Raw genomic sequence first — 55003 nt, forward strand, 5'->3', positions numbered from 1 at the left:
GCCTGCTGGTGCTGCTCGGCATGCTCGGCACCCTGCTGGGCATGATGGCCACCCTGCGCGGCACCGGCCTGGCACTGGAAAGCGCCACCGACCTGGACGCCATCCGCAGCTCGCTGGCCGCACCGGTCAAGGGCCTGGGCTTCGCCTTCGGCACGTCGATCGCCGGCGTGGCGACCTCGGCCGCGCTGGGCCTGTTGTCGGCGCTGCTGCGAGGCGAGCGCGCGCAGGCCGTGCAGCAGCTGGATACCGGCATCGCCACGCACCTGGGCCATCACTCGCAGTCTACACAGCGCCGCGAAACCTTCCGCCTGCTGCAGGAGCAGAACGCGCTGATGCCGGTGCTGGTGGAACGCCTGCAGACGCTGGCCGACACGCTGGAACGCCAGCAACAGGTCGCCGGCGAACGCCTGCAGGCTGGCCAGGAGACCTTCCACCAGCGCACCGAGGCGGCCTACACGCAACTGGCCACGAGCCTGCAGCAGGCGCTGCACGACGGCATCGCCCGGCAGGCCCATGCCGTGGGTGCAGCGCTGCAGCCGGTGGTGGACAGCACCATGGCCGGGCTGGCCGAGCAGTCTGGCCGCCTGCACGCCGCCATCGAACAGGCCGTGCGCCAGCAGCTCGCCGGCCTGTCCACCACGGTGCAGGGTGCGGCCGGCGCGGCCCGCGAAAGCTGGAGCGCCGCCGTCGCGGAGCAGCAGCGCGGCAATGCGGCGCTGGCCGATGACCTGCGGCAGGCGTTGCAGCAGTTCGCCGCCACCTTCGAGCAGCGTTCGGCCGCACTGGTCGATGGTGTGTCCGTACGCCTGGAAGACAACACGGCCCGCACCGCCGAGGCGTGGCATGGCGCGCTCACCCGCCAGCACGAGGCGCACGATGCCCTGGCCCGGCGCAACGAACAGGCATGGGAGGCCGCCTCGGTTGGTTTCGACCAGCGCTCCCGTGCATTGATCGACGCCCTGCAGCAATCGCACGGCGATCTGCAGGCGGCATTCGCCGAGCGCAGTGGCACGATGGTCCGGTCGCTGCAACGCTCGCATGGTGAATTGCAGGATGCGCTGGAAGCGCGCGACGCCGAGCGCCTTGCGCAATGGCGCGACGCCTTCGCCGCGCTGACCAGCGAGTTCGGCCAGCGCTGGGAGCAGGGCAACGAACAGGTGGCCGCGCACCAGCAGCAGGTCTGCGCCACGCTGGAAAAGACCGCGCAGGCGATGGGCGAGCAGGCGCAGGCGCAGGCACGCGACACCCTGGCCGAGATTTCGCGGCTGGTCGCCACCGCCTCCGAGGCGCCACGTGCGGCCGCCGAGGTGGTGGCCGAGCTGCGGCAGAAGCTGTCCGACAGCATGGTGCGCGACACCGCCATGCTGGAGGAACGCGGCCGCCTGCTGGAGACCCTGCAGACCCTGCTCGACGCGGTCAACCACGCTTCCACCGAGCAGCGCGGCGCCATCGACGCACTGGTCGCCACCTCGGCCGACCTGCTGGAACGCGTCGGCAGCCGCTTCACCGCGCGGATCGAAAGCGAGACCGGCAGGCTCGACGAAGCCGCCGCCCACGTCACCGGCAGCGCGGTGGAAGTGGCCAGCCTGGGCGAGGCCTTCGGCGGCGCGGTGCAATTGTTCGGGCAATCCACCGAAGCGTTGAACGAGCGCCTGCGGGGCATCGAGGCGGCGTTGGACAAGTCGCTGGCGCGCAGCGACGAACAGCTGGCCTACTACGTGGCGCAGGCGCGCGAGGTGATCGAGCTGAGCATGCTCTCGCAGAAGCAGATCATCGGCGAACTGCAGCAGCTCGCCGGCACGCGCAGCGACGCCGAGCCCGCAAGCGCATGAGCGACGAGATCGAGTTCGAGCCCGGCACCGAATCCGGCGCCACCACCTGGGCCGCGTTCGGCGACCTGATGTCGGTGCTGCTGGGCGCCTTCGTGCTGATCCTGGCCAGCGTCATCGGCATCCAGCTGCTGCTGCACAACCGCCTGGACCAGGAAGTGAAGCAGCGCCAGGCCGAGGCCGCCCGGCTCAAGACGCTGGAGCAGGCGCTGGCCGCGCCGCTGGCCGCCGGGCGCGTGACCCTGGTCGATGGCCGCATCGGCATCAGCGGCAGCGTGCTGTTCGCGCTCAATTCCGACCAGTTGCAGCCGACAGGCCGCGAGCTGCTGCAAAGCCTTGCCGGGCCGTTGCGCGATTACCTTCACTCGCGCGACGAGATCCTGATGGTCAGCGGCTTCACCGACAACCAGCCGGTGCGCGTGGCCAATGCCCGCTTCGCCGACAACCTGGAGTTGTCCGCCGCGCGCGCGCTCACCGTGACCCGCGCGCTGATTGCCGATGGCGTGCCGGCCTCGTCGGTGTTCGCCGCCGCATTCGGTGCCGAGCAGCCGGTCAGTTCCAACGACAGCGCCGCTGGCCGTGCGAAGAACCGCCGCGTGGAAATCGCGCCGATCCCGCGCAACAACAAGACCGATGCGCACTGAGCTGGCCGACATCCATGCGCGGCTGGCGACCTGGCGCGAGCAGGGCGCCGACCGCGTCGACCCGCTGCGCTTCGCGCTGATGGCGGCGATGGCGCAACGTGCCGTGCGCCATGACGGCGTGTTGCGGCAGCGACTGGATGCACGCCTGCAGGAGCTCGCCGAAGCCTACGCCGGCCTGCTCGCCGACCCGCCCGGGGCCAGGCCGCCACGCCGCGCAGACGAAAGCCCGCTGAAGCAGTTGCTGGCATGGCTCGCCGACGCGCCGCGACTGGATGCCGTGCCGCAAGCCGCGCCGATGGAACCGGCCGGCGAGGAAGCCCCCATGGCCGATATCGCGCCGATGCCGGTGCTGGACGAGTTCCGGCAATTGTGGAGCCGCATCCGCATCGACAGCCTGCTGCGCCAGTGCCTGGATTCGTTGCCCGAGGACGCCGGCCCGCTGCACTCGCGCGTGCTTGCCTACCGTGCCATGACACTGATGCGCGATATCTCGCCCGGGTACCTGCAGCACTTCATCGCCTACGCCGACGTGCTGACATGGATGGAGCAATTGGGCGGCAGGGCAGCCATCGGCAGTGATGTCGATGGCGCCGCAGGTGTCCGCAAGCCTGCGCGCGCCGGTGGTGGCCGGCGGAAGGGGCAGCCGGCGAATCCGTCGCCCGGTCAGCCGTAGCGATCCGCCAGCTTGTCGGTGGCTTCGACCAGGGCATCGACGATGGCCGCGTCGGCGGCACTGTGGCCGGCGAGCACGATGCGCAGCGCGGCCTCGGGCCAGGCCGCATGCAGGTCGAGCGCGGTCTTCGCCGGGCAGATGATGTCGTAGCGGCCGTGCACGATGGTGGCCGGGATGCGCCTGAGCCGGTCAACGTCGCGCAGCAGCTGGCCCGGTTCGAGGAACATGCCGTGGCGGAAGTAGTGCGTCTCCAGCCGCGCCAGGCTCACCGCCTTGTGCGGTTCGGAAAAATCGCCGGGCGCGTCAGGATCGTGCAGCAACGTGGTGCTGCCGCCTTCATAGGCGCTCCAGGCCTGCGCGGCGGCGAGGCGCAGCGCTTCGTCGTCGCCATCGAGGCGCTTCCAGTACGCCTCGATCATGTTGCCGCGCTCGGTTGCCGGGATGAAATCGCGGAAGCGCGCCCAGCGCTCGGGGAAGATGAAACGCGCGCCGCCGTCCGCCTCGTTGAACCAGCGCAATTCCTCGTCGCGGGCGAGGAAGATGCCGCGCAGCACCAGCCCCAGTACGCGTTCGGGATACGCCTCGGCATAGGCCAGTGCCAGCGTGGAGCCCCACGAGCCGCCGAACACCACCCAGCGCTCGATGCCGAGTTCCTCGCGCAGCGCCTCGATGTCCGCCACCAGATGCGCGGTGGTGTTGTCGCCGAGGTCGGCGAACGGCGTCGACTGCCCTGCGCCACGCTGGTCGAACAGCACGACGTGCCAGCGCGCCGGGTCGAAGAAGCGGCGATGGTACGGCGCGATGCCGGCGCCGGGGCCGCCGTGCAGGAATACCACGGGCAGCGCGCCGGGCGTGCCGCACTCCTCCACGTGCAGTGTGTGCCGCGCATCCACGGCGAGGCGGCGGGTGCGGAAGGGTTCGGTCTCGGGGTACAGCTCGCGCATGGCGGATTCCTGCGTTGACGTGTGCAGGAGCGGCTTGTGGGAGCGGCTTCAGCCGCGATTCCATCATGCCGGTCGCGGCTGAAGCCGCTCCTACGGGTTCCTGGATGTGCTCAGGCGAATTGCAAGGTCTCGGTCAGGTCGCCCGGTGCCGGCCCGCCGGCGGCGATCATCGCCTGGTCGCGCATCGCGATGCCCGGCAGCGGCTCCAGCCCGAAACGGCGGTTGATGAAACGCTGGATCGAGCCGGTGTCGTAAATGGTGTGCTCGACATGGCCGCGCTTCGCATAGGGCGATACCACCAGCGCGGGGATGCGCGTGCCCGGGCCCCAGCGATCGCCCTTGGGCGGCGCCACGTGGTCCCACCAGCCGCCGTTCTCGTCCACGGTGATCACCACCATGGTGTGCGGCCACAGCGGGCTCTTCCGCAGCGCTTCGACGATTTGCACGATGTGCGCATCGCCCGCGGCCACGTCGGAATAGCCCGCGTGCATGTTGAGGTCGCCTTCGGGCTTGTAGAACGCCACCGGCGGCAGCCTGCCGTGCTCGATGTCGGCGATGAAGCGGTTGGCGGCGCTGCTGCTGCCGGTACCGCCATCGCGCAGATGCTTCGCGCGCGCGACGGTGCCGGGCGCGAATGTCTTGAAGTAGTTGAAGGGCTGGTGGTGGATCTGGAAATTGGGGGCGTAGGGAAAGACATCGAGGGTGCCGCGCACGCCCTTGCCGTCCAGCGCCAGCTTCCAGCCGCCGGCGTACCAGGCCCAGTCGATGCCGGCCGCGCTGAGCCGGTCGCCGATGGTGGCATGCACCTGCGGCGGCAGCGTGCTGGGGTCGGTGGGATCGGCCAGCCGCGGGTTCTTCGGATCCGCGGTGAAGGCCGGCGCATAGGGCGGGCCCATCGTGTTCACCGCCCAGAAATCGGGCGTGAGCGCCATCCGCGAAGCGAACTTCGGCCGGCCTTGCATCGCGCTGGCGGGCGAGTCCTCGGCCAGCTTCGGCCAGATGCCGGTGGGGTCGTCACCTTCCAGTTCCGTAATCTGGAACTTCGCGGATCCCTGGTCGGCGTGGGGGAAGAACGGAGGCCGCGCGGCGGCGAGGTACTGGTGGTTGAGGAAGGAGCCGCCGAAGGCGCCCATGAAGAAGTTGTCGCACAGCGTGTACTGCTTCGCCAGCTGCCACAGCGCGAGCTTGTCCGCGCTGTCGCCGTAGTGGCCCATCACCAGCGCGCCGCTGTCGCCCCAGGCCACGAAGCCGTCGTTCTTGCCGCCGTTGATCTGCAGCTGGTTGTTGTAGAAGCTGTGGATCAGGTCACGGGTGACCAGCGCCTGCGGCAGCGGCTGGCCGTCGGGCGTGGCAAGCGCGAACGGTGCGTTGGCGAGGCCGCTGATCGCATCCTCGCCGATCAGGTACTCGCGGCCGTTCAGCACCTGCTTGTGCGGCACCAGGCCGTGCCAGATCGGCGGCAGGGTGTCGAACAGGCGGCCGTCGCGGTCGCGCTGGCGGTACCGTTCGGGCCCGAGCGCGGAAAGCGGCTGCGCAAGGCCCGGGAAATCTCCGAACAGGTTGTTGAAGCTGCGGTTCTCGGCATAGATCACCACCACGTGGCGGATGTGCTTGCGCAACGCGGCATCCAGCATGCGGTCGGCCGCACCGTCGGCGCGGATACCCTGGCTGCTCGCGGAAGCCTGGCGGCCGCCCATGGCCAGCGCGGCGCCGGCCAGGGCCATGCCGGCCAGCAGCTTGCGCCGGGCCGGATCGGAGGGTGCGTCGTCGTCGACGGTGGCGGTCGGAACAGGTGGCAGCTTCTCGGTCATGGCGGGTCACTTGTCAGGGCGAGAGGGGCAGTATGCATGCCGTGCGTCGACGGCGGCTCCGGCAAAAGTACCGTGCCTGCATGACGCGGACATGAGCGGCGCGACGGAATAGGCGTGGCCCGTGCACGGATCGCATGCGGAGCCGGTCCGGGCATGCAGCGGACCCGGCAAGTTGCCCAAGGGCTGGAACCTTCGCGCGACACCGGTTCAATCCAGCGGCAGCTTGCGCGCGGCGTCCCACATCGTACGGGTGACCGCGCGGTTCGCGTGCGGCGCCTGCAGCACGATCAGGGTGGTGGTGCTGACGCTGGCGTGGATTTTCAGCAGGCGGTCGAGCACGCTTTCCAGGTGCCCGATGGACATCGCCACCACGCGCAGCAGGGCGGAGTCCTCGCCGGCGAGGCGGCGGCAGTCGAGCACCTCGGGGATGTCGGCGACGATCTGGCCGATGCGCGCGCAGATGCCGCCGTCGCAGCGCAGCCGCACCATCGCCTCGATGCGGTAGCCCAGCCGTTTCGGTTCCACCACCGCGCGGTATCCGCTGATCACGCCGGCATCCTCCAGCCGCTTCACGCGCTCGGCCACGGCCGGCGCGGAGAGCTTCACCTTGCGGCCCAGCTCGGCATAACCCAGGCGCGCGTCGCGCTGCAGGGCCTCCAGCAGTTGCCAGTCCTTGGCATCCAATTCGGGTTTCGATTCCAAGGCAGCACGCTCCGGTTTTTGTTTCGATCGACGGCGAAACATCGTGGCGACCTGTTGATGCATTATTCCGCGGCATCGCAGGCAAGACTAGGATGCGCTCTCCCCATCGCCGGAATCCCCGCCCATGAGCGCCGCTGAGCGCCTCGACGCACGTGCCCTGATCTGCATCGCCATCGCCCTGCTCACCTGGTCTTCGGCTTATGCGGCGATCGCCTATGCGCTGGCCTCGTTCACACCCGGCGAGGTGGCGTTTTCGCGCCTCGCCATCGGTTCGCTGTGCTTCGCGGCGCTGCTGGCAGTGAAGCGCGTGCCGCTGCCGGCGCTGCGTGACTGGCCGCAGTTGTTCGTGCTTGGGCTGGTCGGCCTCACCACCTACCACATCTGCCTCAACTGGGCTGAAACCCGCATCGCCAGCGGCACCGCGTCCATCATCATCTGCCTGGTGCCCGCGGCGACGGCGGCGTTGTCGGCGCTGTGGCTGCGCGAGCGCCTGAGTCTGCGCACCTGGATCGGCCTCGCCATCGCCCTGGTCGGCACGGTGCTGGTGGTGCTGGCCAGCGGCCAGAAAGTCGAAGCCGATCCGAAGGCGCTGCTGGTGCTGGTGTGTGTGCTGGCTTCGGCGATCTTCTTCGTGGGGCAGAAACCGATGTTCGCGCGCTCCAGCACGCTGGCGGTCACCGCGTTCACCTTCTTCGCCGGCACGCTGGGTTGCCTGCCGTTCGCGGGCGGCTTGCCGCAGGCGCTGGCGGCGGCACCGTGGTCGCATGTCGCTGCCCTGTTGTGGCTGGGCATCGCGCCCAGTTTCATCGGCTATCTGGCGTGGAACGTCGCGGTGCATCGCGCGAGCGCCTCGCGCGTGTCCAGCTTCATCTACCTGTCGCCGCCCATCGCCATTGTGATCGGCTGGGTCTGGCTGGGCGAAGTGCCCGGCGCGATGGTGCTGGTGGGCGGCGCCATCGTGATCGGCGGCGTGGTGCTGGCAAATGCGCGCCGGCGTCCGGCGGCGCCGATGGCGGCAGTCTCGGAGCCGACATGAGCGACGCCGGGATCCTGCGCATCGCCGCCTTCACCGACGGCGATGCCGGCGGCAATCCTGCAGGCGTGCTGGTTGCCGATGCGTTGCCGGACGCGGCGGTGATGCAGCGGATCGCCGCCGCGGTTGGCTTTTCGGAAACCGCCTTCGCCGCGCCCCAGGGCAATGGCTGGAGGGTGCGCTATTTCTCTCCCGAATCCGAGGTGCCGTTTTGCGGCCACGCCACGATCGCGCTGGGCGCGGCACTGGCTCTTGCGCAGGGCGACGGCGTGTTCGCGTTGACCCTCAACGCGGCGAAGATCACCGTCGAAGGCCGCAGCGCGGGTGGCGTGCTGAGCGCGGCGCTGCAATCGCCACCGACCCACAGCGCACCCGCACCGCAAGCGCTGGTGGACGAGGCGCTGGCACTATTCGGCTACACCCGCGCAGATATCGATCCACGCCTGCCGCCTGCGCTGATCCACGGCGGCGCGGACCATCTGGCGCTGAGCCTCCGCAGCCGCGAGGCGCTGGCGGCGATGGCCTACGAACTGGACGCCGGCCGGGCCTTGATGCGCCGTGCCGGGCTGGTCACCGTCATGCTCGCCCATGCGCAAACACCGCAGCGCTTCCATGCCCGCAATCCCTTCGCCTCCGGTGGCGTCTACGAGGATCCGGCCACCGGTGCCGCGACCGCGGCCTTCGCCGGCTATCTGCGCGACCTCGGCTGGCCGCACGGCGGCGACATCGAGGTGCTGCAAGGCGAGGACATGGGCAGCCCTTCGCGCCTCAGGGCCGGGATTCCGTCGGAGCCGGGCAGTTCCATCCGCGTTTCCGGCGCGGCGCGGCTGATGTAGCCATCCCCGGCGCGGCGCCGGTGGCGCCGGCCGATCGTCCCGACATTCAATCGAAGGAGTGCAGCGTGTACGAGCTCCACATCGCCAACAAGAACTACTCCTCCTGGTCGTTGCGGCCATGGGTGCTACTGCGCGGACTGGGCATCCCGTTCGACGAGAAGCTGGTGCCGTTCCTCGGCGGAGTCGGCGCGAACTGGGATGCGTTCCGCGCATTCTCGCCCACCGGCAAGGTGCCGTGCCTGCGCGACGGCGATACCGTGGTGTGGGATTCGCTGGCGATCGCCGAATACGTGGCCGAGCACGATCCCGGCACGTGGCCCGCCGATGCGCAGGCCCGCGCGTGGGCGCGTTGCGCCGCCGCCGAGATGCACTCCGGCTTCCCCGCGCTGCGCAGTACGTGCACGATGAACTGCGGCGTCCGCGTGCGCATCGATGCACCGGGCGAGGCGCTGCGCAAGGACGTGGCCCGCATCGACGAGCTGTGGAACGAGGGCTTGGCGCGCTTCGGCGGCCCGTTCCTCGCCGGCAAGGCTTTCACCGCGGTCGACGCGTTCTACGCGCCGGTGGCGTTCCGCATCCAGAGCTACGGGCTGCAATTGGGCAATGCCGCGATGGCCTATGCGCAGCGCCTGCTCGACCTGCCCGCCATGCGCGAGTGGTACGCCGCGGCGCTGGCCGAAACCTGGCGCGATCCGGAGCACGAGGACGAGGCGCATCGTGCAGGTGCGTGGCTGCAGGACCTGCGCGCGTCCTGAACTGTCGCCGGTGCGCAGGCCGGCGCGGGCGAGCCCGCGCCGGCCTGGAGCGAATCAGCGCTTCGCCTGATTGTGCTTGACGCGATAGATGCGCTTGCTGTTGCGGTTGTCGGCGCGCTGGATGCGCTTCTGTTCGCGCGGACCGACGCGGCCGTTGTTGGTGCCCGCCACGTGCTCCATGTGGTCGACGTGCGCCTGGCGGCCCTGCATGCGCGGGATCTGTGCGTTCTCGGCCTTGGTCATCGGGCCGTTGCACATGTCGCGCTGCTCGGTGCGGTCGAGGTTCGTCTCGCGCTGCTCAAGGTTCGAGGCCTGGCGCGTGTTGAGCTGGCCGGACTTCAGGCCCTGATCGATGCGCTGCTGCTGGTCGGCGTCGCGCTGGGTATCGCTGGTCGCGTTTTGCGTGGGGGCGGTCTGCGCCTGCACGGCTGCCACGCCGCCCAGTCCGCACAGGCCCAGCAGGCCGACGACCAGCCACTTCTACGTATGGTTCTATGGTGTTCTCCTCCTCGTGGGTGCCGCCTGCTGCACGGGCGGTCTGGGAGCGGAGAACAGAGCGTCGAAAGTGGCGATGACGTTCCTGCCGGAAGCTGATCAGACTCCGGCAAGCGAGTGTGCCAGGCGGTGGCTTGCCGGCATCGCGCGCTGCGGGGGGCGAGTTTTCAATGCAAGCGTGTCACGTGCAGCATTGCGGGGTCGTCGGCATGCTCCAGCAGCAGTCGTCGTACGCGATCCTGCCAGGCCCTTGCGAACGCGGCACGCTGCGCATCGGTGGCGGCCGGCTGCAGTGCGGCGGTCATCAGCCCGCGCAACTGCGGAGCCGGCGGCACGCGGGAGAGGTCCAGTGCCACTGCCACCGTGGCGCCGTTGTCGCGGCGGCTGAAACGGATCGCGTCGCCGGTCGCGGCATCCGCGTAGCTCAGCAGGGCTTGTCGCGCATAACGGCCACCGATCCCATGGAAGCCGTTCCCGGCGGCGGCACCGGTGACCAGGGTGAGCACCTGCGAGATCACGCCGTTGACGCCTTCGTCCACCGGCGCGGGCATCCGCACCACGATGTTGCCGCGCTCGGCCGGCTCGCCCGGGTACAGCGCACGCAGCGCCGCACGCGCCGTCAGCCATGCGCCGGCCACGGTCGGGCAGGAGTGGCCGGCGAGGCGCACCGCGTCGAGGTAGCGGTATTCGAACAGGCCGCCATCGGCGGCGCCAAGCAAGTCGGCCAGCGGGTCGCGCAGCAGGATGCGTGGCGCCTCGTCGAAGAACGCGGGATGGCCCATCACTCCCCCGGCAGGCCGACGATGCCGAAATCGACCACCACCGCATCGGCATCGCGCTGGCGGTAGGTCACCGTGAAGTGTTCGCCGAGGCGTTCGCGCAGCTGGGCGATCAGCGGCAGCGGATCATGGTCGTTGACGAAGCGCATCGTTTCGCCCGGGCGCAACGTGCCGATCGCGCCCAAGATCGCCGAGTGGCGGAAGCGCCGGGCCACGCCGCGGGCGTCGAAGAGGTGCGTGTGCTGGTCGAAAACGGTGTCGGGGGACATCGGCGCGTGCTCGCGGGAAAGGGAGCACAAACATATGCCGCGCGCGGCAGCGGGCCACTGATCTGGATCAACCGGCGGCCGATCGCCCCGGAGGGCGTTCACCTCAGAACTTGTATGCGCGATGGATCGCCACGATGCCGTTGCTGAGGTTGCGCACCTCGACCTTGCCGAAGCCGGCGCGCTCCATCATGCCCTTGAGCGTCTGCTGGTCGGGGTGCTTGCGGATGGATTCGGCGAGGTACTGGTAGCTGTCGGCGTCGCCGGCGAACAGCTGGCCGAGTTTCGGCAGCACCTTGAACGAGTGGAAGTCGTAGAGCTTGTTGAACAGCTCGTTCTGCACGCGCGAGAACTCCAGCACCAGCAGGCGGCCGCTGGGCTTGAGCACGCGGCAGATGTCGGCCAGCGCCTTGTCCTTGTCGGTGACGTTGCGCAGGCCGAAGGCCATGGTCACCGCGTCGAACGAGTTGTCCGGGAACGGCAGCGCCTCGGCGTTGAGCTGGGCCCAGCGCAGGCCGCCGACCAGGCCGCGGTCGGTGAGGCGATCGCGGCCCACGCCGAGCATGGCGGCATTGATGTCGCCGACGACGACTTCGCCCTGTTCGCCCACCACCGGCTTGAGCAGCGCGGCGATGTCGCCGGTGCCGCCGGCCAGGTCGAGCACGCGATCGCCCTTGCGCACGCCGCTGATCGCCACGAAGTGGCGCTTCCAGAGGCGATGGATGCCGAACGACATCAGGTCGTTCATCAGGTCGTAGTTGCGCGCGACCGAGGTGAACACCTCGCCGACCAGCTTCTGCTTGTCGGCGACGGGAACGTCGCGGTAACCGAAATGGGTGGTGGACTGTTCGTTCATGGCGTCATGCGACTCGATGGTGGGGCGTCACAGTGGCAGGTCGTGCTGCGTGCCTTCTTCTTCGTCCGCGGTAGCGGCGGCATCGGCGGGACGCGCGTGATGGCTCGCGTGCTCGGCGGCCACGTGGCGCCGGTGCAGTTCCGCGCCGGCATCATCGGTGGACGGAGCGAGCGGCACGGGTGCGGCAGGTTCGGGCACGGCCTCGTCGGCTGTGGCGTCCCGTTCGCCGCCGGGGGTGATCTTGAGGATGGAGTGGCGCATCTCGCGCGACAGGATCACCCGCGCGTCGCGCACCATGTCCTCCAGCGCGCTGTCGTAATCGAGCTTGCCGTTGTCGTCGGTCCACACGATGCGGCGTTCGCGCAGTTTCTGGATGAAGCCGCGGAACAGCGCCTTGTCGAAGAACTCCGGCGCGCTGAGCTCGTTGAGCAGGGCAAGGCGTTGCGCGGTGAGCGTGCAGGTGGTTTCCAGCTCGCCGCCGGATAGCGTGTGCGGGCCGTGCTTCACCAGCGCGGCGATGGCGATGTAGTAGCGCTCGAAGGCCTGGATCAGGCTGCGCGCGATCACCTTGAGCTGGAACGCGCCATCCTCCTGGCCGGGGCCGCGCTCCAGCATGCGGCCGTCGCCGGTGGCTTCGAGCAGGCCGCGGCGCACGAAGAAATCGATGGTGGCCTGCAGGTGCGTGCCGAAGCCCGCCTCGTCCCAGGCCAGGAACAGCTCGCTCTGCAGGAACGGATAGATGATGCGGCCCAGCCGCTGCACCGAGGCGCGCGACATGCGCCGGTTGTTGAGGAAGCAGCAGGCCACCCACGCAGCGACCGCGACCAGGTGCAGCACGTTGTTGCGGAAGTAGCTGAGCAGCACCGCCTGCTCGCCCTCCACGTCGAGCACGTCGCCCAGCGGATGCTTGATGCGGCGGATCCAGCCCATCTGCTCGCCGTAGGCGATGATGCCGGCCGGGTCCATCGGGGTCAGCGTGATGCGGTCGGAGTAGGGTAGTTCCAGCAGCAGCGACTTGGTGAGTTCGAGCTGCGCCAGCAGGTCGTTCTCGGCCATCGCGTGCTTGGGCGTGGCGAGCAGGGAGAGCGCGAGCAGGTTGATCGGATTGACGTCGGCGGCGCGGTTGACGTTGACCTGGATCTTCTCGGCCAGCTGGTCGATCACGCCGCTCAGCCACTCGGGGCGGGTGTCCGGGTCGCTGCTGGCGCTGCGCCAGTCGGCGCTGGCTGCGTCCAGCAGCGGGGTGAGCTCGATCGGCTCGCCGAAGTTCAGCGCCACGTGCCCGTAGCGCTGGCGCAGCACCTTGAGGCCCTTGAGCAGGCCGAGCAGGGATTCCTTCTCCTTGGCCTGGCCGCTCAGCTCGCCCGCGTAGCTCTTGCCCTCCATCAGCTTCTCGTAGCCGATGTACACCGGCTGGAACAGCACCGGCCGGCGCGGCGCGCGCAGGAACGCGCGCACCGTCATCACCAGCATGCCGGCGCGCGGCGCGAGCAGGCGCCCGGTGCGCGAGCGGCCGCCCTCGATGAAGTACTCCATCGGCACGCCGCGGTCGATCAGCTGAGCCATGTACTCGTTGAAGATCACCGAGTACAGCGCATTGCCCTTGAACGTGCGGCGCATGAAGAACGCGCCGCCGCGGCGCAGGATCGGCCCGATCACCGGCAGGTTGAGGTTGATGCCCGCGGCGATGTGCGGCGGCACCACGCCTGACATGTGCAACTGGTAGCTCAGCAGCAGGTAGTCGGTGTGGCTGCGGTGGCTGGGTACGTACACCACTTCGTAGCCCGGCGCGGCGGCACGTGCCTTGTCGAAGTGGTGCATCGCGATGCCGTCGTACAGCTTGTTCCAGAAGTTCGACAGCATGAGCGACACCGAGCGCACCACCGGGTGCGAGTAGTCGGCGGCGATCTCCAGCATCATTTTCTGCGCGCGGCGCCAGGCCTTGGCCTCGCTGATCTTCTCCTTGGCCGCGGTGGCGGCGATCGCGGCGCGCACCGGCTCGGCGCGCAGCACGTCGTCCACCACGGTGCGCCGGTGCGAAAGATCGGGCCCGATCACCGCGGCGCGGATGCGGTGGAAGTGGGTGCGCAGCACGCGCGCCAGCTTGCGCGCGAAGCGCGGCGGCGGCAGCTCGCCGGACTCGGCCAGCACCTCGCGCAGCGACACCGGCTCGGCGAAGTGCACCACGGTGTCGCGGCCGTTCAGCAGCAGCGCCAGCATGCGGCGGAAGCGGCCCACCATCACCCAGTTCTCGGAGAACAGCACGCTGAACCAGCCCGAATCGCGGTTCGGCGCGCGGCCCACGTAGATCGACACCGGCACGATCTGGATGTCGCGCTCGGGCATGCCTTCCAGCGATTGCACCAGTTGGCCCAGTGGCCCGTTCGGCGCGCGGTGGCGCTTGCGGCCGAACAGCCAGCCGTCGCGGCGCATCAGCGCGAATACCGAGCGCTTGCGGCGGGTGCCGGCCAGCGGCTGCAGCGGGCTGGGCAGGCCGGCTTCGCGGCAGGCGCGGTCGAGGATCAGTGCATCGGAGAAGCCATCGCGCTCGATCACGTAGCACACCGGCACGCCGGCCTTGAGCAGGGTGGCCGGTTCGGCCGGGTCGCGGCGGATGCGCACCCAGGGTTGCAGCAGCTGCCCGGCCAGGTGGAACCACCAGGGGGCGCGGCGACGTGGAGAATCCGCGATGGAGATATTCTGCATCCGCCTATTCTAGTGGCTTGCCCGTAAAACCATGCTCGGGCGTGTGGTGGATGGGGCCAACCGTAGGAGCGCACCCTGTGCGCGAATGCTCTGACGCTTGATCGAAGCTAAAAGCATTCGCGCACAGGGTGCGCTCCTACGGGGCGGCCGCCACGCTGCCGGTCGCGGCCGGCTGCTGCAGGCGCTCGTGCGCATCGCGCACATTGTCGATCAGCGACTCGCTGTACCAGCGGCCGTCCTGCTGCACAAGGGTGGACTCGGCGGAAAGCGGCTTGCCGAGCAGGGTGTAGTCGACCTTCACCACTGCGCGGCCGTCCTTGCTGGAGAGGGTGCTGAGCTTGATCGAGTTCAGTGCCTCGTCCACCGACAGGCCGTAGATCGCCAGCAGCTGCTTGAGGCCGGCGTAGCCGGTGGCGTACTTCGTCATCGCGGTGTCGAAGTCCATCGTGCGCAACTGGTCCGGGCTCTTGAGGTCGAGCTTGCGCGCGGTGGCCACCACCACGCCCACCGCCTGCTTCGCCCTGGCCTGGTCGAACCACGGCGCCTGCTGCGCCCACGGTGCCAGCACATCGAGCAACTGGTTCGCCTGGGCCTTCTGCTCGCTGTCCAGGTTCTGGTTCTGCGCCACGCCGTTCTTCAGCAGGGCATCGCCCACGCTGACCAGCACCGGCAGCTGGTCCTTGTACTGCTGCTCCATCTGGTCGAGCTTGGGCTGCAGCTCGGCATAGAGCTTGGTCTCCGCATCCGGGCCGGTGAGTTTCTGCACGGCCGCGTCGAATTTCGCCTTGTCCGCGGCACTGACCGGCGGCTGGTTTGCGGCGTGGCGGCCCCAGTCCGTGCGCAGGGTGGCGTAGTCGGTCGGCGGCAGGGCGTGCTTCCACAAGCCATTGAAGTCGCCGGCCTTGAGCAGGTCGATCGAGCCCTGCACGGCCGCTTCCGGCGTGCTGCCGCCAACCTGCGCGGCCTCGTCCTTGTTGTGGCAGGCAGCCAGCGCCAGCACGGCGAGCAGGGGCAGCAGAGTGCGGCGCAGGGGGCGGAAACGCATGGGCAGATCTCGCAATGCAGTGAAGATGGAGGCGCCGACCGGCGCAGCGACGGGTCAGGGTAAGGGGCGCTGCGGGAGGGGACAAGAGTCCGCCGCATGAACTTGCGGCCGCCGTATTGAAAAGTGCGGCCATGGATGGCCGCCCGTTTGATGTTCGCGATCAAGGACGATCGCAAAAGGCTATGAAAAGTGCGGCCACGGATGGCCGCCCGTTTGATGTTCGCGGTCAAGGATGATCGCAAAAGGCCATGGAAAGTGCGGCCACGGATGCCCATCCGCTTGATGTCCGCGATCAGGGACGATCGCAAAACCCAAAGAAAACCCCGCGGGCGCGAGCCTCGCGGGGCAATCCGGCTGAGCCGGAAGGGAAATGGCCTTGCCTGCGGAAACTGGAGGTCAGCAGCAGGTAGGCGCGACAGATATTACTTGGCCGTTAAATCTAAAGCAATACTTTTGTTTATTGTTATAAGCAATTGTTTTTATTAATTATATTGCAAGGCATCCAGCTTCTGCTGGCGCCGTTCTGCCGGTGGCGCACTCCAATCATTGTTGAACAGTGCCGGTTCCCAGGAACCGTAAGTGGGATTGGGCAGCACGAACCAGCGCGTGCCGATCCAGCCCATGTAACCATCGACAGCCTGCCTGCGGCCCGCCTCGGTGTTGGCGACGACATCAACGAAATCGCCCAGCTGGTCGCCGAACTGCATCAGCACGCGGTACTTGCGGCTCACCAGCTGGCGGCGGCAGCCTTTCTCGGTGCCCACCTGCTCGCAGCCCGGCATCACCGTACCCAGGCCGAGGAAGGCGTCGGGGCCGGATACCGGAAAACCCAGCTTGCGCAGGTTCGCCAGGGTAGCCGTGTCCAGGTCGGTGGCGCGGTTGGAGAGATAGATCACCGCGATGCCGTGCTCGGCGGCGAATCGGGTGAAGGCCAGCGCACCGGGCATGGCGCGGGCGCGTTCCTCCTTGCACCACGCGGCCCAGCTGGCCTCGTCGTACTGGCCACCGCTCTTCACCAGCCTGGCCTGGTAGGGCGAGTTGTCCAGCACGGTTTCGTCGATGTCCAGCACCACCGCGGGCGGCTGGCCAGCGGCCGGCGCCACGCGATCCTCCTTCGTCAGCGCGTCCCAGTGCGGCTCGTGCAGGGCGGCCAGCAGGCGCGACTGGGCATCGCGGTAGGTCTGCAGGTAGATCAGGTCGTGCTCGATCGCGGTCTGTGTCCACGCCACCGCATTGAGATTGTCGTTGGCGGCTGCCATCGGTACCGCCGCAGGACGCGGTGGCGCGGCGGCGCAGCCGGCAAGCAGGGCGGACGTGGCCAGGGCCAGCGGCAGGTGAAGTCGCATGGGGCGGGTATCTCCGGCAAGGGGCGGCGAGTCTGGCAGGATTTTACGACAGGGGCGTGTCCAGAGCTGGCTACGGCCATTGCGGGCTGACAGACTGGCATCCGTCCCCGCCACCGCCGGAGCCCGCATGAATGATCCGACGTCCGCTGCGCCCCGCGCCAGCTCCTCCGCCATCCACGCCGTCAGCTACGTGCTCGCGGCGTTGGCGCTGTGGCTGGTGTTGCAGTTGCACCTGATTTCCGCCCTGCTGGCGGGCCTGCTGGTGTACGAACTGGTGCAGGCGGCGGTGCCGCTGCTGGGGCGGCGCATTTCCGGCGACCGTGCCCGGGTGGTGGTGGTGGCGGTGCTGGGCGCGGTCGTGGTGGGCCTGCTGGTGCTGCTGATCCTCGGCGCGATCAGCTTCTTCCGCAGCGAGCTGGGCAATCCCGGGCTGCTGTGGCAACAGCAGCTGATGCCGCTGGTGGACAAGGCCCGCCAGCAATTGCCGGCGATGCTGGTCGATCACCTGCCCGACAGCGTGGACGACCTGCGCGACGGCCTGGTCGCGCTGGCCAGCAAGCACGCGGCGACCCTGCAGACGGCGGGCAAGGGCGCCGCGCGCGTGTCCGTGCACATCCTGATCGGGCTGGTGCTGGGCGCCATCGTGGCGTTGAGCCGCACCCGTCCGGCGCATCAGGCGGGCCCGCTGGCGGCGGCGCTGGGTCAGCGCTGCCAGCGGTTGGCGGGTGCGTTCCACGACATCGTGTTCGCGCAGATCAAGATTTCGCTGGTCAACACCGCACTCACCGCGATCTTCCTGCTCGGCGTGCTGCCGCTGCTGGGCATCCATGTGCCGCTGTCGAAAACCCTGGTGGCGGCCACCTTCATCGTCGGGCTGCTACCGGTGATCGGCAACCTGCTCTCCAACACCGCCATCACCATCGCCGCGCTGTCGGTGTCGCTGGGCGTGGGCATCGCCGCGCTCGGCTTCCTGATCCTGATCCACAAGCTGGAGTACTTCCTCAACGCGCGCATCGTGGGTTCGCAGATCCACGCGCGGGCGTGGGAGCTGCTGATCGCCATGCTGCTGCTGGAAGCCGCCTTCGGCCTGCCCGGCGTGATCGCCGCACCGATCTACTACGCCTATCTCAAGGGCGAGCTCGAGGCGCAGCGGCTGATTTGAGGTCTCGATTCAATCCGCTTTCCCGATGCCGGCGCCGGCCAGCAGCCAGCGCAGGTCGCGCAGCTGGGGTTCGTAGTGGCGCCAGTGGCCGATCGCGCGCTGATAGACCGGTGCGCGCACCTGCCAGGCGTTGGGCGTGTTGACCGGTGCGGTGTTGCTCTCGGAGCGCAGGCAGGCGTCGTTCCAGGGCAGTTCGCAGAAGGCCAGCAGTTCGCGCGCGGCGGCTTCCGTGTTTTCCACCAGCGATTCGTAAGGCAGCTCCAGGATCCGTCCCGGCAGCACCTTGCGCCAGTGCGCCAACAGGCGGTCGAACTGGATGTAATAGCGACCGATGTCGTCGAGGTTGAAGGAATAGTCGTAGAACCCCGATTCCAGCTCGAACAGGTGGCGGAAGTTGCCGATGCAGGCGTCCAGCGGGTCGCGGCGCAGGCAGACGATCTTCGCGTTCGGCAGCGCGCGGGCGATGAAGCCGGCGTAGAGGAAATTGTGCGGCATCTTGTCGATGAAGCGCGGCGTCTCGCCGCTGACCGGCCGCGTGCTGGCGAGGTAGGCCGCGCCCAGTTGCGCCCAGTCGATGTGGCGGGTGCGGGCAGCGATGTCCGCCTCGCCCAGCAGGGCAGTGGTGCAGCCGGAGGCCCGCTGCACCAGGGTGGGAAAGTTCTGCAGTTCGCCGGTGGAACGCACCTCGGGGTGGCTGGAGAGGATGCGGTCCAGCAGGGTGGTGCCGGTACGCGGCATGCCGACGATGAAGATCGGTTCGCGCGTGGGATCGCCCGTGGCGACTTCCGCTTCCGCGGCGGGGAAGGCGCGGATCAGTGCATCGAACATCGCCTCGTCGCGCGCGAACGTGTAGGGTCGCATGCGCCGGCCGGCCGCCTTGCCGCGCGTGTAGTGCTCGAACGCGGCGGGGTAGTCGGCGAGATCGTCGCATTCCTTGCCCAGCGCGATGTTGAGCAGGAGCTGCGCGCCGGGGTCGTTGCCGTGGCCCTGCAGGAGTTCGCGCATCCGCGCGACGTGGTTGTGTCCCGTGGTTTGCCGTTGCAATTGGGCGAGCAGCAGGTGCGCGTACCAATGGCGCGGTTCGATTCGCACGCAGGCTTCGAGCTCATGCTCGGCGCCTTCGGCGTCGCCAAGCGAATTCAGCGCGTAGGCGAGGTTGAGATGGGTGATCGCGGTCTCGGGCGCCAGCGCCACGGCGCGGCGGAAGGCGTTGGCCGACTGCATCTGGGCGTTGGCCTGCCGGTAGACCATGCCCAGCGTGTCCAGGGTCGCCACGTCATCGGGCGACAGGGTCATCGCGCGATCCGCCACCAGCCGCGCCTCGCGGAACCGGCGCGCCAGCGCCAGCGCCTTCGCATATTGCGCAACGTAGTCGGCACGGCGCGGTTCCAGGTGGGTGGCCTTCAGCAGGTGCTCCAGTGCCTGCGGCATCTGCTGCACGTGCTGCATCTGCATGAAGGCCACGCCGACCATGAAATGCACGCGCGCGTTGTCCGGCGCAACGCTCAGCAACTGGGCGGCGCGATGCTGCACCCGCGGCCAGTCGTTCTGGTTGAAGGCGGCGACGAGCTTGGTGTAAGCCCGGGTCGAGTCGATCACGGCAATCCCCCTGGCGCCGGTGCAGAGAGGCAACCGGTCACCGCCGACACAATGAAAGGCATGCGACCGCTCGTCAACTAGGTGGCCGCCAGCATGGCCTTGATCCGCGCCATGTGCGATTCGGCGGTCTCGCGCACCGCCTCCTTGTCCGCTTCCAGGTCCTTGCCCTGCCAGTGCAGGTCGTCCTGCGGCAGTTCGTGCAGGAAGCGGCTGGGCTGGTTGGCGTGCACCTCGCCGTAGCGTTTCGTCTTCGCCGACCAGGATAGGGTGAGCAGCTCCTTGGCGCGGGTGATGCCCACGTACATCAGCCGGCGTTCCTCGTCGATGCGGCCCTCGTCGATGGCGCCGTCATGGGGCAGGGTGCCGTCCTCGCAACCCACGATGAAGACGAAGCGGAATTCCAGGCCCTTGGCAGCGTGCAGGGTCATCATGCGCACCGCATTGCCCGGGTCGTCGCGGTCGGCGTGGCTGAGCAGGGCGAGCTGGGCGGCGAGGTCGCCGGCGCTGTCGCCCTTCTGCATGGCGCGGAACCAGTCGGCGAGCTCCCTGAGGTTGCCGAGCTTGCGCTCGCGCACGGAGGCGTCGGGCGTGGCGGCGGCAAGCTGGGCCGCATAGCCGGTGCGCTTCAGGATGCGCTCGACGAGGTCCGCCGCGCTCTCGTGCAGCGAGGCGCTGCGCAGTTCGTCGAGCAGGTCGGAAAATGCGGCCAGTGCGGCGGCCGGGCGCGGCGTGAGCTGGCGCAGCACGGCGTCGCTGCGCGTGGCTTCCAGCAGCGAGCAGTGCCTCGATTGCGCGAACTGGCCCAGCTTTTCCAGCGTGGTGGAACCGACCTCGCGCTTCGGCACGTTCACCACGCGCAGGAAGGCGGCGTCGTCGCTGGGGTTGGCGAGCAGGCGCAGGTAGCAGAGGATGTCCTTCACCTCGGCGCGGTCGAGGAAGGAGAGTGCGCCGGTGAGGTGATAGGGGATGCGCGCGAGGCGCAACGCCTTTTCCAGCGGGCGTGCCTGGAAGTTGCCGCGGTAGAGGATGGCGATGTCGTGCCAGCGCGCCTTGTGCTTCTCGGCCAGCGTGGCGGCGATCGAGGCCACCTTCTCGGCCTCGTGCTCGCCTTCCTTGCATTCCAGCACGCGGATCGGCGCACCCTCGGGGTGCTCGCTCCACAGCTTCTTTTCGTGCAGGTGCGGGTTGTTGGCGATCAGCTTGTTCGCCGCGCGCAGGATGCGCTTGCCGCAGCGGTAGTTCTGTTCCAGCTTGATCACGCGCAGGTTGGGCCAGTCGCGGCCGAGCTGGTCGATGTTCTCGGGGTTGGCGCCGCGCCAGGCATAGATGCTCTGGTCGTCGTCGCCCACGCAGGTGATGCCGCCGCGCTCGCCGACCAGCGCCTTGAGCAGGCGGTATTGCGCGTCGTTGGTGTCCTGGTATTCGTCCACCAGCAGGTAGCGCAGCCGCTCGCGCCAGGCACTGCGGCACTCGGCGTCGCTTTCGAGGATGCGCAGCGGCAGCCGGATCAGGTCGTCGAAATCCACCGCGTTGAACGCGGCGAGGCGCGCCTGGTACAGCTCGTAGATCGTTGCCGCTTCCAGCTCGCGCGGACTGCGCGCGGCGGCCAGCGCCTCTTCCGGCGACAGGCCAGCGTTCTTGGCGCGGCCCAGCAGGTTGCGCAGGCCGAACAGCACGTCGGGCTTGGCGCCCTTGGGCGCGAGTTCCTTGACGATGCCCTCGCTGTCGTCCGCGTCGAGCACGGAGAAGCCGCGGCGCAGCCCCGCGCGCCCATGCTCGATCTGCAGGAACTTCAGCCCCAGCGCGTGGAAGGTGCACACGGTGAGCGCGGCGGCGTCCTCGCTGCTGACCAGCTTGCCGACGCGCTCGCGCATCTCGCGCGCGGCCTTGTTGGTGAATGTGATCGCGGCGATCCGCGACGCCGCCAGCTTCCGCCGCTGGATCAGGTGCGCGATCTTCTGCGTGATCACGCTGGTCTTGCCCGAACCCGCGCCCGCCAGCACCAGCAGGGGGGTGTCGCAGTGTTCGACGGCGGCCAGTTGTTGCGGGTTGAGCATGGATCGGAGCAGAGCGTGAGGCGGCGGCCGATGGTAGCAGAGCGGACGCACCGCTCCGGACCGGTCATAATCGCCCGGACGAATCGCCAGGGTGGCGAAGTGTTCGAGGAACGGCATGACGGATCGGCTGGAGGATATGGACGTCGAGCAATGCGATGTGGCGGTGATCGGAGGCGGCCCCGCCGGCAGCACCGCGGCGACGTTGCTGGCGCGGCAGGGTCACAAGGTGATCGTGCTGGAAAAGGAGCATCACCCGCGCTTCCACATCGGCGAATCGCTGCTGCCGATGAACCTGCCGGTGATGGAACGGCTGGGCGTGCTGGAGAAGGTGCGCGCGCTGGGCGTGTACAAGGCCGGTGCGGATTTCGAGGCGGACAACGCGCGCGGCTACAACACCTACGCCTTCAGCGAGGTGGTGGGGCAGAGCCCGCCTCACGCCTTCCAGGTGTGGCGGCAGGATTTCGACCAGATGCTGTTCGAACACGCGCGCGAGGCTGGAGCGGATGCGCGCGAAGGGCACGAGGTGCTGCGCGTCGAGCAGGTGGACGCGCGCGAGACGTGGCTGGACGTGGGCAGCGACGATGGCCGCGAATACCGCGTGCGGGCGCGCTACGTGGTCGATGCCAGCGGCCGCGACACCTTCCTCTCCGGCCGCAGGAAGCTCAAGCGCAAGAACCGGCAGCACCAGAGCGCGGCGATCTTCGGCCACTTCAGTGGCGTGGAGCGGCGCGAAGGCGGCGACGCGGGCAACATCAGCATCTACAGCTTCGAACACGGCTGGATGTGGCTGATCCCGCTGCCCGACGGCGTGACCAGCGTGGGTGCGGTATGCCGGCCGGAATACCTCAAGCGGCGCAAGGGATCGGCGACGGATTTCCTGATGGCGACGCTGCGGGCCAATCCCGCGCTGGCGCGGCGGCTGGAGCACGCCGAACTGATCGACGGCCGCACGCACGCCACCGGCAACTACGCCTACGACTCCACCCGCATGGGCGGGGCGGGCTGGGTGCTGGTGGGCGATGCGTTCGCCTTCCTCGACCCGGTGTTCTCTTCCGGCGTGTATCTGGCGATGAGCGGCGCCGAGCGGGCCGTCGCGGTGGTCGACCGGGCCTTGCGCGAACCGCGCCGCGAGATGCGCCTGCTGCGTGCGCTGGAGAAACGCCAGCGCAAGGGTATGCGGCGCTTCGCGTTCTTCATCCATCGCTTCAACGGCCCGGCTATGCAGTGGCTGTTCCGCCACCCGAGCCGCAAGTGGAAGATGGAGCAAGGCGTCACCTCGATGCTGGCCGGCGACGTGTTCGACAACTTCGCCGTGTGGTGGCGCCTGCAGGTGTTCCGCCTGATCTACCTGGCCTGCGTGCTGCGCGACCGCCGCGGCTGGCTGGCCGAACGGCGCCTGCGGCTGGCGCAGGCGAAGGGCCGCTTCACCGGCGGCACCCTGCCGGTGGACGAGGCCTGAGGCGTTACCATCGTCGCCATGGCCAAGCTCTACTTCTATTACTCGGCGATGAACGCCGGCAAGACCACCACGTTGCTGCAGAGCGCGTACAACTACCACGAGCGCGGCATGCGGACCCTGATCCTCACGCCGGCGATCGATACGCGCACGCGAGATGTTCCCTCTCCCGGCGCTGCGCGCCACCCTCTCCCGCAGGCGGGAGAGGGGAAAGATGCGCAGCCTGCGGCTGCAAGCGGGCACATGGGCGTGGTGGCCTCGCGCATCGGGCTGAAGGCGAACGCACGGCGCTTCGCCGGCGACGAGAACCTGCTCGCCCTGGTCGAGGCCGACATCGCCGCGCACGGCACGCTCAACTGCGTGTTCGTGGACGAGGCGCAGTTCCTCACCCGGCAGCAGGTGTGGCAGCTCACCGACGTGGTGGACAAGCTGCGCATCCCGGTGCTGGCCTACGGCCTGCGCACCGACTTCCGCGGCGAGCTGTTCGAGGGCAGCCGTTACCTGCTGGCCTGGGCCGACGAGCTGCAGGAGATCAAGACGATCTGCCACAGCGGCAGCAAGGCCACCATGGTGGTGCGCGTGGACGAGCAGGGCCGCGCGGTCACCGACGGCCCGCAGGTTGAGATCGGCGGCAACGACCGTTATGTCTCGGTGAGCCGCGCCGAGTTCAAGAAGATCACCGAAGGCCACGGCCGCATCGAGCTGCAGCAGAGCGTGCTTCCCTTGGGCGAACAGGACCATCGCGGCTGAAGCCGCTCCCACCGCGCCTTGCCTGTAGGAGCGGCTTCAGCCGCGAAACAAGACATCCAAATCTTTGACACCCCAATCTTTTACGCAGGATCGACCATGAGCGAATCCAATCCGTCCCCCGAGTGGCCCCGCCCCAACTGGCAGCCCGGTGCCGACGAGGACGCGCTGCTGCAGTTCTACGTGTTCGGCAAGTTCGATCCGCACGAGCTGGTGATCCCGGCGCAGCGCTACGGCAGCCCCGGCCTGCCCGCGGGCGTGGACCTGCGGCGCTTCCAGAATCTCGAGCTGCGCAAGTGGGAGGGCTACCCGCTGTCCGGCACGCTGGGCGGGATCATGCGCGACGAGGCGCCCGAGGCGTACGAACAGGCGCGCATCGCGCCCGAGGTGCTGGTGGTGCGCGGCCAGCTGAAGGACAGTTCCAGCCTCGACTACCTGCGCGACACGCTGGGCGTGCTTGCCGCCCTGCTCGACATCGGCGGCCGCGTGATCCTCGATCCGCAGATCATGGGCCTGCTCGATGCCGAGGCATGGCGCGCGCGTTACCTGGTGCCGGGCGGTGCGCCGCCGCGCAACCACGTGCTGATCCTGCGCAGCGACGAGCCGGGCAGCGATCGTTCGTGGGTGCACACCCGCGGCATGCGCAAGTTCGGCCGCCCCGACCTCAGCTTCCGCCAGATCCCCGCACATGAACTGGATCGCGCCGGCGTGCTGTGCGAAAAGCTGGTGGAGATGCAGGCGCTGGGCACCCGCTTCGTCGCGGGCCAGGCGCTGGAGGTGGAAGGCATGCAGCAGTCGCTTATCGCGCAGCCGGGCGGCAGCCTGACCGACCCGGAGTTCAACAACCTGCATGTGGAATTCCGCTGGCCGTTCTGAGGAATGCCCGACACGCGGCGGTCGCGTGCATGACGCGCAGGAGACTCAGCCTGCGTCGATGAAGCGCTGGCTGTCGTCCATGAAGGCTTTCTCGCCGAAGCCGCCTTCGTGCGAGCCGAACGGCATCTGCGCACGCAACTTCCACGAGGCCGGCACGTTCCAGGTCCCGCGGGCGGCATCGTCCACCAGCGGGTTGTAGTGCTGCAGGCTGGCGCCGATGCCGGCGTCGGACAGCGCCAGCCACACCGCGAACTGCGCCATGCCGGCCGACTGCTCGGACCACACCGGGAAGTTGTCCGCGTACAACGCGAACTTTTCCTGCAGGCTCTTCACCACGTCCTGGTCTTCGTAGAACAGCACGGTGCCCGCACCGGCGGCGAAGCTGTCGAGCTTGGCGGCGGTCTGTGCAAAGGCATCGGCCGGCACGATCTTGGCCAGTGCTTCCCTGGCCAGCGTCCAGAACTTCACGCTCTGCTCGCCGAACAGGATCACGGCGCGCGAGCTCTGCGAGTTGAACGAAGACGGCGTGTGCTTGATGGCCTGCTTGATGAGGTGGTTCAGGGCGTCTTTGTCCATGCCCACGTTGCGGCCCAGCGCGTACTGGGTGCGGCGCTTCTTGAGATGTTCGATCACGGCGTTGCTCATGGAGATTCCTTCGTAAAAGGAAAAAGCCGGTCCGCGGAGCGGCAGGGCCGTTCCGGACGTGCAAGACATGCTTGGAATGACGTCTATGCTAGGCGTCTGTGCCGGAATGGCTAGTCGGCAATTCGTGGTTACTCCGTTTCCCGTGGGAAACGCTGGTTCTCATCGCTGGCAGCGTTGGCACCAGAACGTCGAGCGTTGCCCCAGCGTCACTTGCCGGATCGGCGTGCCACATACCTTGCACAGCTCGCCCGCGCGCCCGTAGACCATCAGTTCGCGGAAGAAATAGCCGGGTGCGCCATCGGGGTTGAGGAAATCGCGCAAGGTGGTGCCGCCGCGTTCGATGGCCCAGGCCAGGATACGTTTCACCTCGGCGGCCAGCCGGGCGTAGCGTGCACGCGACACGCTGCCGGCTTCGCGGCGCGGGTCGATGCCGGCAGCGAACAGCGCCTCGCTGGCGTAGATGTTGCCCACGCCCACCACGATGGCGTTGTCCATCAGGAACAGTTTCACGGCCGCGCTGCGGCCACGCGAGAGATGCCACAGCAGGTCGCCATCGAAGGCGTCGGTGAGCGGTTCGGGGCCGAGCTTGGCGAGCAGTTCGTGGGTGGTGCCGGGTGGTTGCCAGAGCAGGCAGCCGAAACGGCGCGGATCGGTGAAGCGCAGCACGCGCGGGCCTTCGTGCGTGCCGCGCGCAAGCGCGATGTCCACATGGTCGTGCGGGCCGACGGGTGTATCGGGCGGCAGCACGCGCAGCATGCCGCTCATGCCAAGGTGCAGCAGCGCGCTGCCGACTTGCGTGTGCAGCAGCAGGTATTTCGCGCGGCGCTCCACGGCTTCGATGCGCTGGCCGGGCAGCAGCGCGGAAACCTCGCGGGGAATCGGCCAGCGCAGGTCGGCGCGACGCAGCGTCACCGCCGTCACGCGCCGGCCGGCCAGGTGCGGCTCGATGCCGCGGCGGGTGGTTTCGACTTCGGGCAGCTCGGGCATCAGTGTGTTCCGGACAGCTCGATGCGTTCCTGTTGCGGTGCCTGCGGCATGTAGCGCAGCGAGACCAGTGCGACATGCTGGCCGACCTGCACGTAGCATTGCGGACCGGTGGCCGACATGGCGCCAAAGGCGAGACGCCGGCCATCGAGGCTAAGCACGGCATGCGGCGGCGCGAGGCCGATCTTCGCGGCATCGAAATCGGTCGTGGCGCGCCATTGCAGCACGGGAGCGGCGGCGGCCGCGGTCAGGGTGTCGAGATAACGATCGTCCGCGCGCTTGCCATCGTCACGCCACCAGTGGTTGGCGCGTTTCGTATAGTGCGTGGCGGGCGCGTCGCCCAGTCGCAGCGTCACCCGGGTGATCGTTGCCGGGTCGAGCGCGAGCAGGCTGCCCGGCGCGTCATGCTTATCGTGCCGCCACTGCCACAGCGCCAGCGCGAGCAGGGCGGCGACGCCCAGCAGCAGGGACAGCCGGCTGCGCGCGGCCCGCTTCATGCGCGGCGCCGGCGCCAGGCGATCAGGCCGCCGATCGCGAGCAGCAGCAGCGGCAGCAGCACCATGAAGCCGATGCTGGCGATGTCGAGTTCGGTCTGGCCGATGCGCAACACGCGGTCGGGCACGCCCTGGCGGGGCACGTCGATCAGGGCGTCGTCGCCGAGCAGCCAGTTGAAGATGCGTTCGCCCAGCGCGCGGTTGCCGCCTTCGCCGAGGTAGGCGTTGGAGAGGAAATCGCCGTCGCCGACCACCACCACGCGCTGCTCGCGCTTGCCCGGGCTGGGCGAGAGCCGGCTCAGCGAGAAGCCAAAGTCCAGCGGTCCCTTCAGCTCGCCGGCCGCGGCGTCGTAGCGGATCGCCGAGGGATGCGCGTTGTCGATCGGATGGAACTCGGTCCAGCTCTGCACGCTGGAGCGCAGCAGCGGCGTGGCTGTCCAGCCGCCCGCGCCGGTGCGTGCCAGCGCGGCCACCTGCGGGAAGCGCGTGGCGAGCTGGAAGCCGCGGGTGATCGGGTTGGGCGGGTACATGCCCACCGCCAGCAGGCGCGGGTCATCGAGGCCCAGCGCGGCGCCGCTGCCGTCCACCAGCACGCCCGGCAGCACCTGGACGCCCAGCGCAGCGGCCAGCGGGGTGAGGCCGAGGTCGCCGTTCGCCGGATCACGCAGCCACAGCAGGTTGCCGCCGTCCTGCACATAGGCGACCAGCGCCTGCACCGCCCCCGCGGACAAAGCCACGGTGGGGCTGGCCAGCACCACCAGGTCGGTGCCCTGCGGCACGGCGGCCGCCTGCGCGAAACTCAGCGGCACCGCGCGCAGGCCGCTCTGCGCCAGCTGGTCCATCAGCCCGCCCATGTCGGCGTTGCCCTGGCCGCCCGGCAGGCGCTCGCCGTCGCCGGTGACGAAGGCGACGATGCGGTCGTTGCCGCGGATCAACCGCTCCAGCGCATTCGTCACGCTGCGCTCGGAGAGCTCCGTGAGCCGCTGCTCGTGGCCGTGGTAACGCAGGATCATCTCGCCGTCCACGGCGATGCCCAGCTCGCGCATCTTCGCCGGATCCTGCTGCGGATCGACGAAGCGCAGGCCGAGGTCGGGCCTGGCCTGCCGGTAGCGCTGCAGGAAGCCGCCGATCTCGGCGCGCAGGTCGCCCTGCGGGCTCGCGTAGCTGACGATCTCGACCGGACCGTCCAGTTTCGCCAGCACGGCGCGGCTTTGCGGCGACAGGCTCACGCGGCCGTTCGCGGTCCAGTCGGCCACGTGCGTGTAGCGCGTGCTGAAAAATCCGAGCGCGCCTGCGCCGGCCAGCAATAGCAGGGCAAACAGCCAGCCGTCCAGATGTCTGGAAAGTTTCATGTCAGCCGCGCTCCCTGTCGGCAGCGAGGCGGCGCGTGGCCAGCGCGAGGCATACCATGATCAGCAGCACGAACCACAGGATGTCGGCGGTGGAGACCAGTCCGCGCAGCAGGTTCTGCTCGTGCGTGCTCATCGCCAGCCAGTTGATGGCGCCGTCGTTGAGGCCGGCCATCTGCGCGCCGAGGTTCACTGTCCACAGCGCCAGGCCCAGCAGCAGCGCCACCACGGCGGCGATCGCCGGATGCGCGGTGAAGGCGGAGGCCGCGACGGTCAGCGCGGCGAGTGCGGCCAGCATCAGGGCGATGCCCAGCGTGGCAGCGGCCAGCTTGCCCCAGTCCGGCGTGGTGGCGTGCGCCAGCGCCAGCGGCATCGCCAGGGTCAGCAGCAGCCACGCCAGCAACCACAGCAACATGGCGAAGTACTTGCCCAGCACGATGCGCGAGGCAGGCATGCCCGCGGCGAACAGCAGCGGCAGCGTGCCGTTGCGGCGCTCGCCGGCCAGCGTGGACATGGCCAGCAGCGGCACCACCAGGAAGGCCAGTTGGGCGAGCTGGCCCAGCAGAGGTACGGCCACCAGGTCCACGTAGCCGGGGCCGTCCGGCTGGGCGGCGCGCTGGATCTCGCCAACCAGGAAATCGCCCAGCAGTCGGGTGAAGCACCAGCCCAGCCAGGCCAGGCTCAGTGCCAGCAGCACCCAGGCCAGCGGCTGCACGCACAGGCGGCGCGTTTCAAGGCGAAGCATCGCGAGGAGGGTCATGCGGCGCGCGCCGCCGGGGTGGCGCCTTGCATGGCGATCTCGAAGAAGCGGTGTTCCAGTGCGGCGTGGTCGTCGGCGCGCACCGGGCCGTCATGATGCAGGCGTCCATCGTGCAGGATCGCCACGCGATCGCATACCGCGGTGACTTCGACCAGCACATGGGTGGACAGGATCACCGCGGTGCCCGCCTTGGCCAGTTCGCGGACCAGCTTGCGCAGCGCGCCGACCTGGACCGGGTCGAGCGCATTGGCCGGCTCGTCCAGCACCAGCAGGGTGGGGTGGTGCAGCAACGCGCAGGCCAGGCCGAGGCGCTGGCGCTGGCCCTGCGACAACATGCCCGCCAGCCGCCGTGCCAGCGGTTGCAGTTCCAGCCGTGCCAGCACCGCTTCGCGCGCAGCGCGCAGCGCGGTGCCGCCCAGGCCGCGCAGGCGGCCGTGGGCGTCCAGGTGTTCGGCTACGCTGAGCTCCGGCCACACCGGCGCGCGTTCGGGCAGCCAGCCGATCAGGCGGCGCGCCAGTTCGGGCTGTTCCAGGAAATCCTCGCCGTTCAGGCGGATGGCGCCGCGGTCCGGCCGCAGCGCCCCGGCGATCATCGACAGCGTGGTGGACTTGCCTGCGCCGTTGACGCCGAGCAGGCCCAGTATCTGGCCGGGCGCGAGTTCCAGGCTCAGGTCCTGCACGGCCACGCGCCCGGCACGGTGGCGGGTGACGTGATCGAGTTGCAGCATGGGCGATACAGCGGAATTGACGGAGGCCATTGCGCGATTGTCGATGCGACCCCATCTTCACACAACCGGTCGCGGTCACGGATCGACTTAACGAAAGCACAAGCCAGTGCGCTCTAACATGCTGGCGGGTATGGAAAACCCCTTCTAGACTGCCATCACTTTCACCCGAGTCCTCTCCTGATGTTCGATACCGTGCTGAACTTCCTGTCCAGCGGCCTCACTCACGCCGGCTGGGTGGGCATGCTGGTCTACCTGCTGGTGGTGACCCAGCTCACCATCTTCACGGTGACGCTGTACCTGCACCGCAGCCAGACCCATCGCGGCGTGGATTTCCATCCGGCGCTGGCGCACTTCTTCCGTTTCTGGGGCTGGCTCAGCACCGGCATGGTCACCCGCGAGTGGGTGGCGGTGCATCGCAAGCACCACGCCAAGGTCGAGACCGAGGAAGATCCGCACAGCCCGGTGATCTACGGCATCAAGAAGGTGTTCTGGGATGGCGTTTCGCTGTACCGCGAAGCCTGCCATTCCAAGGAAGACATGCAGCAGTACGGTCGCGGCACGCCGGACGACTGGGTCGAGCACAAGGTCTACGGCGCGCATCCCTACTGGGGTCCCGCGTTGATGGCGATCATCGACCTCGCGCTGTTCGGCGTGATCGGCGGCGCGATCTGGGCCGTGCAGATGATCTGGATCCCGTTCTGGGCCGCCGGCTTCGTCAACGGCGTCGGCCACTGGGCCGGCTACCGCAACTTCGAAAGCGCCGACACCTCGCGCAACCTGATTCCGTGGGGTTTCTGGATCGGCGGCGAAGAGCTGCACAACAACCACCACGCCTTCCCCAGCTCGGCCAAGTTCGCGCTGCGCAAGTGGGAGTTCGACATCGGCTGGGCGGCGATCTGCGGCCTGCGCGCCGTGGGCCTGGCCAAGGTGCTGCGCGTGGCGCCCACGCTGGACGTGCGCCCCAACGTGCCGCTGCCCGACGCCGAGACGCTGAAGGCCGTGCTCACCCATCGCTTCCAGGCGATGACCGACTACTACCGCAACGTGATCGTGCCCACCCTGCGCGACGAGGCGCAGCACGCCGGCGAGAGCATCAAGTCGGTGCCGCGCCGCCTGCGCCGCGCGCTGGCCGACGGCGGCCGCTGGTTGGACACGGACAACAGCAGCAAGCTGCAGGCCGTGCTGGCCAAGCGTCCGAACCTGCGCACCGTGTGCGATTTCCGCAGCCGCCTCGCTGCCCTGATGGAGCAGCGCGGCGCCGACCAGGCGCTGAAGGGGCTGCAGCAGTGGATCGTCGAGGCCGAGCAGAGCGGCATCCGCGCGCTGCAGGACTTCGCGGCCAGGCTCAAGGGCTACGCGGTTACTGCCTGATCGCAGTCACATGCCGCACAAGAAAGGCCCGCCGTCACGGCGGGCCTTTCTGTTTGGTCCGATGCGGGGGCGCCAGGCTCTCAGAGCCGGTCGAGCCCCTTGCCCAGCCAGCGGTCGATCAGCCGCTTTTCGTAGCGCAGGCTGTCGTTGCCCGACGTGGCGCTGTCGTCGGTGAGGAAGCCCGGATCGCGCAGCTTGCGCGTGCCCTCGCGGACCACCTTGCCGTTGGCGTCGAGCAGGCGGAAGCGCAGGTCGATGCGTGGTGGATAGATGTCCTTGATGATGCGCACTTCCTGCATCGGGCCCCTGCGCCATGGCTCGAAATTGCCGGCGCGGTCGATGTCGGTCACCACGATGTCGAGATGCTCGTCCGGCGGCAGCATCCTGCCGGCGCGATCCTCGATGTAGGTCTTGAGCGTCTTCAGGTAGCTCTTGTCGTCGCGGATGGGCGCCAGCGCACGGATCTTGCGGGTCTCGGTGAATTGCTCCGGATGGTCGTAGCTGACCGTGACGTTCGCGGGATTCGTCGCGGTCGCAGCCATCGCGGGCGCCCCGAGCAGCGCCATTGCGGCAAGCAGGACATGCAGGGCGGTCCGGCACTTCATGACGGCTTCCTCCGGTGTAGGGCATGTTGCCCTGATACCCAACGATAACGCCGTAGCGCCATGGCGGTGCACTGATCGCGCATCGAATCAGCTACGTGCGAGACCCTGCGCGCCGGTAGGCGGATGGCCTGTTGGAGGCGAGGGGCGCCTTGCCGTGCATGGGCTTGCCTTCACTCGACCAGATCGTCGAAGGCTTCGACGGATTCGCGCTGCGCACCGGTGCCGGGACAATGCCGGTCAGTCGATGAAACGCCATGCCTGCTCCGGCTCGGGCAGACGGCATTGCGCGCGCCGGCCGAACAGGCGGTAGCGATGGCGGGCGATCCAGCGGTAGGCGGGGTCGCGCAAACGGTGCGGAACCACTTGCAGCATCGCGCCAGCCGCGCGCCATGATCCGCCCAGCTGGCCCAGCACCCGGACGATGGCATCCGTGTCGCGGTAACCGTGCCCCTGCTCGACCAGCAGGAACGACACCGGATCGTCCGGTGACAGGCCGTGGGCCATGAGCAGGGTGCGTCCTTGTTGCCCCTGCATCGCCGCCAGCCTGAAGCGGCCGGCATGATCGTGACGCAGGATGAAATCCACCCAGCGGCTGCAGAGCAGGCAGACGCCGTCAAAGACGATGACGGGATGCCCGGGCTCAGGCGACATGGGCGATCTCCAGCCAGCCGTGGTAGGCGACCAGTTGGCCAATCCATGGCAGGCGCGTGTCGATGTCGAAGGTGTAACGCCCGTCGCGCACGCCGCTGCGCGACAGCACCGTGCCGCAGAGCGCGCGCGGCAACGGCACGCCGAGCAGGCGTAAGCCTTGCAGTTGCCATTCGATCGCGTCGTCGTCGCGGTGCAGGGCGAAGTGCAGGGTGACAGGGCCGAGCCGTTCATGCAGCTGGCCGTCGTGGCCGGCGCGCAGCGTCGAGTGCATGTGGCCGCGGCGGAAGTGTCGATTCCAGCGTTCGTGTGTCGGGTGTCGTTCGATGGTGACCGTGATCGCCTGTGCGCTGCCAGGTTCGGGCAGGGTCAGCAGCCGGCGCAGCAGGCGGGCGGACAGGTGCGTTTCGCCGGCCACATCGGCTTTGCCGCTGGCTTGGATGATGGTGCCTTCGGCGTGCATGCGTTGCACGGCGGGTGCCAGCTGTAGCCAGTCGGCAGCGGGGAGCAGGGTGGCGAACAGGGGTGGCGTGGCCGGCATGGGGCCATCTTGGTGGGATGGTGGGGGAGGGGCAAGAAAAAACCCGCCTCGCGGCGGGTTTTTGCGTATTTCACTGGATCCCTGCTTGCGCAGGGATGACGCAGCGGCAAAGGCGTTCGCGCAATGCGCGAACGCGCCGCTGCGTCACTTGATCTTGCCTTCCTTGTAGATCACGTGCTTGCGCACGACCGGATCGTACTTCTTGAACTCGAACTTTTCCGGCGTGTTCTTCTTGTTCTTCTGCGTGGTGTAGAAGTGGCCGGTACCGGCCGAAGAAATCAGGCGGATCTTGTCGTTTGCACCTTTGGCCATGACTGTTCTCCTTAGACCTTCTCACCGCGGGCACGCAGCTCGGCGATCACGGCCTCGATGCCCTTCTTGTCGATGGTGCGCAGCGCGTGGTTGGAGACGCGCAGCTTGACCCAGCGGTTTTCGCTGGCGACCCAGAAGCGACGCTCGTGCAGGTTCGGCAACCAGCGGCGACGGGTCTTGTTGTTGGCGTGCGAGACGTTGTTGCCGGTCTGCACACCCTTTCCGGTGACTTGGCAAATGCGGGCCATGATGAGCTCCGTAGTGATCTGTTGACCGCCCGTTGGCCAGGGCGATGGCGGCCCAGCGGCGCTGCGCGCCACGCGATGCTGGAGGGTGTTGCGCTTGTGCCGCCGCAAGGTCCGCATCGCGTGGCGGACACCCCGAATGGCTCGGGTCGGCAGTGACAAGCCGCGCATTATCCCGCAGAAACAGGGCTGTGCGCAATCTGCCGGGCCGGACCCTGCCGCGGCGCGTATGCACGGGGCAGGCAGGTATGAAACAATCGGCCTCTTTTGACGCCAGACCTATAGAGGGATTCCCATGGCAGAAGTCATCGCCAACGGCCAGACCAGCGCGCAGGGCAACCAGCCGCAGCTGGTGCTGCAGAAGATCTACGTGAAGGATGTCTCCTTCGAGGTGCCGGGCGCACCGCAGATCTTCCAGGAGTTCACCGGCGAGAGCGACCAGGCCGCGCCGCAGGTGCAGCTGAACCTGGGCCACAAGGCCATGGACCTGGGCAACGACCTGTATGAAGTGGTGCTCAGCGTCACCCTGACCTGCACGCTGGGCGAGCGCACCGCGTACCTCGCCGAAGTGGAGCAGGCGGGCCTGTTCGGCATCGCCGGCTTCAGCGACGAGGAGCGCGCCGGGGTGATCGGCAGCTACTGCCCGAACCTGCTGTTCCCGTATGCGCGGCAGGTGATCTCCTCGATGGTGCTGGAAGGTGGCTTCCCGCCGTTCCTGCTGCAGCCGATCAACTTCGACGCCCTCTATGCCGAGCAGATGCGCCGCATGGCCGGCGGCGGGGACGCGCCGGTACAGCTCAACAGCTAAGAGCCTGTTCATGGTCTCCAAGTACCTCGCGCTGCCATCGAATGGCCGTCAGGTGGTAGTGCGTGGCGCAGTGCCTGACTGGCCGTCAGGTCAAGCCGCGCGCTGCCGCATGGCGGCCATTCGATGGCAACCCTGCGGGCCGGGTCTGTTTGCCCACATGCCTGCGTCATCACTCAGTCGTGGACGGACGTCCACTCCTTCGTTCTTCCTTGGCACGCGCGCAAACAGCTCCCGGCGCGAGGTACTTGGAGACCATGAGCAGGCTCTGACCGCCGCATGACGCAGCATCCGACCCTGGCGGTACTCGGTGCCGGCTCCTGGGGCACGGCACTGGCCGCCCTGACGGCGCGCAACGGCGTGCCGACCCGGCTGTGGGGCCGCGATCCGGACGCGCTGGCGGTGCTGGCCGCGGCGCGTTGCAACCAGCGCTACCTGCCGGGCATCGAGTTGCCGGCGGCGCTGGGCTGCGAACCGGACCTGGCCACCGCGGTGCGCGGCGCCGGCATCGTGCTGCTGGTGGTGCCCAGTCACGCGTTCGCCGCGATGCTGGAGGATGTCGCGCCGCTGCTCGATGACGGCACGGCGATCGCCTGGGCCACCAAGGGCTTCGAGCCGGGCACCGGCCGTTTCCTGCACGAGCTGGTGGCGCGTCGGCTGCCGGGCCGACCGGCGGCGGTGGTCACCGGGCCGTCGTTCGCCAGGGAAGTGGCGGCCGGTCTGCCCAGCGCGGTGACCGTGCATTCCGAGGATGCCGCCTACGCGCAGTGCCTTGCCGGCCTGCTGCATGCGCCGAACCTGCGTGCGTATTCCGGTGGCGACGTGCTGGGCGCGGAGCTGGGCGGCGCGATGAAGAACGTGCTGGCGGTGGCCACCGGCATCGCCGATGGCATGAGCCTTGGCCTCAACGCCCGCGCCGGCCTGATCACCCGCGGCATGAACGAGATGCTGCGTCTCGGCGTGGCGCTGGGGGCGCGGCCGGAGACCCTGATCGGCCTGTCCGGTCTGGGCGACCTGGTGCTCACCTGCACCGGCGACCTCTCGCGCAACCGCCGGCTTGGCCTGGCGCTCGGCAAGGGCATCGCCATCGACGAGGCGGTGCGGCAGATCGGCCAGGTGGTGGAGAGCGTGCTCACCGCCGACGAGGTGGCGCGGCTGGCCGACAAGCACGCGCTGGACTTGCCGATCAGCGCCGGCGTGCGCGCCGTGCTGCACGGCGAAGTCACCCCTGCCGAGGGCTTGAAGATGCTGATGGCGCGCGAGCAGAAGCCCGAATACCCGCACGGCCTGTTCGGCAACGCCTGAGCGATAACCGCCGTAGGAGCGGCTTCAGTCGCGATCAGGTGTTGCAGATCGCGGCTGAAGCCGCTCCTACGCACACGATCCGCCTGCTAAGCTCGGCGTTTTGGTCGTCGCCACGGGGCGCATGCGCATGCAGCAGCCGGACGGGAAACAGCACGCCACGCCGGCCGGCGGCCGCGACGAACGCCTGCCGTCCGCATGGCAGCGCATGCTGGAAGCGCCCAGGGCCGCCGGCGGCGACGAGGCCGGCGTGCTGGGCTTCTTCCTGGAGGTAGTGCCGGAAGAGGGCGCCGCCTGGGCGCATCTGGAAGTGGCGCCGCTGCTGCTGGCGATGGCCGAGCACGGCCGTTACGCCCGCCCCGTGCCGCTGGACAGCCGGCTGCTGGTGCAGACGCCGCTGCCGCCGCACGAACAGCGGCTGGCCGCCACCGTGCTCGGCCTGCCGCAGAGCCTGCGCAAGAGCCGCAGCTATGCGCGCCTCGGCGGCCACGTCGGCGGCAGCCTGCTGATCGAGCTGCTGGATACCGCGCCGTGTTTCCTGGGCGGCCTCGCCGGCTTGCGGCTGTCGCGCGGCAAGGCGCATCCACTCAACTGGCATTGGCAGCTCGAACCGGACGGCAGCCAGCGCCTGCTGCCCCTGCTGCCGCACAGCCAGCGCCTGCTGCGCATCGACGGGCTGTGGTACCTCGACGCCGAGCACGCCACGCTCGGCCATCTGGAAGCCGCGCCCGAGGAAACGGCCTGGCTCGAACTGCCGCCGCTGAAGCACGAATACGGCCGCCTCCTCGCCGAAACGCTGCCGGTAAGCCGGCTGGCCGCGCGCATCCCGCCGCCGCAGGTGTTCGCCGAACTGCAGCGCGCCGAGCTGGCGCCCAAGCCGGTGCTGACCCTGCACGCGCTGACCCGCCACGCGCGCCTCGCCGCCGGCACGCCGCCGCTGGCCTGGGCGCGGCTCTCCTTCGACTACGCGGGCGAACGCCTGCCCGGTCGCGGCGGCGAGCCGCTGGTGCGCCGCGTGCGCAACGGCCAACTGGTGGAAATCGCGCGCCGCCGCGCCGAAGAACTCGCCACCATGGAGCAGCTCGAACGCACGGGTCTCACGCCAGCCGTGGATACCGAGGGCCTGCCCTGGGACATGGCCGACACCCTGCCCGACGATGCTTGGCTGTTCCCCGGCACCGGTCATGCCGGGGCGCTGGAGGTGAACACGCCCGCGCGCTGGCTGGCGCTGCGGCCGAAGCTCGAAGCCGAGGGCTTCACGCTGGAATACGCGCCCAGCTTCCCGTTCGAGGTGCTGGAAGGCCCCGTGCGCTGGTACGGCCAGGCCGCCGAGGATGCCGACGACCACGCCTTCGACCTGGAGATCGGCATCGAGCTGGAAGGCAAGCGCCACAACCTGCTGCCCGCGGTGGCGCAGGCGCTGGCCGAGCACCAGTTGAACCTCAGCCCCGCGCCCAACGAGCCCGAGGACGCGGTGTGGTACGCGCCGGTCGACGAGCGCCGTCGCGTGCCGGTGCGTCTGAAGGTATTGCGCGGCTTGTTGGCGCCGCTCGCCGAATACCTGGAGAAGCCGCGCAAGAAGCTCCACCTGCCGCGCGTCCAGGCGGGACGGCTGGAAGAACTGGTCGAGGCGCTGCCGGGCGACGGTGCGCTGGAGGCGCCGGAAGCGCTGCGCGGATTCACCGCGCGCCTGCGCGATGCCGCAGAGCGCGCCAGCGACGCGGTTCCCGCAGGCCTCACGGTGGAATTGCGCCCCTACCAGCGCGAAGGCCTGCGCTGGCTCAACGCGCTGGCAGAAGCAGGCGTGGGCGGCGTGCTCGCCGACGACATGGGCCTGGGCAAGACGCTGCAGCTGATCACCCACCTGCTGGCGCTGAAGGAACGCGGCGCGCTCAACCAGCCCGCGCTGGTGGTGGTGCCGACCAGCCTGATTCCGAACTGGCAGGCCGAGATCGCGCGCTTCGCGCCGGCGCTCAAGGTGCTCACCCTGCACGGTCCGCAGCGCGCCGATGCCTTCGCCCAGCTCGGTGCGCAGGACATCGTGCTCACCAGCTATGCGCTGCTGCCGCGCGACGTGATCGCGCTCCGCAAGCACCAGTTCGCGCTCACCGTGCTGGACGAGGCACAGCAGGTGAAGAACCCGCGCACCCAGGCGCGCCGCGCCCTGCTCAGCCTGCGCACGCGCCGCCACGTCTGCCTCACCGGCACGCCGCTGGAGAATCACTTGGGCGAACTGTGGTCGCAGGTGGACCTGGCCGTGCCCGGCCTGCTCGGCGACGAGAACGCGTTCCGCCGCTACTACCGCATCCCGATCGAGCGGCAGCGCGACGAGGAATGCCAGGCCCGCCTGAACCGCCGGCTCGCGCCCTTCATCCTCCGCCGCACCAAGCCGCAGGTGGCCGCCGAGCTGCCGCCGAAGACCGAGATCACCCGCCGGGTGGTGCTGGAAGGCCGCCAGCGCGAGCTGTACGAAGGCCTGCGCCTCTCGCTGGCCGACGAGCTGCGCGAGGTGATCGCCCAGCGCGGCATCCAGCACTCCGGCATCGTGGTGCTGGACGCGCTGCTCAAGCTGCGCCAGGTCTGCTGCGACCCGCGCCTGGTGAAGCTGGAGGCTGCACGCGGCGTGCACGGCTCGGCCAAGTTCGAGCTGCTGATGGACATGCTGCCGCCGCTATTGGACGAGGGCCGCAAGGTGCTGCTGTTCTCGCAGTTCACCGGCATGCTCAAGCTGATCGCCCACGAGCTGGACCGCCGCCGCATCCCCTACGTCACCCTCACCGGCGAAACGCGCGACCGCGCCACGCCGGTGCAGCAGTTCCAGCAGGGCGAGGTGCCGCTGTTCCTGCTCTCGCTGAAGGCCGGCGGCGTGGGCCTCAACCTCACCGCCGCCGACACCGTGATCCACTACGACCCGTGGTGGAACCCCGCCGCCGAGGCGCAGGCCAGCGACCGCGCCCACCGCATCGGCCAGGACAAGCCGGTGTTCGTGTTCCGCCTGATCACCGCCGGCACGGTGGAGGAGCGCATCGAAGAACTGAAGGCACGCAAGGCCGAACTCGCCGAGGCCGTGCTCGAGGGCGGCGGCAGCCGCGAGAAACTCAGCTTCGACCAGGACGACCTGGACGCGCTGCTGGCGCCGGGCTAGCGCCAGGTTGCCGTCAGCTGGACAGGTAGTTCCGGATGCGTGGGTCGTTCAGCATCACCATGACGCCCTCGGCGATGCAGCCATCGAGGTCCTGCGCGAGCACGCCGCTGCCGTGGTGCACGGTTTCTCTGACGGTCTCGCCGTCACCCAGGGTCACCTCAAACTCGATCGTGCTCTTGTAATAGAACGCGATGTATTTGCTGACCAGCGAATCCACCTTGATGGACAGTGTCTTTGGCGCTCCGGAAGCGGCCTTGCCGTTCTTGCCGATTTCCTCGCGGGTCTGCCGCGTCATCACCTCGGTGATGTCTTTCAGGCTCGAGGCAAGCGAAATGTCCGCATAGGAGGACACGATCACGGGCTGTGTATCCGTCTGGGCGTTGTTGACCGTGACGGCACCTGTCGCGGGAAATGGCGAGATCAATCCCGTGCGCAGTGGATATTCCTGCGGCTTGAATGGATGGGTGCCGCAGGCCGACAGGCCGGCAAGGCAAAGCAGTGCCACTGCGAAGTGACGCATCATCTTCCGTTCCCCTGATGGACGCCGACGGCGTGTGGCGCCGGATTATCCGTAGCGGTCAGATTGCTGTCGAGGCAATGTGCCGGGCTGTTCAGCTCCTCGCCGCCACTTCGTCGATGCGCCTGAGCATGTCCGCCGGATCCTCGTACACGCGGAATGCGCCGGAGCGGGCAAGCTCTTCCTCGCCGTAACCGCCGGAGAGCAGGCCGATGCCCAGTGCGCGGGCACGCTGGGCGGCGAGCATGTCCCACACGCTGTCGCCCACCACCATGGCCTGGTGGATGTCCACGCCCAGCTGCTCGGCGGCAGCGAGGAAGAGATCGGGGTCGGGCTTGGCGTGGCGAACCTGGTCGCGCGTCACCACCGGCACCTTGGCCGGATCGACGCCCAGCGCCTCGAGGTTGTGGATCGCGGTGCGCAGCTGGCCGCTGGTGGCGATCGCCCAGGGGATCTCCTCGGCGGTGAGGTAGGCCAGCAGTTCGCGCGCACCGGGCAGCGGTTTCACCGCGCCCTGCGCGTGCTGCCGGTTGAACGCGGCGGCATGGGCGTCGTACAGCCGGGTGCGGCGTTCTTCGCTGATCGCCTGCCCGGTCTCGCGCAGCAGCATGCGGGTGAACAGGCCGCCGCTCATGCCGATGCGGCGGTGGATGCGCCACACGGAGAGATCGATGCCCTCACTGTCCAGCGCCTCCTTCCACGCCAGGACGTGCTGGTAGACGCTGTCGACGAGGGTGCCGTCGAGGTCGAACAGGAAGGCGGTGTCGCGGCGAGTCATGGCGGATCCGTGGCTAACGCAGAGCGGAAAAGCGGTTTTTTGAAGAGTGCGGCCAAGGATGGCCGTCCGTTTGATTTTGCGACCATCATCCTTGGCGGCCTCCCTTCGGGTCATCGCTGACGCGATGTCAAAAATCGCTCCGGGCGATTTTTTCGCGATCAGGGATGATCGCAAAGATCAAGCAAGGCTGTGGCCGGCGGCGCGCAAGGCGATCGCCGCCGCGCCGAGCAGGCCCGGCTCGGGATGCACGATGGCCAGCGTGGGCACGCGCTCCATCGTCTCGCGGAAGCGGCCCTTGGCCTCGAAGCGTTCGCGGAAGCCGCCGCGGTGCAGCCACGGCAGAAGGAAGGGCAGCACGCCGCCGGTGAGGTAGACGCCGTCCCAGCCGCCCAGGCTCAGCACCAGGTCGCCGGCCACGCTGCCGAAGATGCCGGCCAGCGTCTCCACCGTGCGCACGCACAGAGGGTCGCTGCCGTCCTCGGCGTGCGCGGTGATGTCCTCGGGCGTGTACTCCTCGGCCGGCTGGCCGGCGATGTCGGCTAGCGCGAGGTAGAGGTTCACCAGGCCGTTGCCACAGATCATGCGTTCGTTGGAGACGCGGCCGAAGCGCGCGTTGAGCCGGTGCAGGATCTCCACGTCCTCGGCGGTGTGCGCGGCGAAGCCGGCGTGGCCGCCTTCGCTCTCCAGCACGATCCACTGTCCGTCGCGCCACAGCAGGCCGGCCACGCCGAGGCCGGTGCCCGGGCCCATCACCACAAAGGTCTGCGGCTGCGGCAGCCCCAGCGCCGGCGCCCCCAGCGGTCCTACCGGCGCCAGCGCATCGGTGGCCAGCAACGGCACCGCCATGCTCTGTGCGGCGAAGTCGTTGACCAGTCGCACCGACTCCATGCCCAGCTCGGCCTGCAGCGCGTGCGCCACGATTGCCCAGGGATTGTTGGTGACCTTCACCGTTTCGCCGCCGGCGATGCGGCCTGCCGCGGCGATCACCGCCTGAGCAGCGGTACGGCCGGTGTCGGCGAAGTACTGCCGCGCGGCGTCGGCCAGCGACGCGAAATCCTTGACCCGGTAGCGCCGCACGCTGTCCATGACGAGCGGCGTGGCAGGGGCGTCGCCGGCCAGTGCGAAGCGCACGTTGGTACCGCCCAGGTCGGCGAGCAGGGTGGAGGGGTTTCCGTGGGACATCGGGGGAACAGCCTGTGTGGCGGTGCACAAAGGGTAAGCGTGCCTTGTCAGGCCGGTGCACGTCCACTGTATGCATACGTATGGTGCGTGGATGACCGCTCAGGCGCACCCGTCCGGGCTGATGTCAGCCTGTTCCCGGGGGCGAGATGTCAGCCTGTTCCCGGGGGCGATGCGCCCGCCGCGGGCGGATTCTGGGCCGCCAGCGCGGTCAGCAGCATCTGGCCGTCCGGGCTGCCCAGTCCGGTGCAGGCATCCCAGCCCTGGCCTGCGGCATAGGTGCCGTTGTTGCCCTGGGTGATGTCGTGGAAGGCCGTTTCGCCGATCTGGTACAGCGCGGCATGCACGTCGCCCACGGCGCGACCCAGCGACTGGTTGCAGCGCGCCAGCAAGGCGGCCCACAGCGGCGCCACCGCGCTGGTGCCGCCGATCACCTCGTCCTGGCCGTCCACGCGTACCTGGTAGCCGGTGAGCGGATCGGCATCGCCCGCCACGTCGGGCACACCGCGGCCCACGTAGCCGTTCGGCGCCTTCGGCACGTTGCTGCCCTGCTGCCAAGCGGGCAGCGCGTAGTCCACGCTGACGCCGCCGCCGGTGGCGCCTTCGTTGCCGGCGGTCTCGTTCCACACCACCTCGCTGGTGATCGCGCTGGCGCTGGTGGTCAGCGTGGTGCCGCCGCAGGCCAGTGAATACGGACTGGAGGCGGGGAAGTCCACGTGCGGCTGGCCGTCGCTTTCGCCGTCGCTGGAGCCACTGTCGCCCGCGGCGACGGTCATCGAGACGCCCAGTGCGGCGGCATCCTCCAGCGCGCTCTGCATCGCGGCGAGCGAGGACGCGCTCCAGCTGTCCTCGGGGCCACCCCAGCTGATCGAGATCACCGAGGGCTTGTTTTGCGTGTCGTGCGCGGCCTGCGAGATCGCCTCGTAGAAACCCTGGTCGGTGTTCGGCGCGAAGTACACCGCGATCGCCGTACCCGGTGCCAGCGCGCCCACCATCTCGATGTCCAGCATCACCTCGGCGTCGGCGTCGTCACCGGGGCTGTTCTTGCCGCCGGCCACCGACACCGCGGTCACCGTGGGCGGAGTGGTGATGCCCAGCGCGGTGAAGTACGTGGTGAGGTCGGACTGGTCGAAGCCACCGCCCAGCTCGATCAGCGCCACGCACTGGCCGCTGCCGTCGGTATTCGCGGGGAAGTTGTAGAGCTGCCCCACCTGGGGCGGCGTGTAGGTCTGGCTCGGCGTTGCCAGCGCCTTGCGGAAGTGCGGCTTCGCCACCGGGCGGCGATCCAGTCCCAGCACGGCGAGCACCGACGGCGCGATGTCGGCCGGCAACGCGGGAGCATGCTCGCAACCCACCACGTAACGGCGCAGGCCGGGTAGCCGGTAGCGTCCCAGTTGCACGCCGAATGCGCGCTGCAGCGCGTCCACCGAGCCCCTGAGATGCAGCACGCGCCGGTGCGGCTCGCAGCCGGTTTCCGTAAGGCCGTGCAGGCCGGCGTAATGGCGCAGGCGCTCGATGTCGGCCGGGTCGGCGCCGCAATGCGCACCGAATTCGCCACGCGGCCAGCGCGGGGGGTGCGGCCACGCCGCCGGCACAGGTTGCTGGCCCATGCGCCGCAGCACCACGGTGATCCCGATCGGCCTGCGGCTGGTGTGCGGGCCGAGGTAGCGCGCCCCGGCAGGAAGGGGATGACCGGCATGGATGACGCGATCCGCAAGAGTATTCATGTCGATGCCTCTAGAGCCTCGTGGGGGTGAGGGCGAGCCTGCACTGAACCATGTGTGCATGGCGTGCGTTTGGCGTTGACGCTTCGTATGGCGCGGCTGCGGCAAACCGTCCCCCTCGGCCGTGCCTGGCGGCATGCGGCGCTAAAATGGGCGGATACTCCCGCGAGACCACGCCATGAGCTTCCCCGCCATCCGCCTCCGCCGCATGCGTCGCGACGCCTTCTCCCGCGCGCTGATGCGCGAGCACACCCTGCTGCCGTCCGACCTCATCATGGTGGCCTTCGTGATCGAGGGCGTGGGGCAGCGCGAGCCGGTGCCGTCGATGCCGGGCGTGGATCGGCTCTCCATCGACGAGTTGCTGAAGCTGGCAGGCGAATGCGTGCGTCTCGGCATCCCCGCGCTGGCGCTGTTTCCTTCGCCGGGGCAGGGCGTGAAGACCGAGGATGCGCGCGAGGCGTGGAACCCCGACAACCTGATGCACCGCGCCACCCGCGCGCTGAAGGCGGAATACCCCGGACTGGGCCTGATCGGCGACGTGGCGCTGGACCCCTACACCACGCATGGCCAGGACGGCCTGATCGACGAAAACGGCTACGTGATGAACGAGCCCACCGTCGCGGCGCTGGTGAAGATGTCGCTGGCGCAGGCCGGGGCCGGCATGGATTTCGTCGCGCCATCGGACATGATGGACGGCCGCATCGGCGCGATCCGCGATGCGCTGGAAGCGGTCGGCGACATCCACACGCGCATCCTCGCCTACTCGGCGAAATACGCGTCGAGCTTCTACGGCCCCTTCCGCGACGCGGTGGGCTCGTCGGCCAACCTCGGCAAGGGCAACAAGCACACGTACCAGATGGACGTCGCCAACAGCGACGAAGCGCTGCGCGAAGTCGAGCTGGATATCCAAGAAGGAGCAGACGCGGTGATGGTGAAGCCGGGCCTGCCCTACCTCGACGTGCTGCGCCGGGTGAAGGACGCCTTCGGCATGCCCACCTTCGTGTACCAGGTGAGCGGCGAGTACGCCATGCTCAAGGCCGCCGCGCAGAACGGCTGGCTGGACGAGAAGGCGGTGGTGCTGGAAACGCTCACCGCGTTCAAGCGCGCCGGCGCGGACGCCATCCTCACCTACTTCGCGGTGGACGCGGCGAGGTGGTTGCGCGGCGAGTGATGGGTATTTGCTTGTCATCCCGGCGAAGGCCGGAGGAGCTTCACAACAGCGAAGCTGGTCATCCAGTAACCGCATGGCCTGAGTGGGCGTTATCGCCACTGGGTTCCGGCCTGCGCCGGAACGACGAGCAGAACCAAAAGTGCCCTAAGCCGGGCGCCTCAAGAACCTCCCAGCCAACCATTTCCGCACCGGCAGGTCGTACAGCTTCAGGCACGCATACGCGATGGCGATGCTGGCGACGAAGGCCGCGGCACCCGCTGCGCACTTCGTGCCGAAGGGCAGGGCCTCGTGCTCGCTCACCCATTCGGTATAGACGTAGATCAGGCCGTAGTGCGTGATGTAGAGCGGGTAGGAGAGTTCGCCGAAGAATCCGGCGATGCGCGTGGACATGCCATCGACCTGCGTTGCGCCGGCGCCGATGGCCACGATGAGCGGGAACACCGCGATCACGCAGAACGACTCGTACAGGCCGTTCAACCACAGCCGGTCGGCGCCGCCGAAGCGGGGCAGCCCCAGCGCAACGATCAGCAGCAGGCTGCAGACCGCGAAGGCGTGCTTGACCCGGATGCGCTTGCCCAGGCGCATCAGCAGCATGCCGGCAAGGAAGGGGAACAGCAGGCGCGCGAAGCCGATGTGCAATTGTTCCGGGTCGATCGCCCAGCCGCCGATCACGTCGCCGCGTTTGCCGAACACGGCGAGCTGCACGAGGAAGGCCGCGGCCAGGGCGACAAGTAGGCCCAGCCAGCGGTTCGACAGCTTGCGCAGGCCGACGGCGTACAGGATGTTGGCGAGGTATTCGAAAAACAGCGACCACGCCGGGCCATCCAGCGGATGCATCTCGCTCCAGCCGCGGATGTCCATCGACGGCGGCAGCGGCAGCAGGGTCCAGCCCACCAGCATCACCAGCAGCAGTTGCCACACCGGCGTGCCGGCGATCAGCGGAAACGCCGAACCCGCCTGGAAGTAGAACAGCAGCGCGCCTATCGTCGTGCCCATGACGACCATGGGTTGCAGGCGGACCAGCCGGCGCTTGAAGAAATCCCAGGTGCCCAGCGTCTGCCAGCGGTCGTCGTAGGCATAGGCGATCACGAAACCCGACAGCAGGAAGAAGAAATCCACGGCCAGGTAACCGTGGTTGATCGGCTGCGTCAGCGGATGATCCGGCTTGTACGCCTCGCAGATGTGGAACAGCACCACCATCAGCGAGGCGACGCCGCGAAGCCCGTCGAGGACGAGGTAATGGTCCTTGCCTGCCCCGGGGGCTGCGGAGTCTTTTGCCATGTGCAATGCGCTGGGTGGCCGATGATGGGTGAACCTTGGATGCTACAAGTTCTTGCGGGACAACGTGTCAGCAAAATCGCCTGGAGCGATTTTGGGCGCGGCGCCCTCGCAAGCTTCACGCCGTGTCGGTGTCCCGCAGCCTCCCACTGCGCTTGCGCCACAGGTTGTCCAGCGCCCAGGGTCCTGCGCCGCCCAGCACCAGCGTGGCCAGGCCGGCGAGGTAGAACAGATCGCATTCGTAGCCCGGTTGCCCGAAGTGCGCGCCGGCGGCCGTGACGGCCATCAGCTTGATCGAGCTGAAGCCGTAAGGCAGGTGCACAGTGAAGATGGCCACCAGCAGCACGATCGCCATCGGCACGCTGGCCAGCGCCACGAAGGCGCCCAGCAGGATGGCCAATCCCCCGAACACTTCGACCAGGATGGTGGCCCAGGACATCAGGTGCGGGAAAGGCACGCCGATGGCCTGCAGAATCGCCGCGAATGCGTCGGCGCCACGGGCAAGCTTGGCAAAGCCGTGCTCCATGAATCCATAGCCCACGATCAGGCGCAGGGGAATCGGCGCCCATTGGGCAAGCCATCGGGGGATCGCAGGTGCGGGCAGGAGAGGGTTCACGTGCTTGCCTTGGGTGGTGCCGTTGCCGATGGGGATGATGCCGGTGGCGTAGACGGACGCGTCGACGCCGCCGGAGAGGCATCAGTCGTGCAACAGGTGGGTGGCATGGGTAATCGCACCGCCGGCGCGGATCGCCGCGGCGATCACGGCGGTCTCGGCCAGCTGCGCATCGTCGGCGCCGGCGTCGCGCGCCGCCTTGGCATGGATCTCGATGCAATACGGGCATTGCGTGGTCAGCGCCACGGCCACCGCGATCAGCTGCTTCTGTCGCGCGTCGAGGGCGCCCGCGGCGAAGGCCGCCTTGTCAAAGGCCCAGAACGCCTTCATCGCGTCCGGCGCCATCCCGTCGAGCTTTTTCAGGCGGCTCAAGTTCTTCATGTCGTACATGCGGGGTTCCTCGTGTTGAGCGGGGCAATGGGGGTTGCGGGGTGACGGCAAATGGATGCCGGCCGGCCGGCAGGATGCGTGGCCGACACCCGCAGTTCGTTGCGGTGTGGCCATCGGTTACATCGCCGTCTGCCGTGCCGCCGCCCTGGGGGCGCGAATCGGCGCTCGGGCAGCGGCCAGGTGCATCAAGGGCGCGAGGGGCTGGATTGCCTGGAAAAATCCCCGAAAGCGACGGCTGAAAGTCTGCTGCCGTGTGCACGATGAAAAGGAGGATTCCCCGGATTCTCATCTCGTGCATCCTGGTCGAGCGCCAGAACGGAGTAGCGTCATGAAAGTATTGGCCGTGATCCTTTGCCTGCTGGCCGCCTGCACTGGTGCGCAGGCGAAGACGGCGCTCTGGCAGCCGGCTGCCGGGCACGCGCAACTGCCGCTATGGCCGGGGACACCGCCTGACGCGCAGCCGATGCCGGGGCCGGAATACACGACAACGGGCACCAGGCTTCTCGGCGGCAAGACCGTGACGGGTGTCTACAACGTGTCGCGTCCCACGATGACCGTGTACGCACCCGTGGGCAGGAACAGCGGGGCGGCGGTGGTGGTGTTCCCGGGCGGCGGCTTCGAAGGGCTGGCGATGGATCTGGAAGGCACCGAGGCTTGCGACTGGCTCGTCTCCCGCGGCATCACCTGCGTGCTGCTGAAGTATCGCGTGCCGAGCCTGCCTTACGACTGGCACTGCAAGTGCCGGCCCGACGATTTCGTGGTGCCGACGATGGCACTGGAGGATGCGCAGCGCGCAATGGGACTGGTGCGCCTGCACGCAGGCGAGTGGCACATCGATCCGCACAAGGTCGGCGTGATGGGCTTCTCTGCGGGCGGCTTTCTGGTGGCGGAAATCAGCACGCGCTACGCGCATCGCCTGTATCCGGCGGTGGATGCGGCCGACAAGGAGAGCGCACGGCCGGATTTCGCGCTGGCCATCTATCCCGGGCACCTCGCGACGGACGACGACAAGCTCAATCCGAACGTGCCGGTTACCCGCGAGACCTCGCCCACCTTCCTGGTGCAGGCGGAGGACGATTACGTGGATGGCGTGAACCAGTCGCTGGTCTACTACGCTGCGCTGGCGAAGGCCCGCGTGCCGGCAGAGCTGCACCTGTACGCGCACGGCGGCCACGCGTTCGGCCTGCGGCGCACGCGCCAGCCGATCACCGGCTGGCCCGACCTGGCCGAGGCGTGGCTGCGCACGATCGGCGCGCTGCCTCATTGAGCCTGCGTCGCGCTCATGCGTACTGCGCGATGCCATGGCCGAACGACCAGTTCTCCTTCGCCGTTTCCAGCAGGTTGATGAACACGTCCTCGGGACGCAGGCCGGGATCGGCGGCGAGCTTCTCCGCCACGCGGCGGTAGAACTCCTGCTTCTGCGCCACCGTGCGCGTGTCGTTGCAGGCGATCTGCACGACGACGAGGTCGTCGCTGCGTTCGATGCCGAGGTAGTGCGGGTCGCAGTCGAATTCCTCGGCGTCGTGCTGGTGGACCAGGATGAAGCGGTCGTCCTCGGGCACGTTGAAAGTCTCGCGCATGGCTTCGTAAATGCCGTTGCGCAGGGCGGCGAGCTGGGCGGCAGACTTGCCGCGGCGCAGGGAGATGCGGACGAGAGGCATGGGGTTGCTCCGTGGGTGCGAGGTTCAATGCGGTTGCGAGACGTGGCCGACGCGACAGACCTGCCGGTCCCCGCCGGCAAGATCGGGGCGCAGCGTCGACCACAGACGAAAGCGCAGCAGGGTCCAGTCGGTCGGGTCGTACGCGTTGATCGCGGCCAGCGCGCCGGCCGCGCGATCCTGCCGCGCCGCTGCGGCCTCGGCGGCGCGCAGTTCGGCCAGATCGGCATGCACCGGAATCGCGACGAGCTCCCGCGTGGCGCAGGCGGCGCTGCGCAGATCGGCGGCCAGTTCCGTCTGCCACGGTATCCACGTGCGCACCACAGGGCGACCGAAGTCGTGCGCCAGCGTGGCAAAGCCGCTGCCGCCGAGGAAGGCGTCCATGCCCTCGCCATCGCGCCACAGGTAGAACGGCGCGTAGAGATTGTCGCGGCCGGGCAGTTCGCGGTCGCCGCGCGCGGCGTGCAACCAGGCCTTGAACGCGAGGCCTGGGAGGTCGTCCAGCAGGTGTCCCTTCTCCGCGATGCGGCGGCGGATGATCGCCATGTCGTAGTCGGCGGGCAGGGTGATGGCGTACTGCATCGCGATCATGGCGCCCGCTCCTTGCGCAGCGTGCCGATGGCCGAGAACGCGCAAGGCCAGCCGGCGTAGAACGCCAGGTGGGTGATCAGCTCGACCAGCTCCGCCTCGCTGAGGCCGTTGTCGCGGGCACGGGCAAGGTGGAACGGCAACTGTTCACCACGATTCAGTGCGATCAGCGCGGACACCGTGGCGATGCTGCGTTCGCGTGGGCTGATTTCGGCGCGCGCCCAGACATCGGCAAACAGTACCGCGTCGGTGAGTTCGGCCAGTTTCGGGGCGATGTCGCCGATGCTGTCGCGGGCGTAATGCGGATCGTGAGCCATGCGGGCGGCCTCTTGCGGTTGACGGCTGCCACGATAGCGCTCCATGATGATACCGAAAATCGGGAAATTCAGTATCGATGATCCCGAAAATAAGGACGATTCCATGTCGCGCGTCAACTTCGACATCGACAGCCTGCGCAGCTTCGCCACCGGCATCGAGCTGGGCAGCTTCGCGCAGGCGGCAGAGCGGCTGAACCGTTCCACCTCGGCGGTAAGCGCGCAACTGAAGAAGCTGGAGCAACAGGCCGGTGCATCGCTGCTGCGCAAGGCCGGCCGCGGCATGGCGCTCACCGAGGCGGGCGAGGTGATGCTGGGCTACGCGCGGCGCCTGCTGGAGCTCAACGACGAGGCCGCTGCGGCGATCGGCGGCGCGGAACTGGAAGGCCGCGTGCGGCTGGGCCTGCAGGAGGATTTTGGCGAGAGCCTGCTGCCCGTAGTGCTGGGCCGCTTCGCACGTGCGCACCCCAGGTTGCGCATGGAGGCGCGCATCGCGCGAAACGTGGAACTGATTGATGGCGTGAAACGCGGCCGACTCGATCTGGCGCTGGCCTGGGAGGCCGGTACGGACAGTCCGCATGCCGAGCGTGTGGGACGCTGGCCGATGCGATGGATCGGCGGGGCCGAGGCGACGGCGTCGAAGCTGCATCGGCGCGGCGAACCGCTGCCGCTGGCGGTGCTGGAGGCGCCCTGCCTGTTGCGCAACGCGGCGATCGAGGCGCTGGACCGTGCCGGTATCCCCTGGCGCATCACCTTCAGCAGCGCCAGCCTTGCAGGCATCTGGGCCGCGGTGGGCGCGGGACTGGGCGTGAGCGTACGCACCCCGCTGGGCCTGCCGGCCAGCGTGCGTGCACTCACCGCGAAGGAGGCCGGCCTGCCGGCGCTGCCGATGCTGGGTCTGGCCCTGCATCGCGCCGAGGCGGAACCGGTGCAGGCAGTGGCGCAGCTGGCGAGCATCATCGTGCGGACGCTGTCGCCGCGCTGACGCGACTGGATGCTGCTGGATGCGCAGCGTCAGTGTCCATGCGTTGGCGGGATCAGCCGTAGGCCAGGCGCGCCGCCTTTCCGCCGGCCATCGTGATGCCGCTGGTCGGGTGGACCGCTTTCATCCGCATCGCATCCGTGCGGGGCCGGTGTCACCCCCCACGTATGCGGTGGATGCGGCGCGCTGGCTGCGCGGCGAGCAGCCACAACGCCTGCCCGGAAAAATCCACGGGTGCGACCGCACCTGGCCCGGGCAGGCGTGCATGATCTGGGAGAGGGGTTCCTCCCGATTTCCCATCCTGATCACGCTGCCTTGGCCGGATGCCGGGGCGAAGGAGCGTCATGAAGCCATGGATAGTGTTGCTTTGCCTGCTGCTTGCATGCGGAAGCCTGCAGGCAAACGCCGGAGTCTGGCAGCCCGCTGGCGGGCGGGCGCAGCTGCAGTTGTGGCCGGGCGCGGTGCCCGATGCGCAGCCGATGCCTGGGCCGGAAACGGAGACGTTGCGGACAGAACATCAGATCGCCGATCGGCCGTGGATGGCAGTGACCAATGTGAGCCGGCCCACGCTGACGGTCTATGCGCCCGGGGGCAGGAACGCGGGTGTCGCCGTGGTGGTGTTTCCAGGCGGTGGTTTCCAGGTGCTGGCCATCGACCTCGAAGGTACCGAGATCTGTGACTGGCTGACGTCCCGCGGCATCACCTGCGTGCTGCTGAAGTATCGCGTGCCGGGCACGCCTTACGACTGGCGGCGCAGGACCTATCCTGACGATTTCGCACTGTCGGTGCCGTCTTTGCAGGATGCGCAGCGAGCGATAAGACTGGTGCGCTTCCATGCCTCGCAGTGGCATGTCGATCCGCACAAGATCGGCGTGATCGGCTTCTCGGCGGGCGGCTTCCTGGTGGCCGAGACCAGCACGGACTTCAAGCGCCGGACGTACAAGCCGGTGGACGCGGCCGACAAGGAAAGCGACCGGCCGGATTTCGCCATGGCGATCTACCCCGGACACCTCGCGCTCGACGACGGTAGGCTCAACCCCAACGTGCCGGTCATCCACGAGACTCCGCCCACCTTCCTGGTCCAGGCGGAAGATGACTACACGGATGGCGTGGACCAGGCGCTGGTCTACTACACCACGCTGGCGAAGGCGCGCGTGCCGGCGGAGCTGCACTTGTATGCGCACGGCGGGCACGCGTTCGGCCTGCGCCACACCCGGCTTCCGATCACGGGCTGGCCTGCGCTTGCCGAAGCATGGATGCAGACGATCGGCGTGCTGCCGCATTGAGCAGGCGTGGCGCAGCTTTCATGGCGCTGCGCCCGTATCTCCCCAGCTTGATGCAGATGCCCTTGGCATTGATCTGCGCGGTTTCAATACGCGCAAATGCTGCTGTGCAGCTTGGCAATATTGTAGGCTTATATGACGATTCGGCGTACCGCGTGAAGAGTGGCCTGTGGGATGGGGCCATCCGGCAGGTGCGTCGATGGATGGTTGGCGGTGCCGCCGTCGCCCCGCCGGGATCCGGCAGCCGGAGCGCGGCCGCCCGTCGCACGCATGTCCGCCACAGTGATTCGGAATTTCATGCCTGGGGAGTATCTGCCCATGAAACGCTTGAACCTGCTCGTCGCCCGGTTCGTCTTGCTTCCGGTATTGCTCCTTGGTTTGTCGTTGCCGGCTGCGGCCAGCGCGCCAGCAAGGCTTGGCGCCGTTCCGCAGATGGGCTTCAACAACTGGAACTCCACCCATTGCCGCGATGAATTCAACGAGCAGATGATCCGCGGCATCGCCGACAAGATGGTCAGCCTGGGTCTGCGCGATGCCGGCTATCGCTATGTGAACATCGACGATTGCTGGGCGAACTGGCAGCGCGACAAGAACGGCAAGCTGCAGGCCAACCCCAGGCGCTTCCCCAGCGGGATCAAGGCGCTGGCCGACTACATCCATTCCCGCGGCCTGAAGTTCGGCGTCTATTCCAGTGCCGGCACCTCCACATGCGAGCCGTTGCAGGAGAATCGCGGCTTCCCCGGCGGCCTCGGGCACGAGCAGGAGGATGCCGCGAGCTTCGCCGCGTGGGGCGTGGACTATCTCAAGTACGACAACTGCAACAACCAGAAGATCGCCGCCCTGCAGCGTTACACCGCGATGGCAAAGGCCCTGCGCGCGACCGGCCGGCCGATCTTCTTCAGCGTGTGCGAATGGGGCGAGAACAAGCCGTGGCTGTGGGCAGGCAAGCCGCCGGTGGACGCACAGTCCTGGCGCACCACCGGCGACATCAGCGACAACTATGCGTCGATGCTGAAAGTCTTCAAGCAAAACGTGCTGCTCGATCGCTACGCAAGCCCGGGACATTGGAACGATCCGGACATGCTCGAGGTCGGCAATGGCGGCATGACGGACGTCGAATACCGCAGCCACTTCAGCTTGTGGTCGATCATGGCGGCCCCCCTGCTGATCGGCACCGACCTGCGCACGATCAAGCCGGAAGCATTGAAAATACTGCTCAACAAGGAAGTCATCGCTGTCGATCAGGACCCGCTCGGCGTGCAGGGGCACCAGGTGCGCGACGCCAACGGCATTCACGTGATCGTCAAGCCGCTCAAGGACGGCAGCCGGGCCGTGCTCGTGTTCAACGAAGCCGATGGCGCGCAGGACGTCGAGGTGGCTCCGGCCGAGATCGGCCTGAAGCCGGGACGCTACCGCCTGCGTGATCTGTGGTTGCACAGCGATCGCAACGGCGACGGCAGCATCTCGGTCAAGCTGCAGCCGCACGCCAGCGTGATGTACCGCATCCGTGCCGTGTAGTCCCCGTTCGCGCACGGCAGCCGTGGTTTCCGGACCTGTCTTCCCGGGGCGTGCAGCAGGCGCTGCCGGCGTCGTCGTTGGACGGGTGCTGCCGGTGGTTCGAGGCCGCGGGAAACGCCGCGGCCTCAGTGCCCGCGTTTCGGCCCGGTCAGCCTGATCTCGTACAGCCTGGGCCAGCACTTGCCGGTGACGAACAGGCGGTCGTGCTGCGCGTCGTAGGCGATGCCGTTCAGCACGTCGTTGGTCGGATCGGCCAGCTGCCCGGGCTTCGGACCCAGTCCGGCCAGCTCGATCCAGCCCACCACCTTGCCGCTGGCCGGGTCGATGCGCGCGATGCGCGTGGTGAGCCACACGTTGGCGAAGATCTGTCCCTTCACCCATTCCAGCTCGTTGATGTCCTGCAGCGGCTGGCCGTCGGCAGTCACGTCGATCTGGCCGGTCTGCCTGAGCGTGTCGGGATCGAGGATGCGGATCACCGGCGTGCCGTCGCTCATGTAGAGCTGCCTGCCGTCGCTGGTGAGCGCCCAGCCTTCGCCGGCATAGGGGAAGCGCGCCCGCGGCTTCAGCGTGGCGAGGTCGTAGACGAAGCCTTCCTGGTTCTTCCAGGTGAGCTGGATCAGCTTGTCCTTCCACACCGCGATGCCCTCACCGTAGTCCGGCCACGGCGTGGGCGACTGCTGCAGCACCTTGCCGGTCGCGAGGTCCACCTTGCGCACGCTGGAGCTGCCCACCTGGCCGGTGCTCTCGTAGAGATGGCCGTCCAGGTAGAGCAGGCCTTCGGTATAGGCCTGCGGATCGTGCGGGTAGCTGTGCACCACGCGGTAGCCGTACACAGGGATGGCATCTTGCGCGCGGGCCGGGATGGCACAGGGCAGGGCAAGCGCGGCGGTGGCAATGGCGGCGAGGATTTTCATGGCTGGAGATGATCCCACGTCGCGGCGCGGCATGGCAGCACGGCCGGTGAACACGGTCGCGTGAAATAATCGGGGCACGCGAACGGACCGGAGTGCACGTGGACAGCCATCATTTCCTGCAGGTCGCCGTGGTGTTCCTGCTGGCCACGGTGATCGCGGTGCCGTTGACCAAGCGCTTCCGGCTCGGTTCGGTACTGGGTTACCTCCTGGCCGGCATGGCGATCGGGCCGCAGGCGCTGCGCCTGGTGAGCGACACCGGGGGCATCGCCGCGATCTCCGAATTCGGCGTGGTGCTGATGCTGTTCGTGATCGGCCTGGAGCTGTCGCCGCAGCGCCTGTGGGTGATGCGGCGCTCGGTGTTCGGCACCGGCCTGCTGCAGGTGCTGGCCACCAGCGCGGTGATCGGCGTGATCGCCTGGCGCCTGCTGGGCCTCGTGCCGGGGGCGGCGCTGATCGTGGGCGGCAGCCTGGCGCTGTCTTCCACTGCGTTCGGCCTGCAGATCCTGGGTGAACGCAAGGAGGCCGGTTCGGCCTACGGACGGCAGGCGTTCGCGATCCTGCTGTTCCAGGACCTGGCGGCGATTCCGCTGATCGCCGCGGTGCCGCTGCTGGCCAGCAGCACGGCCCACCACGGCTTCGATCTCGCGGGCACGTTGCGCACGGTGGGCGTGATCGTGGCCGTGGTCGTGGGTGGCCGCTACCTGCTGCGGCCGGTGTTCCGCTTCGTGGCGAAGGCGGATGCGGTGGAGGTGTCCACCGCCACTGCGCTGCTGGTGGTGATGGGCGTGGCGCTGCTGATGGAAGTGGCCGGCGTGTCGGTGACGCTGGGCGCCTTCCTCGCCGGCGTGCTGCTGGCCGATTCGGAATACCGCCACGAGCTGGAATCCAACATCGAGCCGTTCAAGGGCCTGCTGCTGGGTCTGTTCTTCATCAGCGTGGGCATGTCGATGGACATCTCGCTGCTGTTGCGCGAACCCTTGCTGGTGCTGGGCGTGGTGGTCGCGCTGCTGTTGCTGAAAGGCGCCTTGCTGTGGCCGCTGGGGCGCATCGTGGGCGCATTGGAGCGGGGCGATGCGCTGCGTCTCGCAGTGCTGCTGGCCTGCGGCGGCGAGTTCGCGTTCGTGGTGCTCAAGCTCGCCGACGGACAGGGGCTGATCAGTGCGCGCCAGCACAGCCTGCTGGTGCTGGCGATCACCTTGTCGATGGCGCTGACGCCGTTGCTGGTGGCGGCGCTGGCGAAGCTGCTCGGCGCGCGCAAGGTGCGCAAGCCGGCGCGCGATTTCGACACCATCGTGGCGCACTCGCCGCGCGTGATCATCGCCGGCTACGGCCGCATGGGGCAGATCGTGGCGCGCATCCTGCGCGCGGAAGGCATACCGTTCGTGGCGCTGGACCACTCCGTCGAACAGATGGACCTGATCCGCCGTTTCGGCCGCGGGAGCGACATCTTCTATGGCGACCCCGCGCGGCCCGAATTGCTGCGCGCGGCGCAGGCGGACAAGGCCGAGGTGTTTGTGCTGGCCAGCGACAACCCCGAATCCAGCC

54 protein-coding genes (2 of these 54 running past the window's edge) are annotated in these 55003 nt (G+C 68.5%); 20 read left to right on the top strand and 34 right to left on the bottom strand.

Annotation, left to right across the window (positions count from 1 at the left end):
- The 3 genes in view from ABQJ54_RS08920 to ABQJ54_RS08930 are tightly spaced (each overlapping or abutting the next) and all read left to right on the top strand, a layout consistent with a single transcriptional unit that may run on beyond the window.
- Nucleotides 1-1832 carry the 3' portion of a DUF802 domain-containing protein gene (locus ABQJ54_RS08920; protein WP_367853943.1) on the top strand. It extends 331 nt beyond the left edge of the window, so only the last 1832 of its 2163 coding nucleotides appear in the window; its start codon lies beyond the left edge, outside the window; its stop codon occupies nt 1830-1832.
- Complete coding sequence (locus ABQJ54_RS08925) at nt 1829-2473, top strand: OmpA family protein (RefSeq protein ID WP_367853944.1); 645 nt, start codon at nt 1829-1831, stop codon at nt 2471-2473. Before ABQJ54_RS08920 ends, ABQJ54_RS08925 begins: the two co-directional genes overlap by 4 nt.
- Nucleotides 2463-3146 carry a DUF2894 domain-containing protein gene (locus ABQJ54_RS08930; RefSeq protein WP_367853945.1) on the top strand — a complete coding sequence of 228 codons (684 nt, stop codon included), beginning with the start codon at nt 2463-2465 and terminating at the stop codon, nt 3144-3146. Before ABQJ54_RS08925 ends, ABQJ54_RS08930 begins: the two co-directional genes overlap by 11 nt.
- Here the strand turns inward: ABQJ54_RS08930 and pip are convergent.
- The 3 genes from pip to ABQJ54_RS08945 form a co-directional block, all read right to left on the bottom strand.
- Entirely contained in the window at nt 3137-4090 is a 954-nt protein-coding gene (pip, locus tag ABQJ54_RS08935; protein WP_367853946.1) for a prolyl aminopeptidase, read from the bottom strand. The genes ABQJ54_RS08930 and pip overlap by 10 nt on opposite strands.
- 110 nt (nt 4091-4200) lie before the next feature.
- Nucleotides 4201-5901 (bottom strand): acid phosphatase, encoded by a 1701-nt coding sequence (gene acpA / locus ABQJ54_RS08940; protein ID WP_367853947.1) that lies wholly within the window; start codon nt 5899-5901, stop codon nt 4201-4203.
- A 207-nt stretch (nt 5902-6108) separates the two neighbouring features.
- Nucleotides 6109-6603, bottom strand: a complete 495-nt coding sequence (locus ABQJ54_RS08945) for an Lrp/AsnC family transcriptional regulator (RefSeq protein ID WP_367853948.1) — start codon at nt 6601-6603, stop codon at nt 6109-6111.
- Nucleotides 6604-6727: 124 nt separating this feature from the next.
- On the opposite strand from ABQJ54_RS08945, the gene ABQJ54_RS08950 reads away from it, so the two are divergent.
- The 3 genes from ABQJ54_RS08950 (at nt 6728) to ABQJ54_RS08960 (ending at nt 9227) form a co-directional block, all read left to right on the top strand.
- Nucleotides 6728-7639 (top strand): DMT family transporter, encoded by a 912-nt coding sequence (locus tag ABQJ54_RS08950; RefSeq protein ID WP_367853949.1) that lies wholly within the window; start codon nt 6728-6730, stop codon nt 7637-7639.
- Complete coding sequence (locus ABQJ54_RS08955; protein WP_367853950.1) at nt 7636-8472, top strand: PhzF family phenazine biosynthesis protein; 837 nt, start codon at nt 7636-7638, stop codon at nt 8470-8472. The genes ABQJ54_RS08950 and ABQJ54_RS08955 overlap by 4 nt, the downstream gene beginning before the upstream one ends.
- Nucleotides 8473-8537: 65 nt before the next feature.
- Nucleotides 8538-9227: a glutathione S-transferase N-terminal domain-containing protein gene (locus ABQJ54_RS08960; RefSeq protein WP_367853951.1), complete on the top strand. Its 690-nt coding sequence runs from the start codon at nt 8538-8540 to the stop codon at nt 9225-9227.
- A gap of 54 nt (nt 9228-9281) precedes the next feature.
- Here ABQJ54_RS08960 and ABQJ54_RS08965 read toward each other — a convergent pair whose 3' ends face one another.
- The 7 genes from ABQJ54_RS08965 to ABQJ54_RS08995 form a co-directional block, all read right to left on the bottom strand.
- Nucleotides 9282-9662, bottom strand: coding sequence for a hypothetical protein (locus ABQJ54_RS08965; RefSeq protein WP_367853952.1), 381 nt, complete (start codon nt 9660-9662; stop codon nt 9282-9284).
- 227 nt (nt 9663-9889) lie between these two features.
- Complete coding sequence (locus ABQJ54_RS08970; RefSeq protein ID WP_367853953.1) at nt 9890-10504, bottom strand: hypothetical protein; 615 nt, start codon at nt 10502-10504, stop codon at nt 9890-9892.
- Nucleotides 10504-10770 (bottom strand): DUF2249 domain-containing protein, encoded by a 267-nt coding sequence (locus tag ABQJ54_RS08975; protein WP_367853954.1) that lies wholly within the window; start codon nt 10768-10770, stop codon nt 10504-10506. The genes ABQJ54_RS08970 and ABQJ54_RS08975 overlap by 1 nt, the downstream gene beginning before the upstream one ends.
- Before the next feature lie 103 nt (nt 10771-10873).
- Nucleotides 10874-11623 carry a bifunctional demethylmenaquinone methyltransferase/2-methoxy-6-polyprenyl-1,4-benzoquinol methylase UbiE gene (ubiE, locus tag ABQJ54_RS08980; RefSeq protein WP_367853955.1) on the bottom strand — a complete coding sequence of 250 codons (750 nt, stop codon included), beginning with the start codon at nt 11621-11623 and terminating at the stop codon, nt 10874-10876.
- Nucleotides 11624-11650: 27 nt separating this feature from the next.
- Nucleotides 11651-14329 carry a glycerol-3-phosphate 1-O-acyltransferase PlsB gene (gene plsB, locus ABQJ54_RS08985; protein ID WP_367853956.1) on the bottom strand — a complete coding sequence of 893 codons (2679 nt, stop codon included), beginning with the start codon at nt 14327-14329 and terminating at the stop codon, nt 11651-11653.
- A 136-nt stretch (nt 14330-14465) separates the two neighbouring features.
- Entirely contained in the window at nt 14466-15374 is a 909-nt protein-coding gene (locus ABQJ54_RS08990) for a hypothetical protein (RefSeq protein ID WP_367853957.1), read from the bottom strand.
- A 482-nt stretch (nt 15375-15856) separates the two neighbouring features.
- Nucleotides 15857-16720 carry a 5'-nucleotidase, lipoprotein e(P4) family gene (locus ABQJ54_RS08995; protein ID WP_367853958.1) on the bottom strand — a complete coding sequence of 288 codons (864 nt, stop codon included), beginning with the start codon at nt 16718-16720 and terminating at the stop codon, nt 15857-15859.
- A 127-nt stretch (nt 16721-16847) separates the two neighbouring features.
- On the opposite strand from ABQJ54_RS08995, the gene ABQJ54_RS09000 reads away from it, so the two are divergent.
- Nucleotides 16848-17882: an AI-2E family transporter gene (locus tag ABQJ54_RS09000; protein WP_367853959.1), complete on the top strand. Its 1035-nt coding sequence runs from the start codon at nt 16848-16850 to the stop codon at nt 17880-17882.
- A 9-nt stretch (nt 17883-17891) separates the two neighbouring features.
- On the opposite strand, the gene ABQJ54_RS09005 is transcribed toward ABQJ54_RS09000, so the two are convergent.
- Nucleotides 17892-19481, bottom strand: a complete 1590-nt coding sequence (locus ABQJ54_RS09005) for a tetratricopeptide repeat-containing sulfotransferase family protein (protein WP_367853960.1) — start codon at nt 19479-19481, stop codon at nt 17892-17894.
- Nucleotides 19482-19558: 77 nt separating this feature from the next.
- Nucleotides 19559-21538: a UvrD-helicase domain-containing protein gene (locus ABQJ54_RS09010; RefSeq protein WP_367853961.1), complete on the bottom strand. Its 1980-nt coding sequence runs from the start codon at nt 21536-21538 to the stop codon at nt 19559-19561.
- A gap of 115 nt (nt 21539-21653) precedes the next feature.
- Between ABQJ54_RS09010 and ABQJ54_RS09015 the strand changes: the two genes are divergently transcribed.
- The 3 genes from ABQJ54_RS09015 to ABQJ54_RS09025 all read left to right on the top strand — a co-directional run bounded on the left by ABQJ54_RS09015 (nt 21654) and on the right by ABQJ54_RS09025 (nt 24617).
- The gene (locus ABQJ54_RS09015; protein WP_367853962.1) at nt 21654-22997 is read left to right on the top strand and encodes an NAD(P)/FAD-dependent oxidoreductase; all 1344 of its coding nucleotides are present in this window, start codon (nt 21654-21656) and stop codon (nt 22995-22997) included.
- Nucleotides 22998-23015: 18 nt separating this feature from the next.
- Nucleotides 23016-23744, top strand: a complete 729-nt coding sequence (locus tag ABQJ54_RS09020; protein ID WP_367853963.1) for a thymidine kinase — start codon at nt 23016-23018, stop codon at nt 23742-23744.
- 96 nt (nt 23745-23840) lie between these two features.
- Nucleotides 23841-24617 carry a hypothetical protein gene (locus tag ABQJ54_RS09025; protein ID WP_367853964.1) on the top strand — a complete coding sequence of 259 codons (777 nt, stop codon included), beginning with the start codon at nt 23841-23843 and terminating at the stop codon, nt 24615-24617.
- A 45-nt stretch (nt 24618-24662) separates the two neighbouring features.
- Here ABQJ54_RS09025 and ABQJ54_RS09030 read toward each other — a convergent pair whose 3' ends face one another.
- The 6 genes from ABQJ54_RS09030 to ABQJ54_RS09055 all read right to left on the bottom strand — a co-directional run bounded on the left by ABQJ54_RS09030 (nt 24663) and on the right by ABQJ54_RS09055 (nt 29577).
- On the bottom strand, nt 24663-25262 hold the full coding sequence (locus ABQJ54_RS09030; RefSeq protein WP_367853965.1) for a nitroreductase family protein: 600 nt from the start codon (nt 25260-25262) through the stop codon (nt 24663-24665).
- Between the two features lie 159 nt (nt 25263-25421).
- Nucleotides 25422-26249 (bottom strand): bifunctional DNA-formamidopyrimidine glycosylase/DNA-(apurinic or apyrimidinic site) lyase, encoded by an 828-nt coding sequence (mutM, locus tag ABQJ54_RS09035; RefSeq protein ID WP_367853966.1) that lies wholly within the window; start codon nt 26247-26249, stop codon nt 25422-25424.
- Nucleotides 26249-26743: a hypothetical protein gene (locus ABQJ54_RS09040; RefSeq protein ID WP_367853967.1), complete on the bottom strand. Its 495-nt coding sequence runs from the start codon at nt 26741-26743 to the stop codon at nt 26249-26251. Before ABQJ54_RS09040 ends, mutM begins: the two co-directional genes overlap by 1 nt.
- A complete protein-coding gene (locus ABQJ54_RS09045) occupies nt 26740-28092 on the bottom strand; it encodes a GldG family protein (protein WP_367853968.1) in 1353 nt (450 codons plus the stop codon). The genes ABQJ54_RS09040 and ABQJ54_RS09045 overlap by 4 nt, the downstream gene beginning before the upstream one ends.
- A 1-nt stretch (nt 28093) precedes the next feature.
- Nucleotides 28094-28849: an ABC transporter permease gene (locus ABQJ54_RS09050; protein ID WP_367853969.1), complete on the bottom strand. Its 756-nt coding sequence runs from the start codon at nt 28847-28849 to the stop codon at nt 28094-28096.
- Nucleotides 28846-29577: an ABC transporter ATP-binding protein gene (locus tag ABQJ54_RS09055; protein WP_367853970.1), complete on the bottom strand. Its 732-nt coding sequence runs from the start codon at nt 29575-29577 to the stop codon at nt 28846-28848. Before ABQJ54_RS09055 ends, ABQJ54_RS09050 begins: the two co-directional genes overlap by 4 nt.
- Before the next feature lie 180 nt (nt 29578-29757).
- Between ABQJ54_RS09055 and ABQJ54_RS09060 the strand changes: the two genes are divergently transcribed.
- Nucleotides 29758-30948 (top strand): DesA family fatty acid desaturase, encoded by a 1191-nt coding sequence (locus ABQJ54_RS09060; RefSeq protein WP_367853971.1) that lies wholly within the window; start codon nt 29758-29760, stop codon nt 30946-30948.
- An 80-nt stretch (nt 30949-31028) separates the two neighbouring features.
- Here the strand turns inward: ABQJ54_RS09060 and ABQJ54_RS09065 are convergent, their stop codons facing one another.
- The 5 genes from ABQJ54_RS09065 to rpmB all read right to left on the bottom strand — a co-directional run bounded on the left by ABQJ54_RS09065 (nt 31029) and on the right by rpmB (nt 33302).
- Nucleotides 31029-31553 carry a DUF3016 domain-containing protein gene (locus tag ABQJ54_RS09065; RefSeq protein WP_367853972.1) on the bottom strand — a complete coding sequence of 175 codons (525 nt, stop codon included), beginning with the start codon at nt 31551-31553 and terminating at the stop codon, nt 31029-31031.
- Nucleotides 31554-31790: 237 nt separating this feature from the next.
- Nucleotides 31791-32204 carry a thiol-disulfide oxidoreductase DCC family protein gene (locus ABQJ54_RS09070; RefSeq protein WP_367853973.1) on the bottom strand — a complete coding sequence of 138 codons (414 nt, stop codon included), beginning with the start codon at nt 32202-32204 and terminating at the stop codon, nt 31791-31793.
- Entirely contained in the window at nt 32194-32742 is a 549-nt protein-coding gene (locus tag ABQJ54_RS09075) for a DUF4166 domain-containing protein (RefSeq protein WP_367853974.1), read from the bottom strand. The genes ABQJ54_RS09070 and ABQJ54_RS09075 overlap by 11 nt, the downstream gene beginning before the upstream one ends.
- Before the next feature lie 144 nt (nt 32743-32886).
- Entirely contained in the window at nt 32887-33054 is a 168-nt protein-coding gene (gene rpmG, locus ABQJ54_RS09080; RefSeq protein WP_181303365.1) for a 50S ribosomal protein L33, read from the bottom strand.
- A gap of 11 nt (nt 33055-33065) precedes the next feature.
- Nucleotides 33066-33302, bottom strand: coding sequence for a 50S ribosomal protein L28 (gene rpmB / locus ABQJ54_RS09085; protein ID WP_367843115.1), 237 nt, complete (start codon nt 33300-33302; stop codon nt 33066-33068).
- Nucleotides 33303-33594: 292 nt separating this feature from the next.
- On the opposite strand from rpmB, the gene secB reads away from it, so the two are divergent.
- The 3 genes from secB (at nt 33595) to ABQJ54_RS09100 (ending at nt 38551) form a co-directional block, all read left to right on the top strand.
- A complete protein-coding gene (gene secB / locus ABQJ54_RS09090; RefSeq protein ID WP_367853975.1) occupies nt 33595-34107 on the top strand; it encodes a protein-export chaperone SecB in 513 nt (170 codons plus the stop codon).
- 276 nt (nt 34108-34383) lie between these two features.
- On the top strand, nt 34384-35409 hold the full coding sequence (locus ABQJ54_RS09095) for an NAD(P)H-dependent glycerol-3-phosphate dehydrogenase (RefSeq protein WP_367853976.1): 1026 nt from the start codon (nt 34384-34386) through the stop codon (nt 35407-35409).
- A 127-nt stretch (nt 35410-35536) separates the two neighbouring features.
- Nucleotides 35537-38551, top strand: a complete 3015-nt coding sequence (locus ABQJ54_RS09100) for a DEAD/DEAH box helicase (RefSeq protein WP_367853977.1) — start codon at nt 35537-35539, stop codon at nt 38549-38551.
- 13 nt (nt 38552-38564) lie between these two features.
- On the opposite strand, the gene ABQJ54_RS09105 is transcribed toward ABQJ54_RS09100, so the two are convergent.
- The 4 genes from ABQJ54_RS09105 to ABQJ54_RS09120 form a co-directional block, all read right to left on the bottom strand.
- Complete coding sequence (locus ABQJ54_RS09105; protein WP_367853978.1) at nt 38565-39074, bottom strand: hypothetical protein; 510 nt, start codon at nt 39072-39074, stop codon at nt 38565-38567.
- An 88-nt stretch (nt 39075-39162) separates the two neighbouring features.
- The gene (locus ABQJ54_RS09110) at nt 39163-39846 is read right to left on the bottom strand and encodes an HAD family hydrolase (protein WP_367853979.1); all 684 of its coding nucleotides are present in this window, start codon (nt 39844-39846) and stop codon (nt 39163-39165) included.
- Nucleotides 39847-40023: 177 nt separating this feature from the next.
- On the bottom strand, nt 40024-41028 hold the full coding sequence (glk, locus tag ABQJ54_RS09115) for a glucokinase (RefSeq protein WP_367853980.1): 1005 nt from the start codon (nt 41026-41028) through the stop codon (nt 40024-40026).
- Between the two features lie 149 nt (nt 41029-41177).
- Nucleotides 41178-42752 (bottom strand): S53 family peptidase, encoded by a 1575-nt coding sequence (locus ABQJ54_RS09120; RefSeq protein ID WP_367853981.1) that lies wholly within the window; start codon nt 42750-42752, stop codon nt 41178-41180.
- 175 nt (nt 42753-42927) lie between these two features.
- Between ABQJ54_RS09120 and hemB the strand changes: the two genes are divergently transcribed.
- Nucleotides 42928-43920, top strand: coding sequence for a porphobilinogen synthase (gene hemB / locus ABQJ54_RS09125; RefSeq protein ID WP_367853982.1), 993 nt, complete (start codon nt 42928-42930; stop codon nt 43918-43920).
- A 144-nt stretch (nt 43921-44064) separates the two neighbouring features.
- Here the strand turns inward: hemB and ABQJ54_RS09130 are convergent, their stop codons facing one another.
- From ABQJ54_RS09130 to ABQJ54_RS09140, 3 genes are all read right to left on the bottom strand, one after another.
- Complete coding sequence (locus ABQJ54_RS09130) at nt 44065-45201, bottom strand: acyltransferase family protein (protein ID WP_367853983.1); 1137 nt, start codon at nt 45199-45201, stop codon at nt 44065-44067.
- A 115-nt stretch (nt 45202-45316) separates the two neighbouring features.
- Nucleotides 45317-45814, bottom strand: coding sequence for a DoxX family protein (locus tag ABQJ54_RS09135; RefSeq protein ID WP_367853984.1), 498 nt, complete (start codon nt 45812-45814; stop codon nt 45317-45319).
- A gap of 81 nt (nt 45815-45895) precedes the next feature.
- Complete coding sequence (locus ABQJ54_RS09140) at nt 45896-46315, bottom strand: carboxymuconolactone decarboxylase family protein (RefSeq protein ID WP_367853985.1); 420 nt, start codon at nt 46313-46315, stop codon at nt 45896-45898.
- Nucleotides 46316-46529: 214 nt separating this feature from the next.
- Here ABQJ54_RS09140 and ABQJ54_RS09145 point away from each other — a divergent pair, with 214 nt between their 5' ends.
- On the top strand, nt 46530-47468 hold the full coding sequence (locus ABQJ54_RS09145; RefSeq protein WP_367853986.1) for an alpha/beta hydrolase: 939 nt from the start codon (nt 46530-46532) through the stop codon (nt 47466-47468).
- A 13-nt stretch (nt 47469-47481) separates the two neighbouring features.
- Here ABQJ54_RS09145 and ABQJ54_RS09150 read toward each other — a convergent pair whose 3' ends face one another.
- Genes ABQJ54_RS09150 through ABQJ54_RS09160 form a run of 3 tightly spaced genes read right to left on the bottom strand, consistent with a single transcriptional unit; the run spans nt 47482 to nt 48881 of the window.
- Nucleotides 47482-47862: a tautomerase family protein gene (locus ABQJ54_RS09150; protein WP_367853987.1), complete on the bottom strand. Its 381-nt coding sequence runs from the start codon at nt 47860-47862 to the stop codon at nt 47482-47484.
- Between the two features lie 24 nt (nt 47863-47886).
- Entirely contained in the window at nt 47887-48450 is a 564-nt protein-coding gene (locus tag ABQJ54_RS09155) for a DUF4865 family protein (protein ID WP_367853988.1), read from the bottom strand.
- The gene (locus ABQJ54_RS09160) at nt 48447-48881 is read right to left on the bottom strand and encodes a carboxymuconolactone decarboxylase family protein (RefSeq protein ID WP_437343334.1); all 435 of its coding nucleotides are present in this window, start codon (nt 48879-48881) and stop codon (nt 48447-48449) included. The genes ABQJ54_RS09155 and ABQJ54_RS09160 overlap by 4 nt, the downstream gene beginning before the upstream one ends.
- On the opposite strand from ABQJ54_RS09160, the gene ABQJ54_RS09165 reads away from it, so the two are divergent.
- From ABQJ54_RS09165 to ABQJ54_RS09175, 3 genes are all read left to right on the top strand, one after another.
- Nucleotides 48868-49746: a LysR substrate-binding domain-containing protein gene (locus ABQJ54_RS09165; RefSeq protein WP_367853989.1), complete on the top strand. Its 879-nt coding sequence runs from the start codon at nt 48868-48870 to the stop codon at nt 49744-49746. The two genes, ABQJ54_RS09160 and ABQJ54_RS09165, sit on opposite strands and share 14 nt — an antisense overlap.
- Before the next feature lie 341 nt (nt 49747-50087).
- Nucleotides 50088-51029 carry an alpha/beta hydrolase gene (locus tag ABQJ54_RS09170; protein ID WP_367853990.1) on the top strand — a complete coding sequence of 314 codons (942 nt, stop codon included), beginning with the start codon at nt 50088-50090 and terminating at the stop codon, nt 51027-51029.
- A 315-nt stretch (nt 51030-51344) separates the two neighbouring features.
- Complete coding sequence (locus ABQJ54_RS09175; protein WP_367853991.1) at nt 51345-52544, top strand: glycoside hydrolase family 27 protein; 1200 nt, start codon at nt 51345-51347, stop codon at nt 52542-52544.
- Nucleotides 52545-52669: 125 nt separating this feature from the next.
- Here the strand turns inward: ABQJ54_RS09175 and ABQJ54_RS09180 are convergent, their stop codons facing one another.
- Nucleotides 52670-53458 (bottom strand): glutaminyl-peptide cyclotransferase, encoded by a 789-nt coding sequence (locus ABQJ54_RS09180; RefSeq protein ID WP_367853992.1) that lies wholly within the window; start codon nt 53456-53458, stop codon nt 52670-52672.
- A gap of 98 nt (nt 53459-53556) precedes the next feature.
- On the opposite strand from ABQJ54_RS09180, the gene ABQJ54_RS09185 reads away from it, so the two are divergent.
- A protein-coding gene (locus tag ABQJ54_RS09185; protein ID WP_367853993.1) for a monovalent cation:proton antiporter-2 (CPA2) family protein crosses the window boundary here: on the top strand, nt 53557-55003 show its 5' portion. It continues 392 nt past the right edge of the window; the window shows 1447 of its 1839 coding nt (coding positions 1-1447); it begins with the start codon at nt 53557-53559; its stop codon lies off the right edge, out of view.

Origin of the sequence: Rhodanobacter lycopersici (assembly GCF_040812335.1) — a bacterium.
Classification (GTDB): domain Bacteria; phylum Pseudomonadota; class Gammaproteobacteria; order Xanthomonadales; family Rhodanobacteraceae; genus Rhodanobacter_A; species Rhodanobacter_A lycopersici.

Bases quoted from the DNA above. Each gene is read 5' to 3' on its own strand.
- glk (WP_367853980.1), bottom strand. From the start codon at position 41,028: ATGTCCCACGGAAACCCCTCCACCCTGCTCGCCGACCTGGGCGGTACC.
- ABQJ54_RS08955 (WP_367853950.1), top strand. From the start codon at position 7,636: ATGAGCGACGCCGGGATCCTGCGCATCGCCGCCTTCACCGACGGCGAT.
- mutM (WP_367853966.1), bottom strand. From the start codon at position 26,249: ATGCCCGAGCTGCCCGAAGTCGAAACCACCCGCCGCGGCATCGAGCCG.
- ABQJ54_RS09095 (WP_367853976.1), top strand. From the start codon at position 34,384: ATGACGCAGCATCCGACCCTGGCGGTACTCGGTGCCGGCTCCTGGGGC.
- ABQJ54_RS09015 (WP_367853962.1), top strand. From the start codon at position 21,654: ATGACGGATCGGCTGGAGGATATGGACGTCGAGCAATGCGATGTGGCG.
- ABQJ54_RS09105 (WP_367853978.1), bottom strand. From the start codon at position 39,074: ATGATGCGTCACTTCGCAGTGGCACTGCTTTGCCTTGCCGGCCTGTCG.
- ABQJ54_RS08925 (WP_367853944.1), top strand. From the start codon at position 1,829: ATGAGCGACGAGATCGAGTTCGAGCCCGGCACCGAATCCGGCGCCACC.
- secB (WP_367853975.1), top strand. From the start codon at position 33,595: ATGGCAGAAGTCATCGCCAACGGCCAGACCAGCGCGCAGGGCAACCAG.
- ABQJ54_RS09055 (WP_367853970.1), bottom strand. From the start codon at position 29,577: ATGCTGCAACTCGATCACGTCACCCGCCACCGTGCCGGGCGCGTGGCC.
- ABQJ54_RS08995 (WP_367853958.1), bottom strand. From the start codon at position 16,720: ATGCGACTTCACCTGCCGCTGGCCCTGGCCACGTCCGCCCTGCTTGCC.
- ABQJ54_RS09065 (WP_367853972.1), bottom strand. From the start codon at position 31,553: ATGAAGTGCCGGACCGCCCTGCATGTCCTGCTTGCCGCAATGGCGCTG.
- ABQJ54_RS09030 (WP_367853965.1), bottom strand. From the start codon at position 25,262: ATGAGCAACGCCGTGATCGAACATCTCAAGAAGCGCCGCACCCAGTAC.
- ABQJ54_RS09100 (WP_367853977.1), top strand. From the start codon at position 35,537: ATGCAGCAGCCGGACGGGAAACAGCACGCCACGCCGGCCGGCGGCCGC.
- ABQJ54_RS09145 (WP_367853986.1), top strand. From the start codon at position 46,530: ATGAAAGTATTGGCCGTGATCCTTTGCCTGCTGGCCGCCTGCACTGGT.
- ABQJ54_RS09110 (WP_367853979.1), bottom strand. From the start codon at position 39,846: ATGACTCGCCGCGACACCGCCTTCCTGTTCGACCTCGACGGCACCCTC.
- ABQJ54_RS08990 (WP_367853957.1), bottom strand. From the start codon at position 15,374: ATGCGTTTCCGCCCCCTGCGCCGCACTCTGCTGCCCCTGCTCGCCGTG.
- ABQJ54_RS08975 (WP_367853954.1), bottom strand. From the start codon at position 10,770: ATGTCCCCCGACACCGTTTTCGACCAGCACACGCACCTCTTCGACGCC.
- ABQJ54_RS09025 (WP_367853964.1), top strand. From the start codon at position 23,841: ATGAGCGAATCCAATCCGTCCCCCGAGTGGCCCCGCCCCAACTGGCAG.
- ABQJ54_RS09040 (WP_367853967.1), bottom strand. From the start codon at position 26,743: ATGAAGCGGGCCGCGCGCAGCCGGCTGTCCCTGCTGCTGGGCGTCGCC.
- ABQJ54_RS09045 (WP_367853968.1), bottom strand. From the start codon at position 28,092: ATGAAACTTTCCAGACATCTGGACGGCTGGCTGTTTGCCCTGCTATTG.
- ABQJ54_RS09050 (WP_367853969.1), bottom strand. From the start codon at position 28,849: ATGACCCTCCTCGCGATGCTTCGCCTTGAAACGCGCCGCCTGTGCGTG.
- ABQJ54_RS08970 (WP_367853953.1), bottom strand. From the start codon at position 10,504: ATGGGCCATCCCGCGTTCTTCGACGAGGCGCCACGCATCCTGCTGCGC.
- ABQJ54_RS09150 (WP_367853987.1), bottom strand. From the start codon at position 47,862: ATGCCTCTCGTCCGCATCTCCCTGCGCCGCGGCAAGTCTGCCGCCCAG.
- ABQJ54_RS09155 (WP_367853988.1), bottom strand. From the start codon at position 48,450: ATGATCGCGATGCAGTACGCCATCACCCTGCCCGCCGACTACGACATG.
- ABQJ54_RS09000 (WP_367853959.1), top strand. From the start codon at position 16,848: ATGAATGATCCGACGTCCGCTGCGCCCCGCGCCAGCTCCTCCGCCATC.
- ABQJ54_RS09060 (WP_367853971.1), top strand. From the start codon at position 29,758: ATGTTCGATACCGTGCTGAACTTCCTGTCCAGCGGCCTCACTCACGCC.
- acpA (WP_367853947.1), bottom strand. From the start codon at position 5,901: ATGACCGAGAAGCTGCCACCTGTTCCGACCGCCACCGTCGACGACGAC.
- hemB (WP_367853982.1), top strand. From the start codon at position 42,928: ATGAGCTTCCCCGCCATCCGCCTCCGCCGCATGCGTCGCGACGCCTTC.
- ABQJ54_RS09180 (WP_367853992.1), bottom strand. From the start codon at position 53,458: ATGAAAATCCTCGCCGCCATTGCCACCGCCGCGCTTGCCCTGCCCTGT.
- ABQJ54_RS08930 (WP_367853945.1), top strand. From the start codon at position 2,463: ATGCGCACTGAGCTGGCCGACATCCATGCGCGGCTGGCGACCTGGCGC.
- ABQJ54_RS09165 (WP_367853989.1), top strand. From the start codon at position 48,868: ATGTCGCGCGTCAACTTCGACATCGACAGCCTGCGCAGCTTCGCCACC.
- ABQJ54_RS09020 (WP_367853963.1), top strand. From the start codon at position 23,016: ATGGCCAAGCTCTACTTCTATTACTCGGCGATGAACGCCGGCAAGACC.
- ABQJ54_RS09130 (WP_367853983.1), bottom strand. From the start codon at position 45,201: ATGGCAAAAGACTCCGCAGCCCCCGGGGCAGGCAAGGACCATTACCTC.
- ABQJ54_RS08950 (WP_367853949.1), top strand. From the start codon at position 6,728: ATGAGCGCCGCTGAGCGCCTCGACGCACGTGCCCTGATCTGCATCGCC.
- ABQJ54_RS09010 (WP_367853961.1), bottom strand. From the start codon at position 21,538: ATGCTCAACCCGCAACAACTGGCCGCCGTCGAACACTGCGACACCCCC.
- ABQJ54_RS09075 (WP_367853974.1), bottom strand. From the start codon at position 32,742: ATGCCGGCCACGCCACCCCTGTTCGCCACCCTGCTCCCCGCTGCCGAC.
- plsB (WP_367853956.1), bottom strand. From the start codon at position 14,329: ATGCAGAATATCTCCATCGCGGATTCTCCACGTCGCCGCGCCCCCTGG.
- rpmB (WP_367843115.1), bottom strand. From the start codon at position 33,302: ATGGCCCGCATTTGCCAAGTCACCGGAAAGGGTGTGCAGACCGGCAAC.
- ubiE (WP_367853955.1), bottom strand. From the start codon at position 11,623: ATGAACGAACAGTCCACCACCCATTTCGGTTACCGCGACGTTCCCGTC.
- ABQJ54_RS09070 (WP_367853973.1), bottom strand. From the start codon at position 32,204: ATGTCGCCTGAGCCCGGGCATCCCGTCATCGTCTTTGACGGCGTCTGC.
- rpmG (WP_181303365.1), bottom strand. From the start codon at position 33,054: ATGGCCAAAGGTGCAAACGACAAGATCCGCCTGATTTCTTCGGCCGGT.
- ABQJ54_RS09120 (WP_367853981.1), bottom strand. From the start codon at position 42,752: ATGAATACTCTTGCGGATCGCGTCATCCATGCCGGTCATCCCCTTCCT.
- pip (WP_367853946.1), bottom strand. From the start codon at position 4,090: ATGCGCGAGCTGTACCCCGAGACCGAACCCTTCCGCACCCGCCGCCTC.
- ABQJ54_RS09175 (WP_367853991.1), top strand. From the start codon at position 51,345: ATGAAACGCTTGAACCTGCTCGTCGCCCGGTTCGTCTTGCTTCCGGTA.
- ABQJ54_RS09170 (WP_367853990.1), top strand. From the start codon at position 50,088: ATGAAGCCATGGATAGTGTTGCTTTGCCTGCTGCTTGCATGCGGAAGC.
- ABQJ54_RS09140 (WP_367853985.1), bottom strand. From the start codon at position 46,315: ATGGCCACACCGCAACGAACTGCGGGTGTCGGCCACGCATCCTGCCGG.